Below are 55,083 nucleotides of genomic sequence, written 5' to 3' on the forward strand. Positions count from 1 at the left end.
ACGGTGCGCTTGCGGAGCAGCAGCGACATCACGAGCCGCGAGGATGCCGCGCCGATCGAGGAGGCGATCAGGTGCTCGGCATGCTGCAGCAGCTCGAAATCGGCAGGTGCCGCCGGATCGAGCCTGGTGTGATGGCCCTTGGCGAATGCCTCGAATGAGAGCTGCGCACGGTCGCCGCCGATATATTGCGCCACCGTGCTCTGGATGTCCTGCACCGTGACGGTGGTGCGCCAGCGACGGAAGCTCGGTGCGATCGGCGCAAGCTCGTTCGGCACGAACAGGTCGGCCTGTACCCGCTCGATCGAGGAGGGCTGGCGCGCCAGCGACAGCACGATATAGGTCAGGAAATTGAGCGAGAGCGACCACAGCACGCCGTGCAGCAATGGTGGTAGATCGGTGCCGAATAGCGCCTGCGGGCGCAGCGCCTCGATGCCAAACGGTCCATGCTGCAGCATCAGGATGCCGGCCGTGTTGCTGTCGAGGAAGGATGGCACGAACAGCGTGTAGAGCCACGTCGCAAAGCCGACGACCATGCCGCCGATGGCGCCACGCGCAGTGCCGCGGCGCCACAACAGGGCGCCGAAGAACGCCGGCGCGAGCTGCGCGATCGCCGCGAACGACAATAGTCCGATCGCAGCAAGCTGGGTGTTGCCGAGCGCGCGATAATAGAAGTAGGCCATCACCATGATGGCGAAGATCGCAAAGCGTCGTGCTTTCAGGAGGAAGTCACCGAAATCCTTGCCCTCGCGCGACTGCGGCGAGCGCTGCAGCACCATGGGCACGATGATATCGTTGGTCAGCATCACCGAAAGCGCGACGCATTCCACGATCACCATGGCGGTCGCTGCCGACAGGCCTCCGATGAAAACCAGCAGGCTGAGCAGCGGCGCCCCGCCGTTGATCGGCAAGGCCAGCACGTACATGTCGCTGTCGACGGCGCCGAACGGGAAAGTGATGAGGCCGGCGAGCGCGATCGGGATCACGAAGATATTGATCGCGACCAGGTAGAGCGGAAACAGCCAGCGGGCGCGCGCGACCTCGCCGTCGCTGGAGTTCTCGACCACGCTGACATGGAACTGGCGCGGCAGCAGCATGACCGCGCAGAAGGACAGAACCACCATGCAGAGGAAATTGCCGATTGTCGGCGTATATTCGATCGCGCGGACCGCCTCCGGCGTCTTCATCGCGCGATGGATCAGCTCCTGCGGATCGAACATGAAGAAGGTGATGAAGACGCCGACGGCGAGGAAGGCAATCAGCTTGACGATGGATTCCGCCGCAACCGCGAACATCAGGCCATGCTGGTGCTCGGTGGCGTCGGCCTGGCGGGTACCGAACAGCACTGCGAACACCGCCATCGCCAGCGTCACCATCAGCGCGATGTCGCCGAGGATCGGGATTTTGGAGAAGGCCTGGTCCTCACTCAGGATCGTCTCGAGCGAAGAGGCCATCGCCTTGAGCTGCAGCGCTATGTAGGGCACCGAGCCGATGATGGCGATCAGCGCGACGGTCGCCGCGACCGCCTGGCTCTTGCCGTAGCGCGCGCCGATGAAGTCGGCGATCGAGGTGATGTTCTGCGCCTTCGCAAGCTGGATCACGCGCCGCAGCAGCGGCGTGCATAGCCCGATCATCAGGATCGGGCCGACATAAATCGCGAGAAAGTCGACACTGGTGCGGGTGGCAAAGCCGACCGAGCCGAAGAATGTCCAGGACGTGCAGTAGGTCGCAAGCGACAGCGGATAGATGAACATGCCGGCGCGGCCGCGCTCGGCCGGCGACAGCCTGTCGCCGTAATACGCAACAAAGAACAAGAGCCCGATATAGCCGAAGGCGGTGGCGATCACGCCCCAGTCATGCAGCATCGCTGCCTAGCTCCTTGTGCCGGCCCCCTTTGAGATGAAATCTAGCGCCTTGCGCGGTGGCAAGCGACAGCGATTTTCCCGTTAAATCCGGGATTTGCGGACGTCGTTAAGGTCCGGTCGGAAACGACCGGATAGCCGCTACTCGGCTGCCAGCGATTGCTCCCGCAACGGCAGGCCGAGCCGCTCCCAGACCTGGAGCAGGGCTTCAGCCAGCCGATCGATCAAGCCGTCGTCATGATAGGGCGAGGGCGTGATGCGCAGCCGTTCGGTGCCTTTGGCAACCGTTGGGTAGTTGATGGGCTGGATATAGATGCCGTGCTCTTCCAGGAGCATGTCGGAGGCGCGCTTGCAACGCTCGGGGTCGCCGACAAACAGCGGCACGATATGGGTATCGCTGGACATGACGGGGAGCCCCGCGGCGGACAGGATCGCCTTGGTGCGCGCGGCGCGATCCTGGTGCCGCTCGCGTTCCCAGTTCGACGTCTTCAGGTGACGGATCGAAGCGGTAGCGGCCGAGCAGATCGGCGGCGGCAGCGCGGTGGTGAAGATGAAGCCCGGCGCGTAGGAGCGCACGGCGTCGATCATGTCGGCCTTGCCCGCAATATAGCCACCAAGGCAGCCAAAGGCCTTGGCGAGCGTGCCCTCGAGGATGTCGATGCGATGCATGACGCCGTCGCGCTCGGCGATGCCGCCGCCGCGCGGGCCGTACATGCCGACCGCATGCACCTCGTCGACATAGGTCATCGCGCCATATTTCTCGGCGAGATCGCAGATTTTGGCGAGCGGCGCGACGTCGCCGTCCATCGAGTAAAGGCTCTCGCAAACGATCAACTTTGGCCGGTCGGGACCTGCGGCGATCAGCAACTCTTCCAGATCCGCCATGTCGCTGTGGCGGAAAATCTGCCGCTCGCAGCCGGCCTGGCGCACGCCCTCGATCATCGAATTGTGGTTGAGAGCGTCCGAAAGAATGAGGCAGTTCGGAATGAGCCTGGCGATGGTCGCAATGCCGGTCTGGTTCGAGACATAGCCGGAGGTGAACAGGAGCGACGCTTCCTTGCCGTGCAGATCGGCAAGCTCGGCCTCAAGCTGCACCAACGGATGGTTGGTGCCGGCGATGTTGCGGGTGCCGCCGGCGCCGGTGCCGACGCGCGTGGCGGTCTCGACCATGGCGCCGACGACCTTCGGGTGCTGGCCCATGCCGAGATAGTCGTTTGAGCACCAGATCACGACGTCGCGCTTGCCTTTGGGCGAATGCCAGACCGCGTGCGGGAACCGGCCTGCGATACGCTCGAGGTCGGCGAAGACGCGGTAGCGCCGCTCATGATGCAGCTTGCCGAGGGCGGCACTGAAAAACTGGCTGTAATCCATCACCAAAGCCTGGAAGTGGAGGGGATTTGGGTCCCTTTTTAGAGCGTTTCCAGCTTCGCTGTCGAGCCGGAATCGGGGGTCAGATCGTCGGCCCCAAGGCAAAACCATCGCCCAAAACCGGAACGTCCGGCTTGATCCGGATCAACGAAATGTGAGTACCGAGGTTCGCTTGCGGTCAGGTGGTCCGGAACCGCAGCACGCCGTCACTTTCCTGCGCCGTGAGCCGGCCCTCGACCAACATGTAGTTGACGTGCGCGATCAATTCACCCGAGGCGAAGCCCATCTGGTGCGGGTCCAGCACATGCTTGTGGAACACGACCGGCACCAGTTCCTTCGACGTCTGCGGGACATCGCGGCAGGCATCGGCAATCAGCCGGCAGCGTTCCTCGTGATGGTCCGCAAGCTGCTTGATGCGCGTCTTCAGGCCGTAGAACGGCACGCCGTGGCCGGGCAGCACCAGCACGTCATAGGGCAAGGTGGTGGTGAGGCTTGCGAGCGAGGCCAGATATTCGCCGAGCGAGTTCTGCTCGGGCTCGACCGCCCAGACGCTGACATTGGGCGAAATCTTGCTCAGCACCTGGTCGGCCGAGACGAACAGCTTGTCGGCGGCGCAATAGAGCATCACCTGGTCGAGCGCATGGCCGCCGCCGGTGATCACCTTGAAGCGGCGGGAGCCGATCACGACCTCATCGCCATGGGTGAGGCGACGGTAGGCCGGCGGCAGCACCGAGACCCGCTTGAGATAGTCCTGGCCGCGGCCGAGCAGCTTTTCGGTCATGGCCTCGTCCATGCCGTGGCGGCGGAAGAACAGGCGCTGCGCGTTGCGGCGTTCTTCGGTGCCGCGGTTCTGGTGGTAGACCGACTGCAGATATTCGACCTGCGACATGAAGAGCGGGCACGTGAAGCGCTCCGTAATCCAGCCGGCAAGGCCGACATGATCGGGGTGAGAATGGGTCACGATCAGGCGCGTGAGTTTCACGTGCTTGAGCGGGCCTTCGAACAGCGCCGTCCAGGCTGCGATCGACTCCTCGTTGCCGAAGCCGGAATCGATCATCGTCCAGCCGTCTCCGTCGGCGAACAGATAGATATTCACATGGTTGAGGCGGAACGGCAGCTTCAGGCGCACCCACAACACGCCGGGCGTTACCTCGACGATCTGATCGATGCCGGGATGATTGTCCCAGGGGTAGCGCAGGGCTTCGGCCGACGATTGCAGAGAGTCTGTTCGTGTGTGCATGGGCAACGGCTTAGCCGCACCCGCGCCGCGGCGCCAGCCGAAAAATCAACATGCGGGCCTGTCATTCCGGGGCGATGCGACAGCATCGAACCCGAAATCCGGAAGGTTTTGGGGCGAGATTCCGGGTTCGCGCTAGCGCGCGTCCCGGAATGACAAATATGATCTTACGCCGCGCGGATGTTGGTCAGGAACGCGTCGATCTCGCCGCGCAGGCCCTCGGCTTCGCGGCGGAGCGCATCGGAAGCGCCCAGCACTTCGGCTGCGGCTGCGCCCGCTTCGGCGGAAGCGGCCGACACGCCGGCGATGTTGCCGGAGACCTCGGTGGTGCCGCCGGCGGCATGCTGGATGTTGCGGGCGATCTCGCGCGTCGCGGCACCCTGTTCCTCGACCGCGGCCGCGATCGCGGTGGTCACGTCGTTGATCTCGCCGATGGTCTGGCCGATGTTGCGGATCGCGTTGACGGCCGACGTTGTGACCGACTGCATGCTGGCGATCTGGGCGCGGATTTCGTCGGTCGCCTTTGCGGTCTGGCTCGCAAGGCTTTTGACTTCGGAGGCGACCACCGCAAAGCCGCGGCCGGCTTCGCCTGCGCGCGCCGCCTCGATGGTGGCGTTGAGCGCCAGGAGGTTGGTCTGCGAGGCGATCACCTGGATCAGATCGACCACGACCGAGATGCGGCTCGCATTGTCGGCGAGCCCCTGCATGGTGGCATCCGTCGCACCGGCTTCCTCGACCGCCTTGCGGGCGATCTCGGCCGAAGTGACCACCTGGCGGCCGATCTCGGCGATCGACGACGACAATTCCTCGGTGCCGGCGGACACGGTCTGCACGTTGACCGAAGTCTCTTCCGCAGCGGACGCCACTGCGTTCACCAGCGCATTCGACTGGTCGGCGGTGGACGACATGCTCTGCGCGGTCGTCTGCATCGAATTGGCCGATTGCTGCAAATTGTCGAGCGCGGTACGCACCGTCGCCTCGAACTCGGTGATTCGGCCCTCGATGCGCGCGGTGCGCTCGGCCTTCGCGGCGCGATCCTTGTCTTGGTCGGCGGATAGCGCGCGGGCGCGGATCATGCTGTCGCGGAACACCTGCAGCGTCTCCGACATCGCTGCGATTTCGTCCGCCTGAGAAGAACGGTAGATCTCGGTCTCGAGATCGCCGTTGGAGAGGAGCTGCATCGAATGCTGCAGAGCGCGGATGCGCCGCAGGATGTTGCGGCCGACATAGAGCCACACGAACAGCACGGAGCCGACCAGCGTCGCGACCCCGAGCGCCAGCATGACCATGGTCGCGTAGGAGATCTCCTGGCGTGCCTGGAAGGTGGAGGAATTGGTTTCCTTCTGTACCCCGTCGACGAGCTGCTGCACGCTGATGTCGAGGCCGACATTGAGCTTGCGGGTCTCTTCCAGCACGGTCTGGCCGTAGTCGGCGGCGTCAAGCTCCGCCTGGCGCACGTGGAACACGCCCTCCTTGCCGGTGCCGAGCGCGAGCAGCTTCTCGGCTGCGGCCTGAAGCGTCTTGGTACCCTGGCCGTCCGGCAACATGTCGAGGTTGGAGCGTAGCCGTCCCTGCGCCGCCTTGAACTCCTTCTCGATATCGTCGAGCTGATCGCTGGTATTACCGGACAGCGCCGCGCTCAAGTCGGCGGCCGCGAGGTTGCCGCTGGCGACGATATTGGCGAGCTGGCCGAGGATCTGGGCCGCATTGTTGGCATCGCTGGTGGAGGGATTTGTCGATGAGAGGATGGCGTTGACCTGGGTCTGCGCGTCCAGCATCGCCGGACTTGCGGCGGTGACGAAGCCCTCCTGCGCGGCGCGCAGCGCGTCATACTGCTTGTTATGAAGGGCGACGGCATCGAGCCGCTCGCGAGAGGCTTTGGCGAGGCTCTGCGCCGCGTCGTTGATGTTCTTCATGGTATCGTTGAGCGCGCTGACGACGTCCTTGTCGGCGCCAAGCTCGATGATCTCGCCGAGCTTCTGCGTCGCCTGCTCCTGCAATTCCTTCAGCTTCTCGGTGCGCCCCTTCAGCGCTTCCCCGTCCTGCGCGGCGAGCAGCGCCGGTCCCTGGGCCGCAAGCCCCGCGCTCTGTGCCGACAATTGCAGGCTGGCGGCAAGCCGCGGAATGTCGTGTCCGGAGAGGTCGACCATGCGCACGCCGAGCCGCTGCAGGACGTAGCCGGCGCCGGCCGATATTACGATCGCCATGGCGGCAATCACGGCGAAAGCCGCAAACAGGCTGCCTCTGACCCCCCAACGCGGCCGCAGAAACCCAAAGACCTTGCCAAGACCCAACCGGAACGCCATGCGTCGCCCCCCGCCACTACCTCAGGTTAAGAAAATGCGAGCGGCAGTATCGCGGTACGGGGTTAACAAAATCGCGAAAAGTGTAGGGACCTGCGCAATTATCTGGCGACAAAAAGACAAAAGCCGGCGTTTCGCCGGCCTTTGCTTAACATCTGGTTGCGCGCCGCCCGCGGTTCAGTAGCCCGCCACCACCGGGCTTGCCCAGTTGAAACGGTAGTTCACGCCGAGCTTGAAGACGTGGTCATCGGTCGTGAAGCTGCCGGTCGGGATCAGCGCGGCCGGCGCGGTGAAGTTGGCGCTGCCGAAATTATAGTACTGATACTCGGCCTTGGCCGACCAGTTCGGTGCGAACATGTATTCGACGCCGGCACCGATGGTGTAGCCGCTGGTATGATCGCCGCTGGTGGCGAACGCGACCGGCACGCCGCCAAGCGCTACGCTCTCATTGTTGTTGGAATAGGCGTAGCCGCCCTTCACATAGAGCAGGCCCGGACCCCAGGTGTAGCCGACGCGACCGGTGATCGAGCCGAGCCCGCGCTGGTTGTTGGTGTAGGTATAGCCGCCGGGGAACACCGCGCCGACACTGCCCGAGAGCCAGCTATACTGGCCTTCGACGCCGACCACCCAGTTCGGGTTGAACTGCCAGTCCGCGCCGGCCTGAAAGCCGCCGAGGAAGCGGCCGTTGCCATTGTTGCCGGTGCCGAGCCCATTGTTGAAGTCGTTGTCGCTCGAGAACGCTCCGCCGGCATGCGCGCCGAGATAGAAGCCGGTCCAGTTGTAGATCGGAGCCGCATAGGCGGGCGCCTTCTGATAATAGGGGGCGCGGTAGCCGAGGTCGGCGGCATCAGCCGGCAGCGCCGCGCCGAGTGCAGCGATCGCAACCGTCACAAGCAGGAACTTCTTCATCGGTCTCACTCCAACACGCAAACAACCAAAGTGGCGCCAGGCGGGGCGCCATCTGGTTAATGCAGATAGGCCGGACTTTAATAAAAAGCTGTCACTCTCCGACCACGGCGATTTGCAATCCGGCGTGTGAGACGAGAAACGTTTTCTTGTGCTTAAGGGCTCTTTAAGAAGAGCTGAGGAAAGGCTTAAATCACGCTCTTTCCGTGCTGCTTTGATACACGCTGGTTAAGGCCTCTTAACCACATCATGCATCGCCACCGAAGGCGCAGGGTCGCAATGATCGGGCGCCTTCTCGCCTCTGACGGCACAAAAACGAGAGCGGCTTCGGCCGTCGAAGTAGAGCGTGCCGGCATAGAGATTTCCGAGCACTACGCCGTCGAACACGTAGGGCAGGTCGTCCTGCCGCAGCACCATGCGCGGTCCTTTGCGGCTCCAGCGTCCGGAAAGCGTGGGCTGGATCGGTCTATTGGTGCGCGAATCCCGGCCGTCCTCGCGATAGGTGCCGTCGCCCTGCATGCGCCAGGTATAGATGAAGCCCGGAAAGGCATCGGGGATGACGGCGGTCCAGATTGCGCCTGCCTCGTCGCCCTCGCTGCTCTCGACGGCAAAGCCGCGGTGAGCGGGCACGCCGCAAAGCAGCGCGCACAACAATGCGAATGCGGAAAACCGGCGCTTCATGTCCGTTTCATCCTGCTAACCGAGACGGCGGCGCACTTCCTCCTTCATCTTCTCACGAAACTCGGCGCGGCGCGCGGGACGATCCTGCTCGCGGATGTCGTGGCGGTCGAAGACGTTGAAATTGTCCAGGATCGGATGCTCCTCGCTCGCCATCGCCAGGATGCGGAGCAGCTCCGCGGCGGGGCCGCTCGGTCCGCTCACTTCCCAGCGGCGGATCGTATCGGCACTCCCGGCCGGCAGCCCGCAGAGCTTGGCCATATCGGCCGCGGTGAGCTCTCGGCCAATGGCCGAGCCGAGGTCGGCGCGGAGCTTCTTGAGTTCGGGACCCGTCATCATCTGAACCGTCTTTCGCGTCCTGGCGGGCAAGTTGCAATGCCTGCCAAGACTCCTAATCGACGATTCTTGCGGCCAGAAAAAGATGGCTAGTTAGCGCATGATCCGGAAAAGTGTGCAGCGGTTTTCCGCAAAGATCATGCGCCAACAAAAGGGCGCTAGCGCGCCTCGCTCACCAGCTCCTCGATTGCGATCGGGAAGCGCCGCACGCGCACCCCGGTCGCATGCCACACCGCGTTGGCAACGGCGCCCGCCGAGCCGGTGATCCCGATCTCGCCGACGCCCTTGATGCCGAGCGCGTTCACGTGAGGATCGTGCTCCTCGATCAACAGCGCCTCCATCGAGGGTACGTCGGCATTCACAGGTACATGATATTCACCGAGATTGGCATTGACGATCCGGCCCGAGCGGCGATCGACGATCGCCTTCTCGTGCAGGGCAAAGGACACGCCCCAGATCATGCCGCCGAGATACTGGCTCTTCACCAGATGGGGATTGACGATGCGGCCGGCGGCAAACGCGCCGACCACGCGGGAGACGCGGATCTGGCCGAGATCCGGATCGACCCTCACTTCGGCAAACACCGCGCCATGTGCGTGCATCGCATAGTTCGACTGCGCGGCCGGATCCATCGCGCCGTTGCCGCGGCCGTCGACCTCGGCCAGTCCCGCGCGGGTGAGGATGTCGGCATAGCTTTCGCCGCGGCTTTCATCGTCGCGGTGGAGGAGGCGGCCGTTGCGCGCAACGACGCCGGCATTGCCTGCGCCGAACAGCGGCGAGCGCTGATCGTTGGTGGCGATCTCGGCGAGCTTTGCGATCACGTCGGCTCCGGCATTGTGGATCGCAACGCCCGCGGTCGCGGTATGCGCCGAGCCGCCGGCAATCCCGGCATCCGGCAGGTCTGATGTACCCGACTTGAAGTCGACCTTGTCGATGTCGAGCGCGAGCGCGTCGGCGGCGATCTGCGCAAGCGCGGTCCAGGCGCCCTGGCCCATGTCATGCGCGCCGGTTTCCATCGCGCCGGAGCCGTCGCGGCGCAGCACCGCGCGCGCCTGGCCTGCAAACATCAGCGCCGGAAAGATCGCGGTGCCCATGCCCCAGCCGACCAGGAAACCATTGTCGTCGCGCATCTGCCGCGGCTTGAGCGGCCGCTTCGACCAGCCGAAGCGCTCGGCGCCCCTGGCATAGCATTCGCGCAGCGCCTTCGAGGAGAACGGCCTTCCGGTGATCGGCTCGATCTCCGCATAGTTGCGCAAGCGGAACGCGAGCGGATCCATGCCGCATGCTTCCGCCATCTCGTCGATCGCGCTTTCGAGCGCGAGCGATCCCGTCGCTTCACCGGGCGCGCGCATGAACAGCGGCGTGCCGGTATCGAGCCGCACCGCTTCATGCGAGGTCGCGATCACGGGGCTCGCATAAAGCGCGTGCGAGGCATCGGCGGCCGGCTCGAAGAAATCATCGAAGCTCGAGGTTGCGATTTTTGCGCGATGGTCGATCGCTGCAAGATGGCCATCGGCGCTGGCGCCCATGCGCAGCCGCTGGCGGCTTGGCGAGCGATGGCCGACCGGGCCGAACATCTGCTCTCGCCGCAGCACGAGCTTGACCGGCCGGCCCACCAGTTTCGCAGCGAGGATGCCGAGCACCTGCGGACCCTTGAACAGCCCCTTGCAGCCGAAGCCGCCGCCGAGGAAGGGGCTTCGGATATGGATCTTGTCCGGCGGGATGCCGAACAGGCCGGCGACGCGGCCCTGCGCCATCGCCATGCCCTGGCTCGGCGTGTCGATCGAGAGCTCATCGCCGTTCCAGGACGCGACGATGGCGTGTGGCTCCATCGGATTGTGATATTGCGCCGGCGTCTCATAGGTCGCGTCGATTGCGCGTGCCGCACCGGCGAGCGCGCTTTCGACGTCGCCATGCGCAACAACGGCCGGATGGCCGACGCCGACGGCTGGCGGCACAAAGCTCTCGCCGTCGTCAAGGCCGGCGCGCGCGGGCTCCGCCTCATAGCACGGCGCCAGGAGAGCAGCGCCTTCCGTCGCCGCCTCCAGCGTCTCGGCGATCACCACCGCAATCGGTTGGTTGGCGTAGCGCACGCGCTCGTTCTGCAGGACTTCCATACGGAACATGAAGGGGTTGGTCTTGGCATCCGGATCTTCGGCAAGCGCGGGGCGATTCTCCGGCGTCATCACCTCGACGACGCCGGGATGGCGCTTGGCGGCGGCGACGTCGAGCGACGCTACGCGGCCGCGCGCGATGGAAGAAACCGCCATCACCGCATGCAGCATGTTCGGCGGATGGTTATCGGCGGCAAAGCGCGCGGCGCCGGTCACCTTGAGCACGCCGTCGCGGCGCGTCAGCGGCTGGCCGATGTTGGAGCCGTGCCGGATATGGGCGGGCTCGCGGGTCAACGTGATTTCAGACATGAAGGGCTCCGGCTGGAGAAGAGAAGGGAGAGGCAGGCAGCGCCGGAATCCGCTCCGACGTTCCCTGCGCTGCCGATACAAGCGCGCGTACGATGAGGCGTTGCGCGAGCTCGATCTTGAAGGCGTTGTCGCCGGAGGGTTTTGCTTCGGCGAGTGCGGCTTGTGCCGCGCGGCTGAATGCGGCGGGACCGGCCGCCGATCCCTCCAACTGCGCTTCCGCGGCACGCGCCCGCCACGGCTTGGCCGCGACGCCGCCGAGCGCGACGCGCGCTTGTTTGATCATGCCGCTGTCGATGACGAGCCCGGCTGCGGCCGAAACCACCGCAAACGCATAAGAGTTGCGTTCGCGGACCTTGAGATAACGCGAGTGCGCGGCGAAGGTGCGCGCAGAAGCGGGCAAGCGTACCGCGACGATCAGATCGCCGGGCTCAAGCGCGCTCTCCTGCTCCGGCATATCGCCGGGCAGGCGGTGCAGCGCTTCCAGCGCGACCTCGCGGTGGCCGTTCCTGCCTTCGATCTCGACCACCGCATCGAAAGCGGCGAGCGGCACGCAGAAGTCGGATGGATGCGTGGCGATGCAGGCCTCGCTCCAACCGAGGATCGCGTGCAGGCGGTTGTCGCCGCCGCGCGCATCGCAGCCGGAGCCGGGCGCGCGTTTGTTGCAGCGGCTTGCGGTATCATAGAAATAGCCACAGCGCGTCCGTTGCAGGAGGTTGCCGGAGACCGTCGCCGCATTGCGCAATTGCGCCGAGGCGCCGGAGAGTAGCGCTTCCGCGATCGCGGGATAGGCTTTCGCGAATTCCGCGTCATGCGCGAGGTCGGCATTCCCTACCATCGCGCCGATGCGCAACGAACCGTCGGCGAGCGCCTCGATGCGGTCGAGGCCGGGCAGGCGCGTGACGTCGACGAGGCGCGAGGGACGGACGATCCCACCCTTCATCAAATCGAGCAGATTGGTGCCGGAGGCGAGATAAGCCGCACCCGGCGCGGAGGCAGCCGCAACTGCCTCGGCCGCCGTTGTCGCGCGCACATAATCGAACCGGTTCATGCCGCACGCTCCGTCCTCGTGTTGCCCAGGATCTTCTGCGCTTCCTGCACAGCTTCGGTGATGCCGGCGTAAGCGCCGCAGCGGCAGAGATTGCCGCTCATGCCCTCGCGGATGCGCTCGGAGTCGTCACCGGCATGGCCTTCCGCGATCAGCCCGATCGCGCTCATGATCTGGCCCGGCGTGCAGAAGCCGCACTGAAAGCCGTCGTGGGCGATGAAGGCGGCCTGCACCGGATGCAGATGCTCGCCATTCGCGACGCCCTCGATGGTGAGGATGTCGGCGCCGTCGTGGCTTACGGCGAGCGCGAGGCACGCATTGATCCGCTTGCCGTCAACGAGGATGGTGCAGGCGCCACATTGGCCGCGGTCGCAACCCTTCTTCGTTCCCGTGAGCTCAAGCCGCTCGCGCAGGAGGTCGAGCAGCGTGACGCGCGGGTCGTCGAGCACGATGTCGCGCCGCTCACCGTTGACGGTGAGTCCAATAGACAGATTCATGCGATGTTCCGATCGATGCTATGGTCAAATCGGATCGCAGCGGGCACAGGCCGTCAGGCCGTGAATCGCGGCGATCCCGGTGAGGCGCAGCCTCCGAAAATCCGGCGGCTGGGATTGGACATGATAGGATCAGTTATACGGAGGGTTCCTCCGTTTATCAAGAGCCGGCCGTTCAAGAGCCGGTGACGAGACGCTTGCGATGGACAATCGTTCCGCAAAAAACTCCCGCAAGCCGCGCGCCGACGCGCTTCGTAACCGTGAGCTCGTGCTCGAAGCGGCGAAGACCGTGTTCAGTGCGGGCGGTCCGGAGGCGAGCCTGGAAGCGGTGGCGCGCAAGGCCGGCGTCGGCATCGGCACGCTCTATCGCCACTTTCCGACGCGCGAGGCTCTCTATGAAGCCGTCTACCGCCGCGAGGTGGAGCAGCTCGGCGAGCTGGCCGAGCAGTTGAAGAGCGACGCATCGCCGGTCGACGCGCTGCGCCAATGGATGCGCGCCAATGTCGAGTTCGTTGCGACGAAGAAAGGCATGGCGGCCGCGCTCGCGCTGGCCGCTGGTCCCCCTCCCTCGGAGCTCGCCGCCTTCTCGTATGAGCGACTCACCAAGGCGATCGGAACGTTGCTCGATCGCGCAGTTACCCGTGGCGACATCCGCGCCGACGTGAGCGCGGAGGATCTCCTGCGCACGCTGGTCGGCATGTGCCTCCTGCACGACCAGCCGGGCTGGCAGGCGAGCGTGATGCGGATGCTGGATGTGTTGTTGGATGGGTTGCGGGTGAAGGTGGGCCAGCAACCGATCGGAACATCAGGGCACGGAAAACGAAAGCCTGGTGCTGCCGGACAGGATTGAACTGTCGACCTCTCCCTTACCAAGGGAGTGCTCTACCACTGAGCTACGGCAGCATGCCCGGGACATAAAGAGAATCGGCCGAAACGGCGTCTGGCGGGCGGCCGGTTCTTGCCACAAGGGCCCCGCCCGCGCAAGCAGGCTTGGCTCGGGGCGCAGATAAATCGCCGCAAAATCAAGGGTGGACGGCTTAACGCATGCCAAAAAAGGCGTCAATTCGCCCGGCCCGGTTCCCGTTTTTCACAGCAAGTAGTTGATGCCACAGAACACGTTATGCTGAGCAGGGGCGAAGCGAGATAACGTAACGAATGGCAAAGGCGGGCGACAAAGGTAAAGGCGAGGCAAAAGGCTCGCGGCAGGATCGCCTCAAGCTGGCGCTGCGCGAAAACCTCAAGCGGCGCAAGGCGCAGGCGCGCGAGCGCGGCAAAGTGAGCGATGCGTCCTCGTCCGGTCACGAAACCTCCCTAGATGGGGAGGTTGGCAAGCGCCGCGACTAGTTGTATCGGCGCGGGGTGTTTTGCGAGTTGAGAGACGTGGATGGCGAGCGAGGGCGGGCCCGGCAGCAAGACGAGCACGAACATTGGACCGGGACGGGTATTTCCCCGCCTGGAGCAGACCTTCCCAAGGCTGACCGAAGCTGAAATTGAGCGAATGCGCCGCTTCGGCGAAGTGCGTCGCTACAAGGATGGCGAGCGGCTGTTCGAGGCCGGCAAGCCCGGTCCCGGCATGTTCGTGCTGCTGTCTGGCCATGTCGCGATCACCCAGCGCGACGGCTTTGGCCATGTCACGCCCATCATCGACCAGGGCCCGGGACAGTTTCTGGCCGAGGTCGGCCAGCTTTCCGGCCGCGTCGCGCTGGTCGACGGCCATGCCGAAGGCGAGGTCGAGACGCTGCTCATTCCGTCCGACAAGCTGCGCGCGCTGCTGGTGGCCGAAGCCGACCTCGGCGAGCGCATCATGCGCGCGCTGATCCTGCGCCGGGTCAGCCTGATCCAGGGCGGCGTCGGCGGACCGGTGCTGATCGGCCCGTCGAATTCCTCAAGCGTCGCGGGCCTGCAGAATTTCCTCACCCGCAACGGCTATCCGCATCATCTGCTCGACCCGGAGCGCGATCATGATGCCGCCGAGATCATCGCACGCTATTCGCCGTCGTCTTCGGATTGGCCGCTGGTGGTCGCGATCGACGGGACGGTGCTGCGCAATCCGAGCGAAACCGAGCTGGCGCGTGCGGTCGGCATGATCGGCGGACTGCGCGATAACCGGATCTATGACGTCGTCGTCGTGGGCTGCGGACCCGCCGGGCTTGCCACTGCCGTCTATGCCGCCTCCGAGGGCTTATCCGTCGCGGTGCTGGATGCGCGCGCCTTTGGCGGGCAGGCCGGCGCCAGCGCGCGCATCGAGAACTATCTCGGCTTTCCGACCGGCATCTCCGGTCAGGCGCTGACTGGACGCGCGTTCAGCCAGGCGCAGAAATTCGGCGCCGAGATCATGATCCCCGTCAGCGCGAAGTCGCTCGATTGCGAGCGCCGCGATGGCGCCTTCGCGCTCGCGCTGGAAGGCGGCGAGGAGGTGCGCTCGCGCGCCATCGTGGTGGCGAGCGGTGCGCGCTACCGGCGGCCGGATATCGCAAATCTCGAGACATTCGAGGGCCGCGGCGTCTGGTACTGGGCTTCGCCCGTCGAGGCGCGGCTTTGCGCCGAGCAGGAGGTGATGCTGGTCGGCGGCGGCAATTCTGCGGGCCAGGCCGCGGTGTTCCTGTCGGGACACGCGCGCAAGGTCACCATGATGATCCGCGGCGGCGGCCTGGGCGCCAGCATGTCGCGCTATCTGATCGAGCGCATCGAGGCGACGCCGAACATCGAGTTGATGTTCAACACCGAGATCGTCGCGATCGAAGGTGCAGCCGATGGTTCGCTTGAGCGCGTGCGCTGGAAGAGCCGCCTGTCGCCCGATGAATATACGTCCGACATCCGCAATCTCTTCCTGTTCGTCGGCGCCGATCCCGCGACCGGCTGGCTCGACGGCTGCGGCGTCACGCTGGACCGCGCCGGCTTCGTCGTGACCGGCGCGCAATCCGAGCTCAATCTGGGCAGGCCGGTCGCGCCGCTGGAGACCTCCGTGCCGGGCGTCTTTGCCGTGGGTGACGTGCGCTCGGGCTCGGTCAAGCGCGTAGGCGGCGCGATCGGCGAGGGCGCGCAGGTGGTGGCCGCGTTGCACAGTTTTCTCGGCGACGCTGCAAAGCCTGCGCTCTAGTACAATCGCGTAACACGGTTCCGGGACGCCGCGGCCTGCGGTCTCACCAATTTGCCTCAAATTTCGTGGCTTTTGGCGGCTGCCGCTTCGCCCTATAGTTGGCGGCCTCAAAACTCCGGGATTCGCGTATGGATCGCATTCGTATCGTCGGCGGCAACAAGCTCAACGGCACTATTCAAATTTCCGGCGCCAAGAATGCGGCGCTGCCGCTGATGATCGCGGGGCTTCTGACCGAGGAGACGCTGATCCTCGACAATGTGCCGCGGCTCGCCGACGTGGCGCAGCTCCAGCGCATCCTCGGCAATCACGGCGTGGACATCACCTCGGTCGGCAAGCGGCCGGGCGACCGCGCCTATCAGGGGCAGACCCTGCATATTTCCGCCGCCAACATCATCGACACCACCGCGCCTTACGAGCTGGTGTCGCGCATGCGCGCCAGCTTCTGGGTGATCGCGCCGCTGGTCGCGCGCATGCGGGAAGCAAAAGTGTCGCTGCCCGGCGGCTGCGCCATCGGCACGCGGCCCGTCGATCTCTTGATGATGGCGCTGAAAAAGCTCGGCGCCGACATCTCCATCGACGGCGGCTATGTGATTGCCAGCGCGCCGGGCGGTCTGCGCGGCGCGACCATCGATTTTCCAAAGGTGACGGTGAGCGGCACTCACGTCGCGCTGATGGCCGCAACGCTTGCGAAGGGCACGACCGTCATCACCAATGCCGCCTGCGAGCCCGAGATTGCCGACGTCGCCGCGTGCCTCAACAAGATGGGTGCGCATGTCACAGGCGCCGGCACGCCGCGCATCGTCGTGGAGGGTGTCGAGAAACTGCATGGCGCGCGGCACACCGTGCTGCCCGACCGCATCGAGGCCGGCACCTATGCCATGGCAGTGGCGATGACCGGCGGCGAGGTTCAGCTCGCCGGCGCGCGCCCGGAGTTGTTGCAGTCGGCGCTCGACGTGCTGGTACAGGCGGGTGCGGAGATTTCCGCCGACACCGGCGGCATCCGCGTCGCGCGCAACGGCGCCGGGATCCACCCGGTGACGGTTGTGACCGCGCCGTTCCCGGGTTTCCCCACCGATCTGCAGGCGCAATTGATGGCGCTGATGGTGTGCGCGCAAGGCGCGTCCGAGATCACCGAGACCATCTTCGAGAACCGCTTCATGCATGTGCAGGAGCTGGCGCGGTTCGGCGCCAGGATCAGCCTTAATGGCGAGACCGCGCGGATCGAAGGCATTGGGCAACTGCGCGGCGCGCCGGTGATGGCCACCGATCTGCGCGCCTCGGTATCGCTGGTGATCGCGGGGCTCGCCGCCGAAGGCGAGACCATGGTCAACCGCGTCTATCATCTCGACCGCGGCTTCGAGCGGCTGGAGGAGAAATTGAAGGCCTGCGGCGCTTCCATCGAGCGCATCAGCGATTAAATAGCGCGTATTCCGCAAAGTGGACACCGGTTTTGCGATGAGAATACGCGCCAAATGAAGGTGGGCGGATGTCTCCGCACCTCAAACTGATTGCGCTCGATGCCGAGGACCTCGCGGTGATCTCGGCCCATGTGCAGGATGCCCGGGTGCAGGCCTCCGATATCATCTGGCGGCAGGCCGAGAAGCGGCTTGTGATCGGCATGAACCGGCTGGACTGGGAGCAGACGCTGTCCGGCTGCACCGAGCCGCGCCGGCTGATTGCGGCGCTGCGCTTCGACCGCGTGCTTGCCTGCAAGTCGCGCAACATCGACCTCGCGAGGCCCGACAAGGCGCTGGAACTGGTGGGCATCGAGTTTCATGATGCAGACAGTCCTGGCGGCAGCGCGCTCTTGATGTTTGCAGGCGGCGGCGCGCTCCGGCTCGATGTCGAGTGCCTGGAATGCGAGCTGACCGATCTGGGACCGGAGGATCTCGCGGGGGAGGGTGTCTAACGTCATTCCGGAATGACGGAATGGGTTGACGGGAATAGCCCGCCGCGCCATTGCAATAGCTCACGAATCCGCCATCCCGAAAGCTCCCATGCCCGTTCGCCTCGACCGCTCCAGCGCCGATTTCGACGAGCGATTTGCAAAATTCCTCGGCGCCAAGCGCGAAGCGTCCGCCGACGTCGAGGCGGCCGCGCGCGCCATCGTGCAGGACGTCGCGAGGCGCGGGGACGCGGCGCTGATCGAGGCGACCAAGAATTTCGATCGGCTCGCGCTTGACGCAAACAGTTTGCGGGTGACACCCGCCGAGATCGCCGCCGCCGTGAAGGCCTGCGAGCCCAAAACGCTGGACGCGCTGAAATTCGCCTGCGACCGCATCGAGACCTTCCATCGGCGCCAGATGCCGAAGGACGAGCGCTTCACCGACGCCGCCGGTGTCGAGCTCGGCTGGCGCTGGAGCGCGGTCGAGGCGGTCGGCCTCTACGTTCCCGGCGGCACGGCCGCCTATCCGTCCTCGGTGCTGATGAACGCGGTGCCGGCGAAGGTCGCGGGCGTCGCCCGGCTGGTGATGGTGGTGCCGGCGCCGGGAGGAAAGCTCAACCCGCTGGTGCTGGCCGCAGCCGAACTCGGCGGCGTCAGCGAGATCTATCGCGTCGGCGGCGCGCAGGCGGTGGCCGCGCTTGCCTATGGCACCGCGACGATCGCGCCGGTCGCAAAGATCGTCGGACCCGGCAATGCCTATGTCGCCGCCGCCAAGCGCCTGGTGTTCGGCAAGGTCGGCATCGACATGATCGCAGGCCCCTCTGAAGTGCTTGTGATCGCCGACGACGGCGCCAATGCGTCCTGGATCGCTGCGGATCTCCTCGCGCAGGCCGAGCATGACGAAAGCGCGCAGTCGATCCTGATCACGGATTCGAAGCGGATCGCCGACGACGTCGCGCAAGCCGTGGAAGCGCAGTTGAAGACGCTGCCGCGGGCGAAGATCGCTGGCGCCTCGTGGCAGGACTTTGGTGCGATCATTCTCGTCAGGAATCTCGCGGAGGCCGTACCGCTGGCGGATGCGATTGCGGCCGAGCATCTGGAGATCATGACCGCGGATGCGGAAGGCCTCTCCAGGCAAATTCGCAATGCCGGCGCGATCTTTCTGGGCGCGCATACGCCGGAGGCGATCGGCGATTATGTCGGCGGCTCCAATCACGTGCTCCCGACCGCGCGCTCGGCGCGGTTCTCCTCAGGCCTCGGCGTGCTCGACTTCATGAAGCGGACATCGATCCTCAAATGCGGGCCTGACCAATTGCGCGCGCTGGGACCGGCGGCGATGACGCTTGGCCAGGCGGAAGGCCTGGAAGCCCATTCGCGATCGGTGGGAGTGCGCCTCAACCTCTCATGACCAAGCCGCCCGTCCAGGAACATCCCAACAGTCGCATCGTCGCGGTGACGCTCGACGAGGAGTCGATCGGACGTTCGGGACCGGACATCGAGCATGAGCGCGCGATCGCAATCTACGACCTGATCGAGCAGAATCTGTTTGCACCGGACGGCCATGAGGACGGCGGCCCGTTCACGCTGCACATCGGCATCACCGGCAACCGCCTGATGTTCGACATCCGCCGCCAGGATGGTACGCCCGTGGTCGCGCATCTGTTGTCGCTGACGCCGTTCCGCCGCATCGTGAAGGATTATTTCATGATCTGCGACAGCTACTACCAGGCGATCCGCACCGCGACGCCGGACAAGATCGAGGCGATCGACATGGGCCGCCGCGGCATTCATGACGAGGGCTCGCGCACGCTGCAGGAGCGGTTGAAGGGCAAGGTGCGGGTCGATTTCGAGACCGCGCGACGGCTGTTCACGCTGATCACCGTCCTGCATTGGAAAGGCTAGCCTTTCATGATGGCGCCGCGCGCGCGCAATCCGCAGTCCGTGCTGTTTGCCTGCGGACAGAACAGCGTGCGCTCGCCGATGGCCGCAAGCCTGCTGCAGCGGATGTTCCCGCAGGCGCTCTACGTGAAATCCGCCGGCGTCAGGAAAGGCGAGCTCGACCCGTTTGCCGTTGCGGTCATGGCCGAGCTCGGCCAGGACATTTCCACCCACAAGCCGATCACTTTCGAGGAACTGGAGGACTGGGAAGGGCTCAATTTCGACCTCATCATCACGCTGTCGCCGGAGGCGCATCACAAGGCGCTGGAGCTGACGCGGACGCTCGCCGCCGAGGTCGAATACTGGCCGACGCAGGATCCGACCACGACCGACGGCAGCCGCGAGCAGAAGCTCGCCGCCTATCGCGAGCTCTGCGACACGCTGCTCTTGCGCATTCGCAAGCGCTTTTCCAAGGTGGGCGCGGCCAGCGGTTAGCGCACGATCCGGAAAAAAGCCTGCCCCGCACTTGATGCGGGGTGTGCAGCGGTTCTCCGAAAAGCATGCCCTCGGGCTTGACCCGAGGGATCATGCGACAACCGAGGATCGAGAGCGCGATGGCGTTCATCCTGATCCCATCGCGCTCCAGCCGCCCGCCGTTGCGCTTTTGTCATCGAATCGAAATAGTGCCGGTGGCCTTAATGATGCCGCTCCATCGGGTGCATCTGGCCTTGCCGGGCAGCCACAATGGGTTGTGGAAGCCCGCACCTTCCGATAGGTTCCGCGCCGATCCGCGTCCAAATCCTGCCAATCACGACATGCTAGGCCGTCCCAAATTCGTTCTCGCGTCCGGCTCGCCGCGCCGGCTCTCGCTGCTCAACCAGGCCGGTATCGAACCGGATGCGCTGCGCCCGGCCGACGTCGACGAGACGCCGAGGCGCGGTGAGCTGCCGCGCGCCTGCGCCAACCGGCTGGCGCGCGCCAAGGCCGACGCCGCGCTGAAATCCGTGCAGCTCGACGACGAGCTGCGCGGCTCCTTCATTCTTTCCGCCGACACCGTGGTTGCGGTCGGCCGCCGTATCCTGCCCAAGGCCAATTTGGTCGACGAGGCCTCGCAGTGCCTGCGCCTGCTCTCGGGCCGCAATCACCGCGTCTACACCGCGATCTGCCTCGTCACGCCGCGCGAGGCGTTTCGCCAGCGCCTGGTCGAGACCCGCGTGCGCTTCAAGCGGCTCTCTGAAGATGACATCCAGGCCTATATCGGCTCCGGCGAATGGCGCGGCAAGGCGGGCGGCTATGCGGTGCAGGGCATCGCCGGCTCCTTCGTCGTCAAGATGGTCGGCTCCTACACCAATGTGGTTGGGCTGCCGCTCTATGAGGCGGTGACGCTGCTCGGCGGGGAGGGCTTTCCGATCCGTTTCGGCTGGCTCAATGCCGTCGCGGCCTGAAAAGCCCAGGCTCGAACCCGAGAAGCCCGGACCCGACAAGGGCGATGGCGACAAGGGCGAGCGCAAGGTTCGCCGCTGCCCGATCTGCGGCCGGCCGGCCGCCGAAGCAACCCGGCCGTTCTGCTCGGCGCGCTGCCGCGATGTCGACCTCAACCGCTGGCTTTCCGGCACCTACGTCGTTCCGGGCTCCGAGAACGACGAGGAGGACGAGAAATAGGGCTTGATCCGCAAGCAGTTGCGGACCAAAGGGGACGGGTAGACATGGGCGGCAGACCCCACTATAACCCGCCGGCCCGTGGGTCCTTCGGACGGCGCGGCATGCCCAGGTAGCTCAGTTGGTAGAGCATGCGACTGAAAATCGCAGTGTCGGTGGTTCGATTCCGCCCCTGGGCACCATGAGCCTTTCCGGCCCTGTTCTTTCTCCTCCGCGCCAGTTCGCCGATCAGCAAGAACCCTCGTAAAATCGGGATTTTCCTCATATATTGACGCCCGGTACGGTTCGCGACCATCCGAGGGCATCCGGCGTCTCCGGGTACACTGTGGGTACACTGGAAGAGCCGGGTACACTGGCTGGCCGCCCGATTGCGAGGGAACCTTCCCATGGCTGAACTGAGCGACACGAAAATCCGCAATGCGACGCCGACGGACAAGGAATACGCGATAGCCGACGGCCAAGGCCTCAGCCTCGTGGTTCGGCCCAATGGGACCAAGCTGTGGCTCTACCGCTATCGTTTCGGGGGCAAGCGCAAAAATATGTCTTTCGGCACCTTTCCCGGCGTCGGACTCAAGGCCGCGCGCGACAAGCGCCACAACGCGGAAAAGCTGCTCGATCAGGGCCAAGATCCAGTCGTAGTGCGCGAGGCCAAGCGACAGGAAGACGAAAAGCTCAAGCATACCTTCCGGGCGGTCGGGGAAGAATGGGCAAACGCGAAGTTCGAAAAAGAGAACAAGGCCAAGTCGACGATCAAGCGGGAACGCTGGAATCTCGCTCAGCTCAATCGTGAGATCGGCGACCGACCGCTTTGCGAGATCACTCCGCCGGAATTGTTGACCGCATTCCGACGTGTGGAGGCCCGTGGGCGGTACTACACCGTCGGACGCCTACGCTCGACCGCTTCGCGAGTCTTCCAATTCGGCGTCGGCGCCTCGTATTGTAGCAGCGACCCCACCCGCGACTTGAAGCACGCGCTCACCAAGGCACCCAAGGGCAATCCGCGCCCTGCGCTGACCGATCCCGACGACGTGGGCGACCTGATGCGCCGGATTGAGGTCTATGACGCCAAGAACGGTGGACTGGTGCGCTACGCGCTCAAGCTGATCGCCTTGACGATGGTGCGGCCCGGCGAGTTGCGGCTCGCCGAGTGGAGCGAGTTCGACGAGAAGAACCGCATATGGCTGATCCCCGCCGAGAAAATGAAGATGCGCGATGATCACGAAGTGCCGCTCTCCCGCCAATCGCTCGCTATCCTTGCCGAGCTGCGAGCTCTGACTGGCGGCGGCCGCTACTTGTTCTCTCATGACGATGATGCGCCTATGTCCGACAACACGATCAACAAGGCCCTGCGGATCATGGGCTACGATACCGGCCCCGGTGGCGACCACTGCGCGCATGGCTTCCGCTCCAGCGCCTCGACCTTGCTCAACGAAGAAGGCGCATTCGATGGCGATGTGGTGGAAGCTCAGCTCGCCCATGAAACGGACGAAAAAAAGAGGCGGCGCCGCGACGAGGTGGTGCGGCGCCAGCTTGCCAAGGGCGACAAGAACAAGATTCGCGGCATCTACAACCGGGCAGCCTATTGGAGCGAACGCGTGCGCCTGATGCAGCATTGGGCCAATCGTCTCGACCGCCTGCGCAAGGGAGCTGCCGTGCCGCTGCGCAAATCCGCTTAAAGCATAGCCCGTGATTCAACCCGTGGCAGCGAGGCATGATATTCATCGATGCTGTCGAGATCGATGAGCGTCTTGCCTCCCATCTTGTAGGCCCTGATCCGTTCCTGAGCGATCAGCTCATAAGCTTTCGTTTTTCCGAATTTTCCATAGCGGCACCCGTCCTTAAACTCGGCGAGCCGGCGTCGCTTGTTGTCATCATGGTTCATAGAGGTGCTTCGATGATCTCTGCCATAGTTGGATCAGGACCGGCCGCGTGAGTTGGCATTGCGTAGGGTGATTGTGTGGAGTCGCTTTGTGAGATGACGCCGCTTCCATGGTTGCTCGCACCGTCTCAATTTGAGTTGTTTCGGCGTCATCGGCGCGCAGCGCGTCATCCGCACCGCACCAGCTTTACGGTGCCAATGGTATCGACCAAAAGGCTTTTCGATGTAGCCTCCAACTCCTGCGTGCGGGAGAGTAAAAATCGGACGGTCGGACGCGCTGCCCGACCTCACCGAACCTCATCGAACTCGCCTTTCGGACGCCACGAGACAGGATCTGCGATCCAGCGGTTGATGTCGGATTCATGCCAGCCGGTCCCGTTGGTGCTGATTTTGAGCTGAGCCGGGAAGGTGCCCTCGGCGATCTTGCGGTAGATGGTAGACCGGGACAGCCCGGTCCTGGCGAGGACGGTTTTCAAACGTATGATACGGTCTGGTTCGCGCATGGCCGCGCTGCCTCCTGCTCGCTGTTTCTGACAGCATCTGAGACCAGACAGGACAGCGGGTTGCAGGCGCGCAAGCGCATTTTATACATCGCCGTACTATGGCGTTCAAACGGCGAGAATAGGATGGACTTAAATTTCGATGCCCCTACCTCTACCGAGGTCAATGCCACGGGTGAAGGCCAACTCCAGGCCGAGCCGGCGGCCTGACTCGAACGCGATGCCAAGTTCCCGCTTGCGGTTGGCGAGGATGGATTCCAGTTGCGGATCGCGCTCGAGGCTTCTCGCCATGTCGCCCATCGCCGAGCGCGTTGACCTGTAGCCGGACATGTCACCCGCCTGATACTGGCGCTGGCTGGTGTGGCCGAGCTCCTGCCAGCGTTCCACAAACCGGTCAGCGCGGCGGCTGGGATCGATGCGTAACTCTGTTTCGAGCTGGAGGGCGCGGATGGCGCGGTTGACCCGGCCTGACCCAGCCTCGCGGGCAAGATCCGGGTCTTTCTTGTAGGCGGCCTCGGCGTCGTGCGAGCCATAGGGCCGCACCTCCTCGAAGACCTGGCGGGCCTTTTGTAATTCTTTCACCTGATCGGGACTCGCCTTGCCGCCTATCTCCTGCGCTTCGAAGATCGCATCCACGGCGCGGGCATGGCGCACCAGGGCCTTCGTGCGCACCCGACGCGCGACCGCTTCCGGGTCTTCCGCCACCTTCCTTTCTGGCGCTTCGGTTTCGCGCCGCTCGGTCCCAATACCGCTCCTTTCCCTTTCCCGCGTTTCCTGCTCCGACTTCCGTCCGCCATCCGGACCGGGCGCATCTCCAGGAGAGCGAAGGCCGTCGAACATGTTGCGTACCTTCTCGGGCACGACGTTGCGCACGATCTCGGCCACGCGCTCGCGGAAGGTGATGCCACGCCGCTCGGCGTAGCTCTGCACCGGATCGGCATGCTCATAGTCCGAGGCCATATCCTTGGCGCGATCGCGCGACAGGGTGCGGACAAGCCGCTCCTGACCCGCAAAATCGTCGCGGCCATAATGCAGGTCCATACCGTCGCGGTGCCGCGACAGGGCGACATAGCTGCCGTGGGCGTCCATCCCGGGCGTCGCCAGCACATGGGCGCGGTCTACCGTCATGCCCTGCGCCTTGTGGATGGTCGCCGCATAGCCGTGGTCGATCTTGTTGTAGTCCTTGAGGTCAAAGCGAATGGATCTGCCATCGTCGGTCTGCACAGTCATGGATTGCGGGCTGACCTGCTCGATGGACCCGAGCGTGCCGTTCTTCACCCCGAGCCCACGTTCGTTCTGCAGGAACATGACGCGGTCCCCGCTGGCGAAGTGGCGCGCGCCGCGTTCGACGGTCAGGCGCACGTCATCCCCCAGATCACCGGCAGTCCGCATCCGTTCCCGCGCAGCTTCGTTGAGGGCGCGGACTTCGTTGTTGGTGTGGGTGAGGATGATCCGGCTCTTGTCGGGCGACGCCTGCCGGCCGCGGTCCCAGCGATCGATCAGATCGCCGCACGCCTGCTCGCGGGTTTGGGCCTCATGCACCATGCCGCGGGAGCGGTAGGCCTCAAGCGCATCGCCAGTCCTGCCGGTCGCCAGATCGCGCGTGGCGTCGCGCTGCCAGTTTTCCCGCTGGCGGCGCACCTCGCCGATTTCCGCCCCGGCGTGACGTTCGAGGATAGAGCGGAACGCCGCGCCCGCCTCGATGGCTTGCAGTTGTTGCGGATCGCCGACCAGGACGACTTTCGTGCCGGCCTCTGCAGCATGGGACAGCACGCGCTCGAGCTGGCGCGTGCCGACCATGCCTGCCTCGTCGATAACCAGAACATCGCGCGCGGTGAGCAGGTCGCGGCCCTGTCCCCAGCCATGCTCCATGCTGGTGATGGTACGTGACGCGATGCCCGATCCGCTTTCGAGATTTTCTGCCGCGATGCCGGACAGCGCCACGCCCCGGACCTCGTAGCCGGCCGCTTCCCAGGCCTCCCGCGCCACCGCCAGCATCGCGCTTTTTCCCGTTCCGGCATGGCCGACCACGACGCCCATGTCGCGCCCGTCCGTGACATGTGCCAAGGCGTCGGCCTGCTCGCCCGAGAGAACAAGACCGCGCGCTTTCGCTCGCGCCAAAGCGGCTTCGCGGTCCGCCTCACGCACCTCATGGTGCTCCCGTTCTGCTATGAGTTCTGCGGCACGGTGCAGGCGCTGTTCGGCCTCGATCATCTCGCGGGTGGTGAAGCGATCCTCGCCTCGAGCGTCGTTGCCGAGTTCGACGAGATTTGGCGCGCTACGTATCGCGCCCATGACCTCGTTAAACTGGTCGACCCCGTCGCTGTGCCGATGCGCAAACTTCGCCATGTCGCGGTGTGTGAAGGTCGATTGCTGCTGGGTGATCGCGTCCAGTGCGGCGGAAGGATCGGCGATGATCCGCGCACCATTGCCGCGCGCGATCTCGCGGTGCATCTCGGCGCGGTCGGCGGCCTCGATCCCTTCGCCCTCGATGCGCTGCGCCGGCGCGCCGATCTGGCTTTGCGGCTCCAGCGCGATGCTCTGTGCTTCCAGGCTGCGATGGTCGATGCGCGCATCGATGTCGAGTTCGGTCAGGCGCTCATTGGCAATCTCGGCCCAGCGTTCGCGCCATCGCTCGAGCATCTCCGTGCGGTTCCAGTCTCGTACCTTCTGGCCAAAACCGTTCTCGTCCACCGCGCGCATGGTGAGCATGACATGGGCATGTGGCTTTGGCATGCCGTCCTCGGCCATGTCCCAATGCACATTGAGATCGGCGATCATGCCCCGATCCACGAATTCGCTTTGAACGAAGTCGCGGGCGAGTTCAATGCCTTGTGCTTGTGTCATCTCGCGGGGAAGTGCGAATTCCACTTCGCGGGCGAGTTGCGCGTCCTTCCTGATCTCGAAGGCTTCGACATCGTTCCACAACCGTTCGCGGTCGCTCCACGCTTCCGGCGCATTCTCCGGCAGCATCAACTCGGAATGGACGACGCCGCGCTTGGCGGAGAAATCATGACTGCGATCAAGCCGCTGGTCGCGCAGCCGCGAGCCTGAGCGGTAGGCGGCCGACGCCATCGCGCTACTACCGACCTTGCGGCCAATGACCTTGACGTGAAGATGATAGATCGCCATTGCGACCAGATCATTTGCACGGCGAAGCGAACGTCGGAACGACGTATAAGCGCGCCCTCCCTCGAAAAATTCTCGGGAGGGACTACCGCGTCCCAAGCCGTCCTGACGACCTTACAGCATTGTGCCGGGTGCTCGACTATCATTTCTCCACCAACATTGACGGAGACGAGCATGCGCAAGCCACGGGACTTTGATGCCGAGCTGAAGGCACTTGGGGACAAGGCGCGCGATTTGAAGAGCCGCAAGGTGCAGCAGCTCGGCGAACTGGTCATCGCCACCGGCGCTGACGCACTCACGGCGGACGAACTGGCGGGTGCGCTGATCGTGCTGGCCGAGACAAAAGAGGCCGGAAAGAGGGAGGCCTGGGCCAGGCGCGGTGCCGCGTTCTTTCAAGGACGGTCGCGGCGAAATGCGCCAACAACTGACCGCAGCATGGACGGCGCTCCCGCGCAACCAGGCAGCGCGCAACCGGCATCAAGCCGCAAAGGCGCGGCATGACATGCGCTCGTGGCAAGTCGAGCGCCGCAAGCGCACGCGGCGTCTCATCGAACTTGGCGGCCTCGTCGTGAAAGCTGGCGTCGTGGACCTGACCGGCGACGACCGCGCCATGATCTACGGCGCGCTGCTCTGGATGGCTGACAAGCTCCAAAGCGACCAGGGTGAACAGGCGCGCAGCCTATGGGCCGCAAAGGGGAAGCAAGCGTTCGAGGCGGACCCAGCAACACAGATCAAGACTAACGGGTAATCCGCGTTACGCTGTCCGGCGAGGGTGATCCAGACAAAAGCTACGTATCTCGGCAGGATGCCGTGCAGAGGCAGCGCAATGCGAGCAAATCGCTTTAGTCGTGGCGTGCCTTGGTCTGATCAGTCGCGGCGCGGGCCGCCGCCACGGCCATCCAGTCCCGCAGCAGTCCTCTGTCCTCCTTCGAAAACGACGCCCGCCGCTTGAGATCCTCCAGTGTCTCGCCAGGATGGCATCGCTCGTAATCCTCCCGAATCAAGGACTCCAGGTAACTCCGTTCTTCCTCGCTCGCTACGTGCAAATGGTGATGATAGAAGGTCGGCATGGTAGACGACTTGGCGATGCCCGAAGCCGGCACAACGGCGAGAGTGACCGTTCAGTTCGGCTGTCAATTGCAGGCGGTCGGGAATAGCACTGCCGAGACCACTTTGGCGCCTTTGCGGTAACCCGAGTCAGCCTCCAATGGATGTCGGGCGCACATCAAAATCCAGTTGAGAGCAGGCTCGCTCTGCTCGCTTTGCCTCCTGTTGGTTGCGTTGCCGGGGTGGCGGGCGGCAAGGAATTGTCGAGCCTGGCACGTACTGCAGCTTTCAGGCGCTCAAAAGCGCGCTGCTCAATCTGCCGAATTCGCTCGCGCGAAACGCGGTACTCTCGCGCCAAGTCATCCAGCGTCTTTGGCTCGTCTGTCAGCATGCGCGCTTCCAGAATCGCGCGTTCACGTGCAGACAGCAGCTTGAGTGCCTCAGAGAGAGCAGCCCTTCGTCGTTCGTAGTTATCAGCGTCCGCCAGTAGGGTTTCAGAATCGGGCGAAGGATCGGCCAAACGATCCTGCCATTCCTGGGAAGTGTCTTCGTCGCTTATCGAGACATTGAGGGAGACGTCACCACGCAGTCGCCCATTCATCTCGATCACCTCCGACGGACTTACCTTTAACTGTTCCGAGATGTAACTCACCTGGTTCGGATACAGATCACCATCCTCAAGAGCGGACAACCTGTTCTTGAGCTTTCTGAGATTGAAGAACAGTTTCTTTTGAGCAGCAGTGGTGCCCAACTTGACGAGTGACCAGGACCTCAGGATGTACTCCTGGACAGATGCCCTAATCCACCACATCGCATAGGTGGCCAGACGAAAGCCCCTCTCAGGTTCAAAGCGCTTAACGGCCTGCATCAATCCGAGATTTGCTTCCGAGACGAGATCAGCAATCGGCAGGCCGTAGCGGCGATATTTCATCGCGATCTTTGCCGCCAGCCAGAGATGACTCGTCACCAGGTGATAAGCGGCCTCGCGATCGCCATGATCTCGCCAGCGCCTGGCGTGGCTGGCCTCCTCGGACGCTTCCAAGAACGGAAATTTTCGAATCTCCGTCAGATATCGGGAGAGCCCTCCATCCGAGGAGACCGAGGGAAGTGCTGCCATGCCCACCATGATGTTCGCTCCTTTCTTCCCGGCTGCATGCGTATCATTGGGAGGTGGTTGCCGTCGTCTTGGCGACCACTTTGCTCGCGAGAGAAGTCACTCTTCGGTACAACCGGCGAGCGCGCTTCTTCACATACGCTTTGGCGCTATCGAGGCCGGCCGTGCCGAGACGTCCGCTGGAGGAGAGAACAACGGACTGTCGTTCGAGCCAATCCAGGAGACGATCGTAGGTTCGGGTGATCTCTCGAAACCAAGCGGTAAGGTGTCTCATATCCAAGTCCTCCGAGAGCAAGTTGCGCTGAGTCCGGCGCTTGACGGAAACGCCGACCTCCGTCCTGTTCCGTGCCACCGGCGGTCTGGTCGCTGTCCAGGCCGAAACCCGCCGTTCGAGCTTTTTCGCCCAGCTTTTTTCGACAATATGACGCGGCAGATTGAGTTGCATGGCTTCCTCCTAGGCTGCCGCCCGCCGCTCGGTCGAGCGCAGGCGCATGGGCCTGCCGCCTGGCGGATTGCGCGGAGCACCGTCAAGGGCGCACAAGGCCTCGAGAATTTCGTCGACGCGGATAGGCGCCTTAACGCCCTCCGGCGCGCGAAGGGTGGGACAGGACGCGATCGCCGAGGCATCGGACGCCCACGAGGCGAGGATGGCGCGCTTCTCACCGAGGCTTAAGGTTGGGTCACCGACCACGTCGCGCGGATGCGCATAGACTTTGCCGGGATGAAGAAACGCTTCAAATTCGAGTACGTTGTCATGACGAGCGGTCGTCGGCCGCATGGTTGCCTCCAATTCCAAGAACGAGTTTGAGGTAGCCGCGCGGTGATCCGCGCGGCTGGGCTGGCGCCGATTGGAAAGATCGATCAGGCGGCCTTCGCCTCGATCCGCCTGACATTGCCGGTGCTGACTTCGCCAATCGGGATGCGGCGCGGCTTCATCGCTTCCGGAATTTCGCGCAGAAGGTAGATGATGAGGAGGCCGTGCTCGAAGCGAGCGCCCTTGACCTCGACATGATCGGCCAGCGTGAATTGGCGCCGGAAGGAACGCGCGGAAATGCCGCGATGCAGGAAGGTCCCCTCTTCCTTCTCACGCTTGCGGCCTTCGAGCGTCAGCACATTTTGCTCGACGGTGAGCGCGATCTCGTCCTGCGTGAATCCGGCCAGAGCCACCGAAATTCGGAAGCGGTTTTCGTCGAGACGCTCGATGTTGTAGGGGGGATAGCTCTCTTCGGCAGTCCGCTGGACCTCGTCGAGAACGTCAAAAAGGCGGTCGAAGCCGATGGTCGACCTCCAGAGGGGAGTCCAATCATACCTCATAGCCAAATCCTCCTGAGAGCAAATTGGGTACGAGCCGGCACCGGACACCTGCCGGTGCCCGCCTCTCAGTCCGGGGCCCATGTGGCGCCCCGGCCGCATCTCTGCGTGCCCAAAAGAATCTTCAAGCTTCGAAAAAGTTCAAGAGGGTGGGGAAAATTTTTTTGCTTCCGGCAACGGCGTGGTTAACCCACCGTTGAGTGCCCACGCGGTGTCTTGACAGCGGGCCGCCCGCGCCTAATTTTTTCGGCGCCAGGGGGCTTTTCCTCTTGCACAAGGAAAGTATGACGACCGTCAGGAGACGACGATGATCGAGGAGAACCTTGCCCGCCTGCGGGCGTACCGCAAACATTCGCCGCTACGAGCGGTTGGTCGCGACGCAACCCTCGGACCTGGAGCGGGCCTTCATCGCAAAGCGGCTGGAGGAAGAACAGGCCGAAGCCGAAGCTCTCGTCAAAACATTTCCCTTCAGTCTGCCGGCGCTTGGGCAACCGGCGGACGCAGCAGCGTAGAGGCGCGTCATGTCTGGGCTTGAAGCTTTCATTATCCGGGGACACGAGAAAATCATCGATCACTATCGGCGAATGCGCGATTTCGCTCCTTCCCACGCCGAGCGTGAACGTTTTCACCGTTGTATGGAGGAAGAAGAGGAAGCTTTGCGGAAGTTTGTCGAAGGGCGATCGCCTCCGCTACGGCGCGCAGCATAGCCCTCCGCGGTCGCCACGCTCTTTTCCCAGAGACATGCATACCTTGGTGCGGGACTTATGCACGACCAGGGCGTTTTTGCAGAGCCAAAGAGATGGATTGGTCTCGCATGAGGAGCGTGAGGCCCGCGTGTTCGTGAAATGCCGTCGCACTCGAGCAAGGAAAGGTGGGAGAGGGTTTGATGATTGACAAAAAGCGCCGCCCCACCTTTGCGGGTGCCGCAGACCTCGTCGCGCACGCTAAGGTGGCGGCCCGCCATCTCGAAGACTTGTGCGCAGCTTGCACGAACGGCGACAAGGGTGCGGCACGAGCAGCGCTGCGCCAGGCGATTAGCGAGCTCGAGGTGGCGCGAACCATGTTACGGACTGGACTTGAATGATGGGGGCAACATTGTCGGGTATCTCACGATGAGGTTGTGATGACTACGAAGGTTCATGATGCGTTGACGGAGGCCCTCGATTGCGTGAAGGCAAGCGGGCTTATACGCAAGTATAGCCTTGTCTTGAGTGGTCGGAGCGAGGTGCCGCACATCGCCGTCTGGAAAGCGACCGATGCTTCAGATGAAGCGCTGCGCCACTCTCTTGCGGAATCTCTTGCCGACCTTGCAACCGAGTCGCAGGTTACCATTGAAAGAGAGTAGGTGGGTTTGGGTGTTACGAATCCTGAGTTCTCCTCGGCTCTTTGCGATGCCGGGTGACCTGCCGCGAGCCCTGCCCGAAGCAGGGATTTCAAACTTGGCCAACAGTTCAGGACCTGCGAGTGCCGAGGAGGGCCGCTAATCACACGCTTACCTGTCAACACAACGCAATGAAGCCCGACGAAGCTATTCCGGAAGTTCGGCCGAGTAGCTGCTCTTGAAGATTGGCCACGCTGCTCTAGATCGCTTATCGTTAAGGACGAATGGCCGCGGAGCAGATCCGGGGCGCCGTTTAGACAACTTCAGCAAGATGGGCTCGTCAGCGGCATGAGGGGGCGGGAGATAAGGTCCGATTGCTGCGCCCCCGGCGAGGTGTGACCATGGCAGTTCGCACAGAGATTGTCATTGAATGTGGTCAAGGGAAGGTGCCGCCAAGGGCGTATGTTGGAATGCCTGCCGGCTCTCTTGACCAGGATGGATGGTAGGACGGTGCTCACGACCCGCGAAGCCTCGTTCGCTGCGTTGGAGGCGCAGGTGCGTGAGATAAAGGCGCAATTGGATGCCTGTCTCGCCGAAGCAAAGGCTTGCTTGCCAGCTTGAGCCGGTACGCTAGGAATTCATAAGGATTTCGGAGCGCATTGAGGTTGAGGAAGCGCCCTTCCGCGACCGGCTTCCTTCTCTATCTCTCTGCTCCTCATCGAACGACAAGAAAATCATTCGATTAGAGATACCCGAGGCGCCGATCTGGCTGAACGAAGTTGTGCCGGATCAGAGCTCATTTCAGGACTTCGCTGACTATCTCTGCCTTTTTTTGCGCAAGGCGAAGCGTAGGCTAGGACGCGGACTCATTAAGGCGCAACCATAGCCTGATTGACGCGAGTTGAACGAAGGCAAGGTAGTTGGCAGCAAGCCTGTCATAGCGCGTCGCCACCCGACGACATTGTTTGATCCTGTTGAAGAACCGCTCGACCTGGTTGCGAGCGCGATAGAGATAAGGGCTGAAGCAGATCGGATCACTGCGATGCCTTTGGGCGGGATGTTGGCCCACGCGCCCTTCTTCATGGCAAGCTCTCTGATCCAGTCGGCGTCATAGCCACGGTCGGCAAGCAGCATTGACCCGGATTTCAATCGAGATAGCAATTTTCCGGCAAGTCGAACGTCGTGTCCCTCGCCGGGGCTCAACGCCAGCCGTACCGATGCCATTCTGTCGACCACCGCATGAATTTTGCTCGTCAAACCACCGGGTGACCTTCCCATCGATTGGCGCTGGTTCCTTGTGATGCAGGCTCCATGCTGATGCACGCGCACAATGGAAGTGTCGATCATCTGGACAGCGGCATCATGGGCAGCGGCGAGTGCGTCTATGATGCGGCTCCAGACACCAGCCCGCCGCCGGCGGACGAATCGGTTGTAGCAGGTGGTGTATGGGCCGAACGCCTCCGGCAGGTCGCGCCATGGCGCTCCCGATCGCAAGACCCAGAAGATTCCGTTGAGAACTCGTCAGTCATTCACCCGTGGCCTGCCGCGCGGTTTGTTCAGTAGCATTGTCTTGATAGCAGCCCACTCATCGTCAGTGAGTTCGTAGCGCTTGCTTCGCTCCCCCGATCAGGAGCTTGAATCACGGCTCGGTGGACGGGCTCAACATGGCGGGCGCCAAATGATGGCTGGAACCGAACGGCCAAATCCGAGTTAGGAACTTTGTGGCAAAGGGTATATTGTCTCGGCATCACCGGCTTCGGCTCTGTCCGTAGGCGTCGGTGGCTGAGAGACCGATTGCGCTCCCGCCTGCAAACGCAGAAGGAGCGCGCGATGGTTGAGGCGTTTAGCCTGGAAACTCAGGAATTGTTGGATGCTGCCAACCGGGCCATCGCCCGCAGTCGTGACCTTGCCCAACAGCGCCAACAGATGATGACGGAATGCGAGCGGAGTCTGCACCGCCAGGAAGTTCGTCTTGCCTTTCTCCGCGAAATAAGGAAACTCAAATAGGTCTTTTTGCGTTTCAAGTTCGGTCACGGCTTGACATTCCATGCCCGAAAAATCTCGCCCAGCGCCTAAAGTCCAGATTTTTCGACCTCGCGACTATGATCGCGATGAGATCGAGCGCGCTCGGGAGGTTATCAGGTTCGCGAAGAAGGTTTTAGCGGAGTCTGATCCATCCATCCTGTTGGGCCGGCACAAAGCGGATCTCCCTTCCGAGAGCCAGTCCGACCCACCCTCCGAGAGACAATAAACGTCCGGCTGCGCCGCTAGCGTCTGACAAGTGGGCTTCAGACGCGCGCCTGACGCAGGCGCTCTGACTAATGAGTACACGCGGCCTAGCCGGCCTCGCACGTAAGGCCGGTCCGATGCGGATGATCAGTCAACTGAGGTCGCCTCACTTCGGCGGCTGGAGTCCGGGAGACGTGATCCAGCCAGCTACTTCGGCTACCATTTCGTTTTCGCGAGCCTTTCGTAGAAGCTCTGCCTGCTCCGGCCCTGGAGGAAGCTTTTTTGCTTCGTCTCTAAGGCGTTTGGCTTCGTCGGCGAGCCGTTCTTCGAGGGTAATGGTTTGTCTAAAACGGCGGCGAATCTTCATGACACAACCTCGTGCTTACGGGTCCTAACCGTAGGGTTCGCACTTTCGGTTTTAGTACGTAGTCACGCGGCGATCTGTTTCCAAGTTACCAGGCACCAAATTCGATCACCACCAACGACGCGTACGCCTTGATGCCGGCCAAGTCATCGTCGCATGCAGCGGCAATGCGCGATGCGCTGCCAGCAACAGCACCCCCGCGGCTAGCCTGATCCGGGACCATGCCGACAGCAGAGATAGCCCCGCACCGGTCGGACCGTCAACCAAACCAATCTTATGCAGTGTTTTCGTGCATCCCCTGGGTCGCCGCTGCAAGCCGCACGTTGACAGTCGCTTAGTGGGAGCGCCAAAAAATTTCGTCGTTCCCCTTGAATCGGATTTTTTCTGCTCCTAGGTGGTTTTTCCGCCGGGGGCTGGTTAACGGCTCCGGTTAAATGACATCGCTAGACCGTTAAGGAGGATGTGCATGCATTTCCGTCCGCTGCACGACCGTGTGCTCGTGAGCCGCATTGATGCCGAGGAAAAGACCGCCGGGGGCATCATCATTCCTGACACCGCAAAGGAGAAGCCGCAGGAAGGCGAGATCATCGCTGCGGGTCCCGGCGCGCGGAATGAGCAAGGCCAATTGGTCCCGCTCGATGTGAAGATCGGCGACCGGGTCTTGTTCGGCAAATGGTCGGGGACCGAGGTGAAGATCGATGGCCAGGATCTGCTGATCATGAAGGAGAGCGATCTCCTGGGCATCGTCGAACACAGCGGCAAGTTGAAGAAGGCCGCCTGACGCTGCTGAAAAACTGACAGTCATAAGAGAAAGGAGATTTGAACATGGCTGCCAAGGACGTGAAGTTTTCGACCGAGGCCCGCGAGCGGATGCTGCGGGGAGTGGACACACTGGCGAACGCGGTGAAGGTCACGCTCGGTCCCAAGGGGCGCAACGTAGTGATCGAAAAGTCGTTCGGAGCGCCGCGCATCACCAAGGACGGCGTCACCGTCGCCAAGGAAATCGAGCTGGAAGACAAGTTCGAGAACATGGGCGCCCAGATGGTGCGCGAGGTGGCGTCCAAGACCAACGATCTCGCTGGCGACGGCACCACCACTGCGACCGTGCTGGCGCAGGCCATCGTCAAGGAAGGCACGAAATCGGTCGCGGCCGGCATGAATCCGATGGACCTCAAGCGCGGCATCGATCTCGCGGTGGAAGCAATTGTCAGCGACTTGAAGGCGCATGCCAAGAAGGTCACGTCCAATGACGAGATCGCGCAGATCGGGACGATCTCGGCCAACGGCGACACGGAGATCGGCCGTTTCCTCGCCGATGCCATGCAAAAGGTTGGCAACGAGGGCGTCATCACGGTCGAGGAGGCCAAGAGCCTCAATACCGAGCTCGAGGTAGTCGAAGGCATGCAGTTCGACCGCGGCTACGTCTCGCCGTATTTCGTTACGAATGCCGAAAAGATGCGGGTCGAGCTCGATGACCCCTACATTCTGATCCACGAGAAGAAGCTCTCCGGGCTGCAGACCATGCTTCCGCTGCTGGAGGCGGTGGTGCAAACCGGCAGGCCGCTTCTGATCGTTGCCGAGGATGTGGAGGGCGAGGCGCTCGCAACGCTTGTCGTCAACAAGCTGCGTGGCGGTCTCAAGATTGCTGCCGTGAAGGCGCCGGGCTTCGGTGATCGTCGTAAGGCGATGCTGGAGGACATCGCGATCCTCACCGGCGGCACCGCGATCTCCGAGGATCTTGGCATCAAGCTCGAGAACGTCACGCTCAACATGCTCGGTCGCGCCAAGAAGGTGGCAGTCGACAAGGAGAATACCACTATTGTCAACGGGGCTGGCGCCAAGAAGGACATCGACGCGCGCGTCGCCCAGATCAAAGCGCAAATCGAAGAAACAACCTCGGATTACGATCGCGAGAAGCTGCAAGAGCGGCTCGCGAAGCTTGCCGGGGGTGTTGCGGTGATCCGCGTGGGCGGTGCCACGGAAGTGGAGGTCAAGGAGAAGAAGGATCGCGTCGACGACGCGCTCCACGCAACTCGCGCGGCGGTCGAGGAGGGCATCCTTCCCGGCGGCGGTGTCGCGCTGCTCCGCGCGCTCAAGGCGCTCGATGGCGTCAAGACGGCGAACGCCGACCAGAAGGCAGGCGTCGACATCGTGCGCCGGGCGATCCAGGTGCCGGCGCGGCAGATCGTTCAGAATGCCGGCGAGGACGGCTCGCTGGTGGTCGGCAAGCTGCTTGAGAACGCCAGCTACAACTGGGGCTTCAATGCTGCGACCGGCGAATACCAGGATCTGGTGAAGGCCGGCGTGATTGACCCCGCAAAGGTTGTCCGGACGGCGTTGCAGGACGCAGCCTCGATTGCCTCGCTATTGATCACGACGGAAGCGCTGGTGGCCGACAAGCCCAAGAAGGCGGAGGCTCACACGCCAGCCGCGCCGCCGATGGACTTCTGACAAGACTTGCGCCCGGCCGGGCGACGGCCGGGCGCCTCCGCAAGCTCTACACAAGGTGACTAACACACAAGGAGAACGGGGATCACGATGAGCACGCAGATCGAAGCTCTGTTGCGCAAAAGCGGGGCCGCTCTGAATTGGCTCATGCTGGCCTCGAGCCTCGCAACCATCGCTTGGGTAAGTTTTCGAACGATAGGAGGATGAGATGATCAAAGATCAAACCATTGGCTCCGCTCGTGCGGAGAAAGATCGCGCCAACTGCCGCATCATTCAATGCCTGATGACAGCGCTGCTTGCATCGGCCTTGACGCTCCCGTCGATAGCCGCTTGGGGGACGGAAAGTTCGCCGGAGGAAGCAGTGGCGAGAGCGGCCGATATGCTGCGTTTGCCACCAATCCCGTATCTCGATTCAATGCCCTGGATGAACTGGAAGACATCGGCGCCGACACTGAGGATCGATACGCTCATGTCGCCGAGCATCACACCCTGGGGTGTTCTGAAATCGCCTCGGGATATGACCTCGCCGACTTTGAGTTGATGGCTGCTCCCAACAGCAATGCGGGCAGCGACTCGCGGTCCGCATTGCGCTGATGGTGGTCGCTGTCTTGTGCTTGCCTTTTTGGGCCGTCAATGGAGGGATTAGATGTTCGCTGGCTTTAGTGACCCATTTGAAGCGCTGCTGGCTCTGCAGCGCGCACTTGATGCACGCGTCGCAAGCGACTGGATGGGACGTGGAACCGCTGCGATCGGCAGTTTCCCGCCAATCAATATATTCCAGAAGGACGACGACCTGGTTGCGGTCGTCGAACTGCCTGGTGTCGACAAAAACGATCTGGAGATCGAAGCAAAGGACAATACCATTCGCATCCGGGGCAAAAAGACGATCGCCTATGGCGAGCAGGCAAGCGTCCATCGCCGCGAGCGTATCAGTGGCGTGTTTGACCGGACGTTATCGGTCCCGATTCGGATCGAACCTGATCAAATCAAAGCAGAATATCGCGATGGCATCCTCGCGCTGTTCATACCAAGGGCAGAGGCCGATAAGCCGCGTTCCATCAAGGTAAGCTAAGGAGGCTACTGTGGCAGAGTCCCAGGAACTACAGGTCCAGCAGAAACGCGAGGTCGAGAAGAAAACCGAAGGCACGACGCCGGGACGCGCATTCGTGCCAGTGACGGACATATTCGAGACTCCCGAGGCGCTGACGGTCGTGCTGGAGATGCCGGGCGTCGACCGTAATAGCATCGAGGCGAGCGTCGAGGATGACATCGTCACCATTGAAGGTCGGATTGATTTCTCGAAGTATGAGGGAATGCAGCCCGTCTACACCGAATACAACGTAGGCCACTACGCGCGCAGCTTTCAGATTTCCAACAAGGTCGACCAGAGCAAGATCAGCGCCCAAATGAAAGATGGCGTGGTTACGATCGTGCTGCCCAAAGCGGAGCAAGCCAAGCCGCGCAAGATTCAGGTGAGTTAGCGCGGCCTGCCACCGCGAGGCTGCCGGCTTCGGAATTTCGACTCGATGATCTTCGGCGTTGGCGCTGAGACTGGCGCCACGCCTGGGCTGCAGCAGAGAACCCTGGGATAGAACGCGGACGAGACCGGCGTTCACTTGCGCCGTTGGCCGAGCGGGTTAGATGACGCCAAAGTGCAGTCCGCGTTGCGCTGGAAAGCTTTCTTGCTCATGTTGGCCATTGAAAACGGTAACGGATCATCGTCCCCATCTAGGTGGTCGGCCCGGCCGGACGACCTAAGGGCGCGAACTCGAAAAGCGCAGCCAGCCATAGCCGGATGGATGCGAGTTGGACGAAGGCACCGACAATTTCCGCTGAAACCGTGCCAATGGAGACTTCTTGCCTTTGCGTTCAGTGCTATGATTGGCGCACCTACTGCAGTGCACATCCGGGTTTTGGGGGTCCCCATTGGCGCCTAAAGAACAGTCGGGGCTTCAACGCGAACCGCTCGTCAGCGAGCCGGCCCTGGAACGTGCCGAGCGCTTGGCCAATCTGCTGGCCTCTACAGTTGAGAATAGCGACGATGTGATCGTTAGCAAAAATCTGGACGGCATTATTACAAGCTGGAACAGGGCGGCTGAGCGCATCTTCGGCTATTCGGCCGCCGAGGCGATCGGCCAGCCCATTACACTTGTGATCCCGGAGGACCGACAAAGCGAAGAACGCGAGATTTTAACCCGCATCCGACGAGGTGAGCGCATCGACCATTTTGAGACCGTTCGGCGACGTAAAGATGGTAGCTCAATCGTCGTTTCGCTGACCATTTCTCCCGTCAAAGATGCCCACGGCAACATCATTGGCGCATCAAAGATTGCGAGGGATATTACCGAGCACGAGCGAGCTCAGGAGCAGATTAGCGTTCTGGCGCGCGAGGCGGAGCACCGAAGCAAGAACATCCTCGCGAACGTACAGGCAATCATCAATCTTTCTCAGTCCGACACCTGCGAGCGCCTCAAGGAAGTGATCAGCGGGCGCATCCAAGCGATGGCAAATGTTCACTCGCTGTTCGTTGAAGCGCGGTGGACAGGAGCGGAAGTCTCGGCGATCGCCAAGCAGGAGCTTGCTCCTTATCTCCAGGAGAGCCACGACAAGCGGATTGTGATGGAGGGTCTGCAAACCGTATTAGAACCCACCGCTGCGCAGGCGATTGCTGTGGTTCTGCATGAATTGGCAACCAACGCTGCCAAGTATGGAGCGCTATCGAACGCGAAAGGCCGGATTGCATTGACGTGGTCGCGCACCGAGGATGGACAGGTAATATTCCGCTGGACCGAATTGGGCGGTCCGAAAGTAAATGCGCCCGAACGCAAGGGCTTCGGTAGTCGCCTCATCGAAGGAACCATCAGGCCACTTGGCGGCAAGGTGCTCTTCGACTGGCGTGCGGAAGGGCTGATTTGCGAAATCGCCGTTCCGACGTAAAATCCAATCGAGATTGGCTTCGCTGCTCTCGCGACATATTTCGCTGCTCCACACAGTTTCCTGATCGCGAACGAGCGGCGGGTCATTCTGCATTGCAAAAAAACTGCGCGACGATCCCAGCCCCTCGACCGAAGAAACGCCGCCGGCTGACGCGCTCACGGAGCGAGGCCGAAGCCTGGCCCGAGGTCTCGCTGCATAAGCTGCAACGCAAAATTAATCGATGGAAAATCGTTGCAAAAAATTCTCGACGCGCCCTTGAAATTGATATCCCTTCTTCTAAGTCGTTTTTTGCCGCTTGCAGCGGTGCCGGGCGCCAGCTTTGGGTCCGGCGGACTAAACAGGGCGCCGGACGGTGGTGTCTTGCGCTCCTTCGTATCCATCTTGCTCTCAGGAGGACTTGGCTATGAGGACCTATGATTTCGCTCCCCTGTGGCGTTCGACCATCGGCTTCGACCGCCTTTTCGATCTCCTCGACGAAACCCAGCACAGGACCGAGGACAACTACCCGCCTTACAACATCGAGCGGCTCGGTGAAGATCGTTACCAGATCTCGCTGGCGCTGGCCGGATTCGGCCCCGATGAGATCGCTGTGACGGCCGAGCAGAACGTGCTCACCGTGGAAGGCCGCAAGGGGGATAAGGACCAGCGCGAATATCTCTACCAGGGCATTTCGGCCCGGCCATTCAAACGGCAGTTCAATCTGGCTGACTACGTCCAGGTGAAGACAGCGGCGTTTGACAACGGCCTGCTCCGGATCGAGCTCGTGCGCGAGATCCCCGAGGCCATGAAGCCCCGGCGCATCGCCATCGGCGGTGGCGCCCCAGCCGGGCAAATCACGCAGAAGGCAGCTTAGCCCGCCTTTCGCCTGATCTCGTCGCGCGGGCAGCAATTGTCCGCGTGTCGACCACCTTCAAGTCAAGGAGGATATCATGGGTTTTCGTGATCTTGTTCCATGGACGAAAGGTCAACAGCTCTCAACAGGGCACGACGCTTTCGATCCGTTTTTCACGCTTCATCGCGAGATGAACCGTCTGTTCGACGATGTCTTTCGCGGGTTCGGTCCGCTCAGCAGGGTGGGCAGTCCGGTGATGGAAGGCCAATTCGGCTGGCCTCGGCTCGAACTCAGCGAAACCGACAAGGTTGTGACTGTTTCCGCTGAACTTCCGGGTCTCGGCGAAAAGGACGTTCAGGTTGAAATCGCCAACGGCGTTCTTTCAATCCGCGGCGAGAAGAAGGCCGAGCGGAGTGACGAATCGAAATTCGTCACTGAGCGCTACTACGGCGCGTTCGCACGTCAGATTCCACTGGATGGAGTTGAGGAAGACAAGGCCAAGGCGGATTTCAAGAACGGCGTCCTGACTGTGACGATTCCGAAGTCCGAGCGGTCGACCTCGAACGTCAAGCATATTGCGGTCAACACAAACTGAAGTTGGGCGGTGGCGGTTTCGCCGCCTCCGCCTTCAACCCAGTCTCGCATTAACCCGTCTCTCGAGAAAGGAGCAAAAGGAGACACGATATGAGCCAGGCAGATCGCACCGCCAACAATGTTGGACCCTCTTTCCACCCTGTATCCCACTACGATTCACCCGACGATGTCTTGAACGATGCCGCGCTTTCGACAGATGAGAAGCGATTGATCCTCTCATCCTGGGCGTCGGATATGTACGTGGTCGAATGCCAGCCGGCCTTGCGTGAAGTGCCGGGGATCCGGCACAGGCTCCGTCTGGATGACATTCTGACGGCGCTTAAGCAATTGGACGGCGACAGCGATCCACCGCCCCGCGGGGGAATGGCCATGCGGCTTCCTCGTTTCAGCAAGCTTGAATGCACTGCTTTTCAAACGCCGCAGCGCATCACCAGCAGGCACGCCGGGACGAGGCGGTACCGGTCGATGCAGGCGTCGCGCGCAGAGGATCATTCGCGGTGGACCCGCGAGGCAAACGTGCGGCGATATCGCAAGCTCTTGACGACACAGCTGACTGATGTTGAACGCAGCTTCATAGAGCGACGGCTTGCTGAAGAATTGCACGGTTGATCGGTGTTCAAGAAGCTCGCTTTGACACCAAGTCGGGGCGGCCGATGACTACGATAGATGACAGCTTGAGTGAGATCAGATCCTTGCGGAATGAAATCTGGCGCTGCCGAAAGCTGCTGCAAACCCAGTTATCCAATGCTGAGCGAGAATGCGTGGAGAGACGCCTGCGTGAGCAACAGTCAGTCTTTGAAGGCTTATTGGCGTCTACATTCCCTTTTGAGTTGAAGCTCTGAAGCAGTTTGGGAGAAGCCATAAAATCGGGTCGGGAGGAACATAGGGATGACTGTAGGTTCGTTGGCTCAGATCAAGATGGGTACGGAAGCGCTTGCTCTCTGTATCGCAGGCGTCCTGTGCGAACGAGATCCATCTCTTCTGGCTGCATTTCGAGAGAGAGTACAAATGCTCTATCGCGTCCTCGACGATCGCGGAGACCATGAAGCGGCGGCTATGGTTGGCGCGTTTGGGAGGGCGTTGGTCGATCCCGCATTCAAGCCTCTTCCGAATTAGTCTATGGAAGGGTTCGATGACAAGACTTCCTGTGACCGCTGCGGGTCATATTGCCCTGGAAGAGGAGCTGAGGCGCCGCATTCGAGTCGCGAGACCTAGCCTTGTTCGGAGAATCCGGCAAGCGATCTCCGACGAGGCCAACTTGGTTGAGAACTCGGAATACCAGGCTGCGCTCGCGGAGCAAGAGCTGAATGAGACTCGAATCGCTGACTTAAGACAAGCTCGCGCGCGCCGAAATCGTCGACGTATCGAAGCTTTCCGGCGATATGATCAAGTTCGGCGCCACAGTGACGCTGATTGATGACGACACCGGTCAGAAGCGGATCTGGCAGATCGTTGGTGAGCCCGAGGCCGACCCGAGCGAGGGGAAGATTTCGGTGACCTCACCGATCGCTCGGGCATTGATCGGTAAGATCAAGGGAACAACGGTGCTGGTCGATGCGCCAGGCGGCACTAAGGCCTATGAGGTCCGGAACGTAGAGTGGTTTGCGGACAAGGAACGAAAGCAGGTCTGAGGCGGAATTAGCCGCGCGCTGCTCGATTCCCGGAGCCGGCCAGTTTGGGTATGTTCCGATAGTAACCAACATCGGAGCGTAGATTGGATCGTCCAGCCCGCAGCGACCCGAGTATACGCCGAACCGGCGCCCGTCCAGGCGGCGGCACCTAACGGCGCACCGCGATGGCCAGGGAGCACGACATGCGGGCCACGGGGCCTATAATCTAGCATCACGATAACGGATAAAGGACTTCTGGCGATGAGACTGCGCTTGTCCGATGTAGCTCCTTCTGCCGTTCTAGCAGAGCACTACCGGGTCCAAGCCGAGCTATGCCATCAAATGGCTCGGATGACCGCGAGCCCTTTTAAAGAGGGCTGGCTGGAGCTTGCTGCAGAGTGGACGAAGCTGGCGCGGGAAACAGAGGCAAAGCCGCACTGATTGCGGCCTAACTGATCGTCGGTGGCAATTCGCCCGCCGAATGGAGACCGAGCGCGGTACGGCCATCGCACGTCCGCGGCATTCTCAAGGGCCGACCGGCCAGTCCCGCAGCGATGTTACAATTGATATCAATCAGGGGCGTCAGCTTCGCTGGATCCGGCTCCGTCTGCATTTCGAAGGTTCGTGCAAAAACGAAAATGGCGATATTGGCAATCCCTTGACGAACTTCCAGCGAATTTGGACTCTCGTTTGATTCCGCCTCCGCAAAAAAGATGCACCACAATCTCCGATTAAAAATCAGGGCTTTATGCAAATTCTGGTCAGGGCCCGTCCAATTGGTCTGGATTTCCCGCAACTGTCTCGCGGCGCTTTAACAGCGCTTGCGCCTCAATCTCGCGGGGAGTCGCCGTTGTCTGAGAAGTACGCGCGTAAGCTTGGGCACCATAGGACATCACAGCTACCTCGACTTGAAACGAAAACGCGAGGGAACTGAGTTTTAGGCTTTCGTTTTTAAAATATGGTTATCAAGATCAAGCTCCGCCGGAGCGAACTACTCCAAAAAGATCGGTTGCGCTGCAGTCAGTAGGGTCCGCAGGACCTCGTTGAGAAACATCAAGAAGGCTGTCGAAGCTGATGGTCGATCTCCAGCAGGGAGACCTACTGCCCCAGCTTTGGTCGTGGCTGCATCTGCCGCTCGTACTCGAAGGAGGTCTCTCCGGACCTCAGCACCTTCTGGACCTGCCCTGTGTGAGGTATTGCGCGATCCAGCGAATGCGAATGTTCCGCTGTTTACACGAATGCAGGCGGACTTGACTGCCGCTATGCACTTTTTCGCTTTGCATCGCCGTGACATTCGATTTTTTCGAGGGCGCGGCCGGAACGCTACCACCCGCTCGATGCTAATTTGATTTTTGTTCACATTGGAACTGACCGGCCGATGTCGGCATATTAGGATCAGTTGGAAATGCAAACCCTACGGTTAGGACCCGTAAGCCATGAGGTTGTGTGATGCAGCGTCGACGCAGGTTTAAACAAATCATCTCCTTCAAGGATCGCCTCGCCTCATTTGCCAAAGAAGCCCGCGAGAGAGCTTCCCGCCTGAGACCCGGACCTGAGAAAGACGAACTGCTCAAGAAAGCCAGTCAAGCCGATACCGCCTCTCATCTGGATGATTGGGCTCATTCGCCCGAGTTGCGGCCGCCCAGATAACTTCTTTGGCGGCTTCATTGGAAGAAACCGACCGGCATAGGCTCTCCGTGCAGGCAAGGTGAGAAGCACCGTGCTTCACATCGGGCTCTGTCGGTGGGGGGTACTAACTTTGCTCAAATATCTCAACGGCGATCCAGCAGTTGGCGTACCCGAAGGGCAAGCTTTGCTTGCGAGACCGGCTTTTCAACGAGGTCGACACCTTCATCCAACCGGCCTTGATGCACAACCGCATTGCTCGAGTACCCCGTCATATAGAGGACCTTCAACCCCGGCCGGATTTGCGCTGCGCGCTTGCCGAGCTCGCGCCCATTAATTCCTGGCATCACCACGTCTGTGAGCATTAAATCGATCGACGGCTCGTCTTGCATAAGGATGGTAAGGGCCGATTGCGCGCTCGATGCGGCAATGACCTTATAGTTGAGGTTGCGAAGCACGTCCGCAACGTAGGTACGAAGGTCGGCATCGTCCTCCACAACGAGGATGGCCTCAAGCTTGTCTCCTTCCGGGAAGGGCTCCTCGGGCTCATCGGATAGCGGCGCCGATGCGCCTTGATAGCGCGGGAAGTACATCTTGATCGTCGTTCCCTGGCCGACTTCGCTGTAGATTTTCACATGGCCGCCGGATTGTTTGACGAAGCCGTAGACTTGGCTCAATCCAAGGCCCGTGCCTTGGCCCGCTTCCTTGGTTGTGAAAAATGGCTCGAAGGCGTGATTCAGGGTATCTTCGCTCATTCCGGCGCCGGTATCTGTCACGCTGAGCACAACGTATTGGCCCGGCACAATTTCCGGGTTTAGGCGACAATACCACTCATCCGCCGATATATTGACGGCTTCCACGGTGAGTTTTCCTCCGTCCGGCATAGCATCGCGCGCATTGATCGCGAGGTTGACGATTGCCGATTCGAGATGGTTTGTATCGATCTCGATCAGCCAAAGGCCGGCGCTGCCGACGGTCTGAACCTCGATCCGCTCGCCCAGTGTCCGTTGCAGGAATTCCTGCAGGGCGTTGAGAAAATTATTCAGGTTGAGCGGCTTTGGATCGAGGGGCTGGCGTCGCGAAAACGCCAAGAGCCGGCTGGTCAGCGCTGCCGCCCGCTGCGCACCGCGCTTAGCATGGGCGAGGGCGCGTTGGAGATTTGCGTTCCCACCGAGTTGACGAGCGTGGCGTTCAGCGGTTTCCAGATTACCGGTCACAATCATCAGGAGGTTATTGAAATCGTGGGCGATGCCGCCTGAGAGTTGGCCCACCGCCTCCAGCTTTTGTGAGGCAACGAGCTGCTCCTGCACTTCTCTAAGTTGCTCCTGAGCCACTCGGCGCTCAGTGATATCGCGCGTGACTTTGGCAAAACCAACGAGGTTGCCGGCATCGTCTTTGATGCGATCGATGACGACCGAGGCCCAGAATTTCGTACCGTCTTTGCGAACGCGCCAACCTTCGGCTTCAAACCGTCCCTTTTCTGCAGCTTCCGCCAGCGCATGCTTGGGGATTCCCAGCTCAAGGTCGCCCGGTGTGTAGAATTGGCTGAAATGCTTTCCGATGATTTCGTCCGGCGCGTAACCCTTGATGCGCTGAGCTCCTGGATTCCATGTCGTGATGTTTCCTTGCGGATCGAGCTGAAAGATCGCGTAATCGACAACCGCCTCGATCAGTTGGCGGTAGCGTCGTTCGCTTTGGAGCAGATCTTCGTGTGCCTGTTGCCGTTCGGTGATGTCGCGAGTGACTTTGGCAAAGCCAATCAGTTCGCCGTCTTCGTCACGGATGGCGTCGAGGACCACAAGCGCCCAAAAGTGACTCCCGTCCTTGCGTACGCGCCAGCCCTCTGAGGCGAAGCGGCCGCTCTCTCGAGCGATCTGCAGGGCTCGCTGCGGAAGGCCGTTCGCGCGATCCTCGGGCGTATAAAAAACCGAGAAAGATTTCCCGATGATCTCGTCGGCCGAATAGCCTTTCAATCGTACGGCGCCGGAATTCCAGCTCCGCACAACGCCGTCCAGGTCGATCATGAAGATCGCGTAATCAACAATAGCATCTATGAGCAGCTGGAGACTTCGTGCGTCGCCAATCCCGTCCGCTTTTGATTGTGCTGTCAAGGGGCTATAATTCTCCTAACGTCGGCCCAACGCGCGCCAGCGCGCACCGGTTCCAGAACTCACGCCTGCTGACCACGTCATACGAAGCGACGCGAACCGAAGCCTGTAGCCTCGATACGAGTACGCTGGTCCTTATCCTCGGTCGAGAGAGATGCAACCGAATAGGTCGGAGATCAATTCCCGAAAGCGTTCGTCGATGCCCTTGGCACTGAGCAGATTGGGGATGCTACTGCAGCTTCAATTCGAAAAGGATCACCGCGCGTTTAGTAAAAGCCTCACGCAGCTAAAATTGAGAGGGATAGTCATTTTGAGTAATTGGAGGCAGCTCAAAAAGCGTTTCTCGCGCGCAAGCCGCGCCAGAAATGAGAGAAGCGATAGTCTGGCCTTCTGCCTCTCTCGTTGCTAATTTCTGCGAAACGCCAACAAGCGAGGCTTGGTGAATATGCCACGCTACTATTTCGACATGCGCCACGGAGACGAAATCGCCACCGACGAGGAGGGGCTCGAACTCCCCACCATTGTATCCGTCCAGGAAGAGGCAGCCCGCTCCCTCGCGGACATGGCGCGGGACGCCGTGCAGTCTCATCGCGACGGGACAAGGCGTCCTATGGCCATCGAAGTCCGGGATGACAGCGGGCCGGTCCTCCAGGCTCGGTTTACGTTCGAGGTCGAGAGGCAAAGGCACTAGCCAAGGTCGGCACCTCGTACAGCAAGTGCCGACGCAGGCCTCATCGCCTCTTGATTGCGCTAACGCCTGCGGCGAATGTTCGATGCAAGGGGCGGGGACACCATGAGCCTTTTCGTCGAACGCCCGTCAGGCCGCTTCGGCATTCACGGCGGAAACCGCCAGCTTGCTCAACGCTTCGTCCGTCTTCTTTTCCTCCGCCAACGTTTGATCGAGCAGCTTGACCGCATCCTTGTGACCCAACTTGTCAGCCCAGCTTTTCAAAGTGCCATAGCGCGAAATCTCGTAATGCTCGACCGCCTGAGCCGCCGCCAAAAGGCCCGCGTCGAGTGCCGGAGTATCAGCGTACTCGTCCATGACTTCCTTGCCTTCGTCGAGGATGCCCTCGATAGCATCGCACTTCTTGCCGCGCGCCGGCTTGCCGAGAAGCTCGAAGATCTTTTCGAGGCGTTCGATCTGTCCTTCGGTCTCGTCGTGATGCTTCTCAAAAGCCTCCCGTAACTGGTCGGACGCCGCGGCCTTAGCCATCTTTGGCAACGATTTGTAGATCTGCTTCTCCGCGTAATAGATGTCCTTCAACGTATCGACGAACAGGTCGCTCAGGTCCTTCTCAGACATGATTTGGCTCCGCGTTTGGGTAAAAGCTATGCAAGGCAATACGGAGCCGTGAACGAAGTTCCAGACCTACCCGTTTGCAGACACTAAACACTCCACCTCATCCGGGAACGAGAATGCTAGGGCCTTCGTTAAAGGTTATCCCGAAAAAAGGAGTGATGAAGATGGACTGGAATCGCGTCGAAGGTAACTGGAAGCAGGTCAAGGGTAAGGTGAAGGAGCAATGGGGCAAACTAACCGATGATGACCTCGACGTCATCAATGGGAAGCAGGATCAGCTCGAAGGCCGCCTGCAACAGCGTTACGGCTATGCCAAGGATCAGGCTACGAAAGAGGTCAACGATTGGTATGGCCGGCAAAAATGGTAGGTTTGGAACGAAGCTGGCCAAGGGACATTAAAATGTGACGATGCGCCCAAACAAATAGCGTTCATGGGACCAGGCACCATTGCCCCCACGCAGCGTCGCGGGGGCTTTTTCTTGAGCCGGCCATCGTGCGCATCCCTTTCAATGGAGTGACTTGTGAAAATCCGAGCCGGCTACGACATCGCCTTTCAGTGCTCTCAGGAGACGCCGATGCTGCTGATGCTGAGCGTGCGGCCAGAACGGGGAGCTGATCTTTTGACAGAGCATCGCATCCAGCTGTCCAACGAAATTCCTTCGCGTGACTATCGCGACCTGTTTGGGAACGTTTGCACCCGACTTGCGGCCCCGGCAGGTCTTCTCGAAATTCGCAATGAGTTTGTTATCTCCGACAATGGACTTCCCGATGAAGTCTCACCGCGTGCCGAGCAGTGGCCGATCGACTGTCTGCCCGACGAAGCGCTCGTTTATCTTCTAGGTAGCCGCTATTGCGATACGGAGAAGCTGTCTCAACTCGCGTGGCAACAGTTCGGATCCATCGTCGGCGGCTGGCAGCGCGTGAAGGCGATCTGCGACTACGTGCATAATCAACTTGAATTCGGCTACCACCACGCGCGACCAGATCGCACCGCGTCCGAGGGGCATCAGGAAAGGCGCGGTGTGTGTCGAGACTTCGCGCATTTGGCCGTGGCACTCTGCCGCTGCTTGAATATCCCGGCCCGTTATTGCACCGGATATCTTGGTGATATCGGCGTACCACGCGATCCGGCACCGATGGATTTCAGCGCCTGGTTCGAGGCGTTTCTCGATGGCCGGTGGTTCACGTTTGATGCAAGACACAACCATCCCCGGATCGGCCGCGTCGTCATTGGGAGGGGACGGGATGCTGCCGATGTTGCAATCTCAACCGCGTTCGGGCCGACTCAACTCGTCCGCTTTCAGGTTGTGACCGAGGAGGTGGCGAATACATCCGCCGATCAAAAGCTGGAGGCGGCGGTGTGAAGCCCTTGTAAGGGGCCAGATCAGTTGCCTCGGCCGGTAGTAAACTAAATTTTCGTGTCGATCCTGGTGCCCCGGGCCACCCTTTTTTCAGGACCTTCTTGACCTCGCGGACCGGCCATTCCTTCGTTGCGTGAATCACGCGAACCCCAGCGTCGTCAGCCGCAGACACGAGCACATGCGAGCTGATCTCCTCCCCAACCTGCTCGACACGGACGTCAGTGTCAGGTCCCCAATGTAGGGCGATATCGAGGTCGCCGGGAAAGATCTTCCACTTCGAAACAACGTCTAACTCAACCAGGAGGCTTTCTGAATGAGACCTAATTTTCACTTGGCCGCCTGCTTTTCAAGCTGCTTTAAATGCGTCAGACCAGACACAACCAGTCTTTTCTCGTCGGTCTCACCTTTGGCGACTTGCCCGAAGACGTACTCGCGAAGGGCCTTGCGAGCCTGACTGAGCTCGCAATGATCGCGATCCTTGAACTGCTCGAAAACGCTCATGGCGCGCTCAATGGCGGCAGGCGCGACGATTTCTTCGATCGGATCAGTCATGGCAGAAACAACTACGGGGTTGAACTTTGTTCCAACAAGCGGCTGTGGGAGCTATTACCCCGTCGCATCTGCAAAGGCAGACGGAGCCCCTCAAGTTGACTTTTGTGGCGGCCGCGAACGCGCCACCCGGCGAATGACGGGAATGCCTTGATTGGTAAGCGAGCGCGACTCGCTCCTGACGCTTTTCCAAGCGCGCGCCTGCTGTTCCATTTTTTTCGCCCAGCGACGCTCAAAGCGGTCGACTATATGGCGTGGCAATTCTGTTGAACTCATCGCCGTTTCCTTCAGTAGCCGCTCCGGGTTAGTGGAGACCCTTTGCTCAATCGTAATACCGCCCGCGACGCTGCCGGGGTGCAGGCTGTCTCAGCAATAGCGCCAGTGCGAACCCGACACCGCCTGCGATCAGCAGCGATCCAAGCGGATTGTTTTGCACGAGCTTCGCAACCGCCTGTGAGCCATCGCTACTTTGGCGATAAACCTGCTTGGCGTAGCTTGCCGCGCTGTCGGTAGCGTTACGTGCTGCTTCTTTGGCCTGGCCGTATAGATCTTCCACTTTGCCCGCCGCCTGCCGGATGCCCGTGGCGTCAGCATCTCCAGCCATGTCGCCGACCGTACGCTCAGGTTTACCGGTCACATTCTTGGCCGTTCACGCAATCCGATCCTCGTCCATGACGTCAAGCTTCCAGGCTCCACTCGGGCTTGCAAACTAACCAAGAGCTTCCGGCGTTGGTTCCTATATCAGCGTGAACACTGGTCGCCGCGCCCCAAGGATAAACTGTTGGCGAAGGACCTTGATGACAGCCATGCGTCAAGACCCCGCGCTCGTGCCAGGCCGATATCCCCGCAGGTGCTGATCTCCTCGAGCCACGAGAAAAACTCAGGCTTTTCGGAACCATTTGTTCCAGCCGCGCATTTTGTGGGCAGGAAAAGCTGGAGGACTACATGGAGCAAAGCACCGGAGCAGTTTCGACTGAACGAATAGAGCCCACGACTTCAGGAGTAAGTTGGGCGGCGGTTATAGCAGGCGCTGCGGCCTCCTGCGCGTTGACCCTGCTTCTTTTGTCCTTTGGTGCGGGGATGGGCTTTGCAGTCGTTTCCCCCTGGGGCGGTCGAGGCGTTTCTTCATCAACGTTCGAAATAGGTACGGGGCTATACTTCATCGTTATGGCGATGATTTCGTCTGCTGTCGGAGGCTACCTAGCCGGTCGCCTTCGTACCAAGTGGACGGGCATTCACACCACCGAAGTCCAGTTTCGCGATACAGCTCACGGTTTTTTGGCGTGGGCGGTAGCGTCGGTTGTGGGTGCAGTGTTGCTCGCTTCTCCTGCAAGCACCCTGATCGGGAGTGCTTTATCCGGCGCGTCGCAGGTGGCCGCTACCTCGGTCCAAGCGTCTCCGGTGGATAGCTACGCCGATATGCTTCTGCGTTCGGACAATCGCGCCGATCAGCAACAGCTTTCAGAGACGCGCGGCGAAATCGCTAGGCTTTTTACAACCAGCTTCCGAGATGGAAATGACATCAACGCTGCGGACCGGGTCTATCTCGTGAAGCTCGTCTCGTCGCGGACCGGCCTGAGCCAGAGCGACGCTGAAAAGCGCGTAAACGATGTGGTGACCCGAGCCAAGACGGATCTGGATAAGGCCCGCAAGACGGCAATGCAGACGGCTATTTGGCTAACGCTGTCGTTGTTTATCGGCGCTTTCTGCGCGGCGTTAGCAGCATTGGAAGGCGGCGGTTTACGTGACGGCACTTGGGGAAAAACGGCCATTCGTCAAGTGGCGCCTGCGCGACAAATCTAAGCGGTGACTTTCAAATAAGGGAGAAACTAATGCCAATCCTTCTCTGGTTACTCGGAATACCGATCCCCCTGATCATCTTGATCATGCTGCTCCATCATTAGTCGAAGCGGCAACTCAGACCATTGAGCGGAGGAATGTGAAATGAAGAGACCTTCTTGCGGGAGCTGCGTTATGCGCGGCCCTTGCCTCTGGCGCCTATGCAGCTACCACCATGACGGCGGCGCCAACGGAAAGCTGGACGGTCACAAACTACTACAAGCAGGCCGTCTATGATCCGAAAGAGTCCAAGATCGGCGATATCGATGACGTGCTGGTTGACAAGTCCGGCAAAGTCACCGGCTTGGTGATCGGCGTTGGGGGCTTTCTTGGCGCAGGCGAGAAGGACGTGATCGTACCATTCTCAGCAATAAAGATGTCCAAACGAAATGACAAGTGGTGGCTGACGCTGGATGAGACCAAAGACGATCTCAAAAACTCGCGCGGCTTCACATACGACAAGACGAGTACGACCTGGGTTCCCGAAAAGAAGTAAAGAACTCAGCCCCACGCGAAACACGCTGCAAACCAGCAGCGTGCTTTGCTTGGCATCAAATCAGCCCTCTAAGAGTCCTCCTGGACGGCCGGCAATGGAACAGCCAGGTAACATCGCGCAAGGCACCAAAGCCGACCCCGCGCGTATCTCGACCGGGAGTGCAGGCCTCGACGATATTCTTTGCGGCGGACTTGATGCCGAAAGGATGTACCTGTACGAGGGCCGCCCGGGCACTGGCAAGACGACGCTGGCACTTCAGTTTCTTATCGAAGGTGTGCGCCAAGGGGAGCGGGTTCTCTACATTGCCCTCTCGGAATCGGAAGCCGAACTTCGGCTTGTTGCCAAACGGCATGGATGGACCCTGGATCGGGTCGATATCTTCGAGCTCGTCCCTCCCGAAACGACGCTAGATCCCGAGCGCGAACTTACGGTTCTGCATCCGGCCGAGATTGAGCTGAGCGAGACGACGAAACTGGTTTTTGAGAAGATCGCGGAGCTCAATCCGACCCGGGTTGTGATCGACAGCTTATCGGAGCTTCGTCTTCTCGCGCAGAATTCGCTCAGGTATCGCCGTCAGGTACTGGCTCTTAAGCACTTCTTCGCAAAGCGGCACTGTACGGTTGTTCTTTTGGATGACCTTACATCTCGTGATACCGACCTCCAGCTCCATTCAATTGCTCACGGCGTTGTTCTCCTCGAACAGCTTGCCATCGATTATGGTGCACAACGAAGGCGGCTTAACGTCGTCAAAATGCGCGGCATTGAATTTCGCGGAGGCTTTCATGATTTTGCTATCGCCAAAGGCGGTTTGAACATATTCCCTAGGCTGGTTGCGGCTGAGCATCACACTCGATTTGACGCTGGTTTTGCTCCGAGCGGCAACGCCGAACTCGACAAACTCCTCGGGGGCGGTTTGGAGCGTGGGACCAACGCCCTGCTCATCGGCGGCGCGGGAGTGGGAAAGTCGTCGCTGGCCCTAACCTATGCGATTGCAGCGGCCGAGCGCGGCGAGAGTGTCGTCTACTATGCCTTCGACGAAGGGCGCGGCACCCTTGAAGCGCGAGCCAAGACGATAGGGCTTGGACTGCAGGCCGCATTGAACTCGGGCCATCTTCGATTGCAGCAGATCGATCCTGCCGAACTTTCACCAGGTGAATTCGCGGCCAATGTTCGACATAGCGTTGAAGTCGATAAAGCACTTGTCGTCGTCATTGACAGCCTTAACGGTTATCTGAATGCAATGCCCGATGGGCGCTTCCTAGTCCTTCAAATGCATGAACTCCTGAGCTATCTCGGCCAGCAAGGGGTGCTCACGATACTCGTTCTCGCCCAGCATGGGTTGGTCGGCCCGATGGATACACCGCTCGATATCAGCTATCTGAGCGACGCCGTGGTGATGCTGCGTTATTTCGAGTTCGACGGGACAGTGCGGCGGGCGCTTTCGGTAGTAAAGAAGCGAAGCGGCAACCATGAACGCACCATTCGCGAGTTTCAACTGACTCCAACGGGGATCCAGGTCGGTCCGCCACTTACCGGATTTAGCGGCGTGTTCGCAGGAACACCACGCTACACCGGCGACAGCAAGCCACTTTTGGGCGCAGAGAAACATGGAGCATGAAGCGCTCGCCTTGCGAGTAATGATCCTTGCCCCCATAGGCCGCGATGCATCGGCGTCCGCCGATCTGTTGCGAAATGCCGGCTTGACGGCTCATGTCGCTGACAATCTGGCCGGACTGCTCGCCGGTCTTACTTTCGGAGCGGGCGCCGCCTTTGTCGCCGAGGAAGCATTGTTCAACGAAGACCTAACGGCGCTTCAAGACTGGATTGCTCACCAGCCCTCGTGGTCTGACTTCCCTTTTGTTGTTCTGACCAGCCATCTTGATCATCCAAGCATCAAGAGTTGGCGTCAAACGCTCGCCAAAAAACTCCAAAACGTTTCCATGCTGGAGCGGCCCCTCCAAGCGATCACGTTGACAAGCGCGATGCAAGTCGCACTTCGTGCCCGTGGCCGCCAGTACGAGGTCAAGGCGTTGATGGAGGCGCAAGAACAAGCGGCGGAACATCTCGAAGCTCTGGTAGCAGAGCGGACCCAGGAATTGGAAAACGCCAACGAAGAGTTGAAAAACGAGATGACCGAGCGCGAGCGCGTGGAAGGTTCGCTGCGCCAGTCACAAAAGATGGAAGCCGTTGGCCAACTGACGGGCGGTCTCGCCCATGACTTCAACAATTTGCTGACAGGCATTAGCGGTAGTCTCGAATTGACGCGAGCGCGGCTGTCTCAGGGAAAAGCGGATTCCGTTGACCGCTACATTACGACTGCGCAAGAAGCGGTGAAAAGGGCGGCTGCACTGACCCACCGGCTGCTCGCATTCTCACGACGTCAGGCACTTGAGCCGAAGCCGACGAACGTCAATCGGCTCGTCACCGGCATGGAGGAACTGATTCGTCGCACCGTTGGCCCAGCCATCCACGTCGAGGTAGTAGGCGCGGGTGGGCTTTGGTCTACGCTTGTCGACTCCAACCAGCTCGAGAACGCCTTGCTGAACCTGTGCCTCAACGCGCGGGACGCTATGCCACAGGGAGGCCGTCTGACTATCGAGACTGCAAACAGGTGGTTGGACGAGCGCGGGGCGCGGGATCTCGATATTGCGCCGGGCCAGTACATTTCATTGTGCGTAACCGACACCGGGACCGGTATGGAACCCGATGTGTGCGCTGCTCACGCGTTTGACCCGTTTTTTACGACCAAGCCGCTGGGTCAAGGCACGGGCCTGGGCCTTTCCATGATCTACGGGTTTGCTCGTCAATCAGGCGGTCAAATCCGGATCTACTCGGAGGTCGGAAAGGGCACCACCATGTGCCTCTATCTTCCGCGCCATGACGACGATCCTAACTTCAACGATGCAGCCAACTTTCCCGAAGCAAGCGAGTCTCTCGGAGACGGCGAGGTCGTCTTGGTGATCGATGACGAACCGTCAATTCGAATGCTGATCACCGACGTTCTGTCGGACACCGGCTATTCGGTCCTCGAGGCCTCGGATGGTCCGGCGGGGTTGCGGGTCTTGCAATCCGCCGCGCGAATCGACCTGTTGATCACCGACGTCGGTCTTCCAGGGGGCATGAACGGGCGCCAGGTTGCCGATGCGGCCCGAAGCCTGCGGCCGGACCTGAGGGTACTCTTCATTACCGGCTATGCTGAGAACGCGTTGATGGGGAATGGCCACCTCGAAAAGGGGATGCATGTTTTAGCCAAGCCGTTTGAGGTCGAGCGCCTGGCAATCAAGATTCGTGAGTTGGTTAAAAGTTGAACTCCGA

Annotated in this window: 57 protein-coding genes, 2 tRNA genes and 3 pseudogenes (1 of these 62 cut by a window edge); 33 read left to right on the plus strand and 29 right to left on the minus strand. The window is 61.3% G+C overall.

All coding sequences use genetic code 11. The features are described 5' to 3' along the window. From VKR55_RS29875 to VKR55_RS29920, 10 genes are all read right to left on the minus strand, one after another. On the minus strand, window positions 1-1,862 hold the 5' portion of the coding sequence (locus VKR55_RS29875) for a PAS domain-containing hybrid sensor histidine kinase/response regulator (RefSeq protein WP_324408989.1). 1,645 nt of this gene lie to the left of the window's left edge; 1,862 of the gene's 3,507 nt are visible here — the first part of the coding sequence; its start codon is at window positions 1,860-1,862; its stop codon lies beyond the left edge, outside the window. Window positions 1,863-2,000: 138 nt separating this feature from the next. Beyond that, window positions 2,001-3,230 (minus strand): 5-aminolevulinate synthase, encoded by a 1,230-nt coding sequence (gene hemA / locus VKR55_RS29880; RefSeq protein ID WP_324408990.1) that lies wholly within the window; start codon window positions 3,228-3,230, stop codon window positions 2,001-2,003. Window positions 3,231-3,405: 175 nt separating this feature from the next. Then, window positions 3,406-4,467: an MBL fold metallo-hydrolase gene (locus VKR55_RS29885; protein ID WP_324408991.1), complete on the minus strand. Its 1,062-nt coding sequence runs from the start codon at window positions 4,465-4,467 to the stop codon at window positions 3,406-3,408. 164 nt (window positions 4,468-4,631) lie between these two features. Continuing rightward, window positions 4,632-6,770: a methyl-accepting chemotaxis protein gene (locus tag VKR55_RS29890; RefSeq protein ID WP_324408992.1), complete on the minus strand. Its 2,139-nt coding sequence runs from the start codon at window positions 6,768-6,770 to the stop codon at window positions 4,632-4,634. Window positions 6,771-6,944: 174 nt separating this feature from the next. Then, on the minus strand, window positions 6,945-7,676 hold the full coding sequence (locus tag VKR55_RS29895; RefSeq protein ID WP_324408993.1) for an outer membrane protein: 732 nt from the start codon (window positions 7,674-7,676) through the stop codon (window positions 6,945-6,947). Window positions 7,677-7,901: 225 nt separating this feature from the next. Beyond that, complete coding sequence (locus VKR55_RS29900) at window positions 7,902-8,354, minus strand: hypothetical protein (RefSeq protein WP_324408994.1); 453 nt, start codon at window positions 8,352-8,354, stop codon at window positions 7,902-7,904. Window positions 8,355-8,369: 15 nt separating this feature from the next. Beyond that, window positions 8,370-8,690 (minus strand): helix-turn-helix domain-containing protein, encoded by a 321-nt coding sequence (locus VKR55_RS29905; protein WP_324408995.1) that lies wholly within the window; start codon window positions 8,688-8,690, stop codon window positions 8,370-8,372. Window positions 8,691-8,845: 155 nt separating this feature from the next. Then, window positions 8,846-11,110 carry a xanthine dehydrogenase family protein molybdopterin-binding subunit gene (locus VKR55_RS29910; protein WP_324408996.1) on the minus strand — a complete coding sequence of 755 codons (2,265 nt, stop codon included), beginning with the start codon at window positions 11,108-11,110 and terminating at the stop codon, window positions 8,846-8,848. Further along, a complete protein-coding gene (locus tag VKR55_RS29915; protein ID WP_324408997.1) occupies window positions 11,103-12,158 on the minus strand; it encodes an FAD binding domain-containing protein in 1,056 nt (351 codons plus the stop codon). Before VKR55_RS29915 ends, VKR55_RS29910 begins: the two co-directional genes overlap by 8 nt. Continuing rightward, complete coding sequence (locus VKR55_RS29920; protein ID WP_324408998.1) at window positions 12,155-12,652, minus strand: (2Fe-2S)-binding protein; 498 nt, start codon at window positions 12,650-12,652, stop codon at window positions 12,155-12,157. Before VKR55_RS29920 ends, VKR55_RS29915 begins: the two co-directional genes overlap by 4 nt. Window positions 12,653-12,851: 199 nt before the next feature. Here VKR55_RS29920 and VKR55_RS29925 point away from each other — a divergent pair, with 199 nt between their 5' ends. Next, complete coding sequence (locus tag VKR55_RS29925; RefSeq protein WP_324408999.1) at window positions 12,852-13,499, plus strand: TetR/AcrR family transcriptional regulator; 648 nt, start codon at window positions 12,852-12,854, stop codon at window positions 13,497-13,499. Here the strand turns inward: VKR55_RS29925 and VKR55_RS29930 are convergent. After that, a tRNA-Thr gene (locus tag VKR55_RS29930) sits at window positions 13,478-13,552 on the minus strand. The genes VKR55_RS29925 and VKR55_RS29930 overlap by 22 nt on opposite strands. A gap of 252 nt (window positions 13,553-13,804) precedes the next feature. On the opposite strand from VKR55_RS29930, the gene VKR55_RS29935 reads away from it, so the two are divergent. The 11 genes from VKR55_RS29935 (at window position 13,805) to VKR55_RS29985 (ending at window position 22,847) form a co-directional block, all read left to right on the plus strand. Further along, complete coding sequence (locus VKR55_RS29935) at window positions 13,805-13,993, plus strand: hypothetical protein (protein WP_324409000.1); 189 nt, start codon at window positions 13,805-13,807, stop codon at window positions 13,991-13,993. 40 nt (window positions 13,994-14,033) lie between these two features. After that, window positions 14,034-15,749 carry an FAD-dependent oxidoreductase gene (locus VKR55_RS29940; RefSeq protein WP_324409001.1) on the plus strand — a complete coding sequence of 572 codons (1,716 nt, stop codon included), beginning with the start codon at window positions 14,034-14,036 and terminating at the stop codon, window positions 15,747-15,749. A gap of 128 nt (window positions 15,750-15,877) precedes the next feature. Continuing rightward, window positions 15,878-17,167 (plus strand): UDP-N-acetylglucosamine 1-carboxyvinyltransferase, encoded by a 1,290-nt coding sequence (gene murA / locus VKR55_RS29945; RefSeq protein ID WP_324409002.1) that lies wholly within the window; start codon window positions 15,878-15,880, stop codon window positions 17,165-17,167. A gap of 68 nt (window positions 17,168-17,235) precedes the next feature. Continuing rightward, the gene (locus VKR55_RS29950; RefSeq protein ID WP_324409003.1) at window positions 17,236-17,658 is read left to right on the plus strand and encodes a DUF2948 family protein; all 423 of its coding nucleotides are present in this window, start codon (window positions 17,236-17,238) and stop codon (window positions 17,656-17,658) included. A gap of 88 nt (window positions 17,659-17,746) precedes the next feature. Beyond that, the gene (gene hisD, locus VKR55_RS29955; protein WP_324409004.1) at window positions 17,747-19,042 is read left to right on the plus strand and encodes a histidinol dehydrogenase; all 1,296 of its coding nucleotides are present in this window, start codon (window positions 17,747-17,749) and stop codon (window positions 19,040-19,042) included. Beyond that, window positions 19,039-19,536 (plus strand): UPF0262 family protein, encoded by a 498-nt coding sequence (locus VKR55_RS29960; RefSeq protein WP_324409005.1) that lies wholly within the window; start codon window positions 19,039-19,041, stop codon window positions 19,534-19,536. Before hisD ends, VKR55_RS29960 begins: the two co-directional genes overlap by 4 nt. Window positions 19,537-19,542: 6 nt before the next feature. Further along, window positions 19,543-20,007, plus strand: coding sequence for an arsenate-mycothiol transferase ArsC (locus tag VKR55_RS29965; RefSeq protein ID WP_414642494.1), 465 nt, complete (start codon window positions 19,543-19,545; stop codon window positions 20,005-20,007). A gap of 320 nt (window positions 20,008-20,327) precedes the next feature. Then, entirely contained in the window at window positions 20,328-20,957 is a 630-nt protein-coding gene (locus VKR55_RS29970) for a Maf-like protein (RefSeq protein ID WP_324409050.1), read from the plus strand. After that, a complete protein-coding gene (yacG, locus tag VKR55_RS29975; RefSeq protein WP_324409006.1) occupies window positions 20,941-21,174 on the plus strand; it encodes a DNA gyrase inhibitor YacG in 234 nt (77 codons plus the stop codon). The genes VKR55_RS29970 and yacG overlap by 17 nt, the downstream gene beginning before the upstream one ends. 103 nt (window positions 21,175-21,277) lie before the next feature. Continuing rightward, window positions 21,278-21,353, plus strand: a tRNA-Phe gene (locus VKR55_RS29980). Between the two features lie 204 nt (window positions 21,354-21,557). Then, window positions 21,558-22,847: a tyrosine-type recombinase/integrase gene (locus VKR55_RS29985; RefSeq protein ID WP_324409007.1), complete on the plus strand. Its 1,290-nt coding sequence runs from the start codon at window positions 21,558-21,560 to the stop codon at window positions 22,845-22,847. Here VKR55_RS29985 and VKR55_RS29990 read toward each other — a convergent pair. The 3 genes from VKR55_RS29990 to traA all read right to left on the minus strand — a co-directional run bounded on the left by VKR55_RS29990 (window position 22,844) and on the right by traA (window position 26,682). Further along, the gene (locus tag VKR55_RS29990) at window positions 22,844-23,053 is read right to left on the minus strand and encodes a MerR family transcriptional regulator (protein ID WP_324409008.1); all 210 of its coding nucleotides are present in this window, start codon (window positions 23,051-23,053) and stop codon (window positions 22,844-22,846) included. The genes VKR55_RS29985 and VKR55_RS29990 overlap by 4 nt on opposite strands. Before the next feature lie 284 nt (window positions 23,054-23,337). Further along, the gene (locus VKR55_RS29995) at window positions 23,338-23,553 is read right to left on the minus strand and encodes a helix-turn-helix transcriptional regulator (protein WP_324409009.1); all 216 of its coding nucleotides are present in this window, start codon (window positions 23,551-23,553) and stop codon (window positions 23,338-23,340) included. A gap of 129 nt (window positions 23,554-23,682) precedes the next feature. Continuing rightward, window positions 23,683-26,682 carry a Ti-type conjugative transfer relaxase TraA gene (gene traA, locus VKR55_RS30000; protein ID WP_324409010.1) on the minus strand — a complete coding sequence of 1,000 codons (3,000 nt, stop codon included), beginning with the start codon at window positions 26,680-26,682 and terminating at the stop codon, window positions 23,683-23,685. Window positions 26,683-26,853: 171 nt separating this feature from the next. On the opposite strand from traA, the gene VKR55_RS30005 reads away from it, so the two are divergent. Together VKR55_RS30005 and VKR55_RS30010 are read left to right on the plus strand one after the other, a co-directional pair. Further along, window positions 26,854-27,180, plus strand: coding sequence for a conjugal transfer protein TraD (locus tag VKR55_RS30005; protein WP_324409011.1), 327 nt, complete (start codon window positions 26,854-26,856; stop codon window positions 27,178-27,180). 1 nt (window position 27,181) lies between these two features. Further along, window positions 27,182-27,427 carry a conjugal transfer protein TraD gene (locus tag VKR55_RS30010; RefSeq protein WP_324409012.1) on the plus strand — a complete coding sequence of 82 codons (246 nt, stop codon included), beginning with the start codon at window positions 27,182-27,184 and terminating at the stop codon, window positions 27,425-27,427. A 94-nt stretch (window positions 27,428-27,521) separates the two neighbouring features. On the opposite strand, the gene VKR55_RS30015 is transcribed toward VKR55_RS30010, so the two are convergent. The 5 genes from VKR55_RS30015 to VKR55_RS30035 form a co-directional block, all read right to left on the minus strand. Beyond that, on the minus strand, window positions 27,522-27,749 hold the full coding sequence (locus VKR55_RS30015; RefSeq protein WP_324409013.1) for a hypothetical protein: 228 nt from the start codon (window positions 27,747-27,749) through the stop codon (window positions 27,522-27,524). A gap of 155 nt (window positions 27,750-27,904) precedes the next feature. Continuing rightward, a complete protein-coding gene (gene rpoH / locus VKR55_RS30020) occupies window positions 27,905-28,852 on the minus strand; it encodes an RNA polymerase sigma factor RpoH (protein WP_324409014.1) in 948 nt (315 codons plus the stop codon). Window positions 28,853-28,886: 34 nt separating this feature from the next. Further along, on the minus strand, window positions 28,887-29,285 hold the full coding sequence (locus VKR55_RS30025; RefSeq protein WP_324409015.1) for a hypothetical protein: 399 nt from the start codon (window positions 29,283-29,285) through the stop codon (window positions 28,887-28,889). A gap of 9 nt (window positions 29,286-29,294) precedes the next feature. Next, window positions 29,295-29,618: a hypothetical protein gene (locus VKR55_RS30030; protein WP_324409016.1), complete on the minus strand. Its 324-nt coding sequence runs from the start codon at window positions 29,616-29,618 to the stop codon at window positions 29,295-29,297. A gap of 83 nt (window positions 29,619-29,701) precedes the next feature. Further along, window positions 29,702-30,154 (minus strand): Hsp20 family protein, encoded by a 453-nt coding sequence (locus VKR55_RS30035; RefSeq protein WP_324409051.1) that lies wholly within the window; start codon window positions 30,152-30,154, stop codon window positions 29,702-29,704. An 883-nt stretch (window positions 30,155-31,037) separates the two neighbouring features. Between VKR55_RS30035 and VKR55_RS30040 the strand changes: the two genes are divergently transcribed. Beyond that, window positions 31,038-31,235, plus strand: coding sequence for a hypothetical protein (locus VKR55_RS30040; RefSeq protein WP_324409017.1), 198 nt, complete (start codon window positions 31,038-31,040; stop codon window positions 31,233-31,235). 39 nt (window positions 31,236-31,274) lie between these two features. Next, a complete protein-coding gene (locus tag VKR55_RS30045; protein WP_324409018.1) occupies window positions 31,275-31,496 on the plus strand; it encodes a hypothetical protein in 222 nt (73 codons plus the stop codon). 829 nt (window positions 31,497-32,325) lie between these two features. Here VKR55_RS30045 and VKR55_RS30050 read toward each other — a convergent pair. The 3 genes and pseudogenes from VKR55_RS30050 to VKR55_RS30060 form a co-directional block, all read right to left on the minus strand. Then, window positions 32,326-33,038 (minus strand): annotated as a pseudogene (locus VKR55_RS30050) (IS5 family transposase). A gap of 144 nt (window positions 33,039-33,182) precedes the next feature. After that, a complete protein-coding gene (locus VKR55_RS30055; protein ID WP_324409019.1) occupies window positions 33,183-33,506 on the minus strand; it encodes a hypothetical protein in 324 nt (107 codons plus the stop codon). Between the two features lie 361 nt (window positions 33,507-33,867). Next, entirely contained in the window at window positions 33,868-34,068 is a 201-nt protein-coding gene (locus VKR55_RS30060; protein ID WP_324409020.1) for a hypothetical protein, read from the minus strand. 463 nt (window positions 34,069-34,531) lie between these two features. On the opposite strand from VKR55_RS30060, the gene groES reads away from it, so the two are divergent. The 6 genes from groES (at window position 34,532) to VKR55_RS30090 (ending at window position 39,450) form a co-directional block, all read left to right on the plus strand. Continuing rightward, window positions 34,532-34,846, plus strand: a complete 315-nt coding sequence (gene groES, locus VKR55_RS30065) for a co-chaperone GroES (protein ID WP_324409021.1) — start codon at window positions 34,532-34,534, stop codon at window positions 34,844-34,846. Between the two features lie 44 nt (window positions 34,847-34,890). Further along, entirely contained in the window at window positions 34,891-36,516 is a 1,626-nt protein-coding gene (gene groL / locus VKR55_RS30070; RefSeq protein WP_324409022.1) for a chaperonin GroEL, read from the plus strand. Window positions 36,517-36,721: 205 nt separating this feature from the next. Beyond that, a complete protein-coding gene (locus VKR55_RS30075) occupies window positions 36,722-37,054 on the plus strand; it encodes a hypothetical protein (protein ID WP_324409023.1) in 333 nt (110 codons plus the stop codon). A 105-nt stretch (window positions 37,055-37,159) separates the two neighbouring features. Next, complete coding sequence (locus VKR55_RS30080; protein WP_324409024.1) at window positions 37,160-37,585, plus strand: Hsp20/alpha crystallin family protein; 426 nt, start codon at window positions 37,160-37,162, stop codon at window positions 37,583-37,585. Window positions 37,586-37,595: 10 nt separating this feature from the next. Further along, on the plus strand, window positions 37,596-37,994 hold the full coding sequence (locus VKR55_RS30085; RefSeq protein ID WP_324409025.1) for an Hsp20/alpha crystallin family protein: 399 nt from the start codon (window positions 37,596-37,598) through the stop codon (window positions 37,992-37,994). 445 nt (window positions 37,995-38,439) lie between these two features. After that, entirely contained in the window at window positions 38,440-39,450 is a 1,011-nt protein-coding gene (locus tag VKR55_RS30090) for a PAS domain S-box protein (RefSeq protein WP_324409026.1), read from the plus strand. 155 nt (window positions 39,451-39,605) lie between these two features. Here the strand turns inward: VKR55_RS30090 and VKR55_RS30095 are convergent, their stop codons facing one another. Continuing rightward, window positions 39,606-39,830 carry a hypothetical protein gene (locus tag VKR55_RS30095; protein WP_324409027.1) on the minus strand — a complete coding sequence of 75 codons (225 nt, stop codon included), beginning with the start codon at window positions 39,828-39,830 and terminating at the stop codon, window positions 39,606-39,608. A gap of 23 nt (window positions 39,831-39,853) precedes the next feature. Between VKR55_RS30095 and hspD the strand changes: the two genes are divergently transcribed. The 4 genes and pseudogenes from hspD to greA all read left to right on the plus strand — a co-directional run bounded on the left by hspD (window position 39,854) and on the right by greA (window position 42,507). Next, complete coding sequence (gene hspD, locus VKR55_RS30100; RefSeq protein WP_324409028.1) at window positions 39,854-40,303, plus strand: small heat shock protein HspD; 450 nt, start codon at window positions 39,854-39,856, stop codon at window positions 40,301-40,303. Between the two features lie 76 nt (window positions 40,304-40,379). Then, window positions 40,380-40,877, plus strand: a complete 498-nt coding sequence (locus tag VKR55_RS30105; protein ID WP_324409029.1) for an Hsp20/alpha crystallin family protein — start codon at window positions 40,380-40,382, stop codon at window positions 40,875-40,877. An 89-nt stretch (window positions 40,878-40,966) separates the two neighbouring features. Further along, window positions 40,967-41,485 (plus strand): hypothetical protein, encoded by a 519-nt coding sequence (locus VKR55_RS30110; RefSeq protein WP_324409030.1) that lies wholly within the window; start codon window positions 40,967-40,969, stop codon window positions 41,483-41,485. 523 nt (window positions 41,486-42,008) lie between these two features. After that, window positions 42,009-42,507: pseudogene (greA, locus tag VKR55_RS30115) on the plus strand (transcription elongation factor GreA). Between the two features lie 511 nt (window positions 42,508-43,018). Here the strand turns inward: greA and flaF are convergent. Together flaF and VKR55_RS30125 are read right to left on the minus strand one after the other, a co-directional pair. Further along, window positions 43,019-43,379: pseudogene (flaF, locus tag VKR55_RS30120) on the minus strand (flagellar biosynthesis regulator FlaF); the annotation flags it as partial. A gap of 879 nt (window positions 43,380-44,258) precedes the next feature. Next, complete coding sequence (locus VKR55_RS30125; RefSeq protein WP_324409031.1) at window positions 44,259-46,223, minus strand: hybrid sensor histidine kinase/response regulator; 1,965 nt, start codon at window positions 46,221-46,223, stop codon at window positions 44,259-44,261. A 442-nt stretch (window positions 46,224-46,665) separates the two neighbouring features. On the opposite strand from VKR55_RS30125, the gene VKR55_RS33140 reads away from it, so the two are divergent. Then, window positions 46,666-46,911, plus strand: a complete 246-nt coding sequence (locus VKR55_RS33140) for a DUF6894 family protein (RefSeq protein ID WP_414642495.1) — start codon at window positions 46,666-46,668, stop codon at window positions 46,909-46,911. Window positions 46,912-47,037: 126 nt separating this feature from the next. Here the strand turns inward: VKR55_RS33140 and VKR55_RS30130 are convergent, their stop codons facing one another. Continuing rightward, window positions 47,038-47,526 (minus strand): YciE/YciF ferroxidase family protein, encoded by a 489-nt coding sequence (locus tag VKR55_RS30130; RefSeq protein ID WP_254110026.1) that lies wholly within the window; start codon window positions 47,524-47,526, stop codon window positions 47,038-47,040. 161 nt (window positions 47,527-47,687) lie between these two features. Between VKR55_RS30130 and VKR55_RS30135 the strand changes: the two genes are divergently transcribed. Together VKR55_RS30135 and VKR55_RS30140 are read left to right on the plus strand one after the other, a co-directional pair. After that, entirely contained in the window at window positions 47,688-47,891 is a 204-nt protein-coding gene (locus tag VKR55_RS30135; RefSeq protein ID WP_254110025.1) for a CsbD family protein, read from the plus strand. A 153-nt stretch (window positions 47,892-48,044) separates the two neighbouring features. Further along, window positions 48,045-48,887: a transglutaminase-like domain-containing protein gene (locus tag VKR55_RS30140; RefSeq protein ID WP_324409032.1), complete on the plus strand. Its 843-nt coding sequence runs from the start codon at window positions 48,045-48,047 to the stop codon at window positions 48,885-48,887. Between the two features lie 324 nt (window positions 48,888-49,211). On the opposite strand, the gene VKR55_RS30145 is transcribed toward VKR55_RS30140, so the two are convergent. The 3 genes from VKR55_RS30145 to VKR55_RS30155 form a co-directional block, all read right to left on the minus strand. Then, window positions 49,212-49,436, minus strand: coding sequence for a hypothetical protein (locus VKR55_RS30145; protein WP_324409033.1), 225 nt, complete (start codon window positions 49,434-49,436; stop codon window positions 49,212-49,214). A gap of 90 nt (window positions 49,437-49,526) precedes the next feature. Beyond that, window positions 49,527-49,709 (minus strand): hypothetical protein, encoded by a 183-nt coding sequence (locus tag VKR55_RS30150; protein ID WP_324409034.1) that lies wholly within the window; start codon window positions 49,707-49,709, stop codon window positions 49,527-49,529. Between the two features lie 46 nt (window positions 49,710-49,755). Continuing rightward, entirely contained in the window at window positions 49,756-50,070 is a 315-nt protein-coding gene (locus VKR55_RS30155) for a CsbD family protein (protein WP_324409035.1), read from the minus strand. 308 nt (window positions 50,071-50,378) lie between these two features. Between VKR55_RS30155 and VKR55_RS30160 the strand changes: the two genes are divergently transcribed. The 4 genes from VKR55_RS30160 to VKR55_RS30175 all read left to right on the plus strand — a co-directional run bounded on the left by VKR55_RS30160 (window position 50,379) and on the right by VKR55_RS30175 (window position 55,076). After that, window positions 50,379-51,236 (plus strand): hypothetical protein, encoded by an 858-nt coding sequence (locus VKR55_RS30160; protein ID WP_324409036.1) that lies wholly within the window; start codon window positions 50,379-50,381, stop codon window positions 51,234-51,236. A 211-nt stretch (window positions 51,237-51,447) separates the two neighbouring features. After that, window positions 51,448-51,768, plus strand: a complete 321-nt coding sequence (locus VKR55_RS30165) for a PRC-barrel domain-containing protein (RefSeq protein ID WP_324409037.1) — start codon at window positions 51,448-51,450, stop codon at window positions 51,766-51,768. A 94-nt stretch (window positions 51,769-51,862) separates the two neighbouring features. Continuing rightward, on the plus strand, window positions 51,863-53,386 hold the full coding sequence (locus VKR55_RS30170) for an ATPase domain-containing protein (RefSeq protein ID WP_324409038.1): 1,524 nt from the start codon (window positions 51,863-51,865) through the stop codon (window positions 53,384-53,386). Beyond that, the gene (locus tag VKR55_RS30175) at window positions 53,376-55,076 is read left to right on the plus strand and encodes a response regulator (protein WP_414642496.1); all 1,701 of its coding nucleotides are present in this window, start codon (window positions 53,376-53,378) and stop codon (window positions 55,074-55,076) included. Before VKR55_RS30170 ends, VKR55_RS30175 begins: the two co-directional genes overlap by 11 nt. Window positions 55,077-55,083: the final 7 nt, after the last annotated feature.

It is taken from the genome of Bradyrhizobium sp., from assembly GCF_035309285.1.
GTDB lineage: Bacteria > Pseudomonadota > Alphaproteobacteria > Rhizobiales > Xanthobacteraceae > Bradyrhizobium.

Bases quoted from the DNA above. Each gene is read 5' to 3' on its own strand.
- VKR55_RS29920 (WP_324408998.1), bottom strand. From the start codon at position 12,652: ATGAATCTGTCTATTGGACTCACCGTCAACGGTGAGCGGCGCGACATC.
- VKR55_RS29960 (WP_324409005.1), top strand. From the start codon at position 19,039: ATGACCAAGCCGCCCGTCCAGGAACATCCCAACAGTCGCATCGTCGCG.
- VKR55_RS30060 (WP_324409020.1), bottom strand. From the start codon at position 34,068: ATGAAGATTCGCCGCCGTTTTAGACAAACCATTACCCTCGAAGAACGG.
- VKR55_RS29885 (WP_324408991.1), bottom strand. From the start codon at position 4,467: ATGCACACACGAACAGACTCTCTGCAATCGTCGGCCGAAGCCCTGCGC.
- VKR55_RS30035 (WP_324409051.1), bottom strand. From the start codon at position 30,154: ATGAGGTATGATTGGACTCCCCTCTGGAGGTCGACCATCGGCTTCGAC.
- VKR55_RS29900 (WP_324408994.1), bottom strand. From the start codon at position 8,354: ATGAAGCGCCGGTTTTCCGCATTCGCATTGTTGTGCGCGCTGCTTTGC.
- VKR55_RS33140 (WP_414642495.1), top strand. From the start codon at position 46,666: ATGCCACGCTACTATTTCGACATGCGCCACGGAGACGAAATCGCCACC.
- yacG (WP_324409006.1), top strand. From the start codon at position 20,941: ATGCCGTCGCGGCCTGAAAAGCCCAGGCTCGAACCCGAGAAGCCCGGA.
- VKR55_RS29940 (WP_324409001.1), top strand. From the start codon at position 14,034: ATGGCGAGCGAGGGCGGGCCCGGCAGCAAGACGAGCACGAACATTGGA.
- VKR55_RS30110 (WP_324409030.1), top strand. From the start codon at position 40,967: ATGAGCCAGGCAGATCGCACCGCCAACAATGTTGGACCCTCTTTCCAC.
- VKR55_RS30095 (WP_324409027.1), bottom strand. From the start codon at position 39,830: ATGGATACGAAGGAGCGCAAGACACCACCGTCCGGCGCCCTGTTTAGT.
- VKR55_RS30165 (WP_324409037.1), top strand. From the start codon at position 51,448: ATGACGGCGGCGCCAACGGAAAGCTGGACGGTCACAAACTACTACAAG.
- VKR55_RS30010 (WP_324409012.1), top strand. From the start codon at position 27,182: ATGCGCTCGTGGCAAGTCGAGCGCCGCAAGCGCACGCGGCGTCTCATC.
- VKR55_RS29935 (WP_324409000.1), top strand. From the start codon at position 13,805: ATGGCAAAGGCGGGCGACAAAGGTAAAGGCGAGGCAAAAGGCTCGCGG.
- VKR55_RS29950 (WP_324409003.1), top strand. From the start codon at position 17,236: ATGTCTCCGCACCTCAAACTGATTGCGCTCGATGCCGAGGACCTCGCG.
- VKR55_RS30160 (WP_324409036.1), top strand. From the start codon at position 50,379: ATGGAGCAAAGCACCGGAGCAGTTTCGACTGAACGAATAGAGCCCACG.
- hisD (WP_324409004.1), top strand. From the start codon at position 17,747: ATGCCCGTTCGCCTCGACCGCTCCAGCGCCGATTTCGACGAGCGATTT.
- VKR55_RS30080 (WP_324409024.1), top strand. From the start codon at position 37,160: ATGTTCGCTGGCTTTAGTGACCCATTTGAAGCGCTGCTGGCTCTGCAG.
- groL (WP_324409022.1), top strand. From the start codon at position 34,891: ATGGCTGCCAAGGACGTGAAGTTTTCGACCGAGGCCCGCGAGCGGATG.
- VKR55_RS30130 (WP_254110026.1), bottom strand. From the start codon at position 47,526: ATGTCTGAGAAGGACCTGAGCGACCTGTTCGTCGATACGTTGAAGGAC.
- VKR55_RS30025 (WP_324409015.1), bottom strand. From the start codon at position 29,285: ATGCAACTCAATCTGCCGCGTCATATTGTCGAAAAAAGCTGGGCGAAA.
- hspD (WP_324409028.1), top strand. From the start codon at position 39,854: ATGAGGACCTATGATTTCGCTCCCCTGTGGCGTTCGACCATCGGCTTC.
- VKR55_RS30075 (WP_324409023.1), top strand. From the start codon at position 36,722: ATGATCAAAGATCAAACCATTGGCTCCGCTCGTGCGGAGAAAGATCGC.
- groES (WP_324409021.1), top strand. From the start codon at position 34,532: ATGCATTTCCGTCCGCTGCACGACCGTGTGCTCGTGAGCCGCATTGAT.
- VKR55_RS29910 (WP_324408996.1), bottom strand. From the start codon at position 11,110: ATGTCTGAAATCACGTTGACCCGCGAGCCCGCCCATATCCGGCACGGC.
- VKR55_RS29895 (WP_324408993.1), bottom strand. From the start codon at position 7,676: ATGAAGAAGTTCCTGCTTGTGACGGTTGCGATCGCTGCACTCGGCGCG.
- VKR55_RS30170 (WP_324409038.1), top strand. From the start codon at position 51,863: ATGGAACAGCCAGGTAACATCGCGCAAGGCACCAAAGCCGACCCCGCG.
- VKR55_RS30040 (WP_324409017.1), top strand. From the start codon at position 31,038: ATGATTGACAAAAAGCGCCGCCCCACCTTTGCGGGTGCCGCAGACCTC.
- VKR55_RS29985 (WP_324409007.1), top strand. From the start codon at position 21,558: ATGGCTGAACTGAGCGACACGAAAATCCGCAATGCGACGCCGACGGAC.
- VKR55_RS30105 (WP_324409029.1), top strand. From the start codon at position 40,380: ATGGGTTTTCGTGATCTTGTTCCATGGACGAAAGGTCAACAGCTCTCA.
- VKR55_RS30005 (WP_324409011.1), top strand. From the start codon at position 26,854: ATGCGCAAGCCACGGGACTTTGATGCCGAGCTGAAGGCACTTGGGGAC.
- VKR55_RS29995 (WP_324409009.1), bottom strand. From the start codon at position 23,553: ATGCGCGAACCAGACCGTATCATACGTTTGAAAACCGTCCTCGCCAGG.
- VKR55_RS30030 (WP_324409016.1), bottom strand. From the start codon at position 29,618: ATGCGGCCGACGACCGCTCGTCATGACAACGTACTCGAATTTGAAGCG.
- VKR55_RS30175 (WP_414642496.1), top strand. From the start codon at position 53,376: ATGGAGCATGAAGCGCTCGCCTTGCGAGTAATGATCCTTGCCCCCATA.
- VKR55_RS30135 (WP_254110025.1), top strand. From the start codon at position 47,688: ATGGACTGGAATCGCGTCGAAGGTAACTGGAAGCAGGTCAAGGGTAAG.
- traA (WP_324409010.1), bottom strand. From the start codon at position 26,682: ATGGCGATCTATCATCTTCACGTCAAGGTCATTGGCCGCAAGGTCGGT.
- murA (WP_324409002.1), top strand. From the start codon at position 15,878: ATGGATCGCATTCGTATCGTCGGCGGCAACAAGCTCAACGGCACTATT.
- VKR55_RS29990 (WP_324409008.1), bottom strand. From the start codon at position 23,053: ATGAACCATGATGACAACAAGCGACGCCGGCTCGCCGAGTTTAAGGAC.
- hemA (WP_324408990.1), bottom strand. From the start codon at position 3,230: ATGGATTACAGCCAGTTTTTCAGTGCCGCCCTCGGCAAGCTGCATCAT.
- VKR55_RS29890 (WP_324408992.1), bottom strand. From the start codon at position 6,770: ATGGCGTTCCGGTTGGGTCTTGGCAAGGTCTTTGGGTTTCTGCGGCCG.
- VKR55_RS29915 (WP_324408997.1), bottom strand. From the start codon at position 12,158: ATGAACCGGTTCGATTATGTGCGCGCGACAACGGCGGCCGAGGCAGTT.
- VKR55_RS30045 (WP_324409018.1), top strand. From the start codon at position 31,275: ATGACTACGAAGGTTCATGATGCGTTGACGGAGGCCCTCGATTGCGTG.
- rpoH (WP_324409014.1), bottom strand. From the start codon at position 28,852: ATGGTGGGCATGGCAGCACTTCCCTCGGTCTCCTCGGATGGAGGGCTC.
- VKR55_RS29925 (WP_324408999.1), top strand. From the start codon at position 12,852: ATGGACAATCGTTCCGCAAAAAACTCCCGCAAGCCGCGCGCCGACGCG.
- VKR55_RS30015 (WP_324409013.1), bottom strand. From the start codon at position 27,749: ATGCCGACCTTCTATCATCACCATTTGCACGTAGCGAGCGAGGAAGAA.
- VKR55_RS29970 (WP_324409050.1), top strand. From the start codon at position 20,328: ATGCTAGGCCGTCCCAAATTCGTTCTCGCGTCCGGCTCGCCGCGCCGG.
- VKR55_RS30150 (WP_324409034.1), bottom strand. From the start codon at position 49,709: ATGAGTTCAACAGAATTGCCACGCCATATAGTCGACCGCTTTGAGCGT.
- VKR55_RS29965 (WP_414642494.1), top strand. From the start codon at position 19,543: ATGATGGCGCCGCGCGCGCGCAATCCGCAGTCCGTGCTGTTTGCCTGC.
- VKR55_RS30145 (WP_324409033.1), bottom strand. From the start codon at position 49,436: ATGACTGATCCGATCGAAGAAATCGTCGCGCCTGCCGCCATTGAGCGC.
- VKR55_RS29905 (WP_324408995.1), bottom strand. From the start codon at position 8,690: ATGATGACGGGTCCCGAACTCAAGAAGCTCCGCGCCGACCTCGGCTCG.